This is a genomic window from Maritalea sp., assembly GCF_051251695.1.
Classification (GTDB): Bacteria; Pseudomonadota; Alphaproteobacteria; order Rhizobiales; family Devosiaceae; genus Maritalea.
In genome coordinates this window covers 1-55786 of record NZ_JBPOEU010000011.1, presented here as the reverse complement: position 1 = coordinate 55786, position 55786 = coordinate 1, and the positions used below count along the sequence as shown (strand labels likewise).

General features: G+C 48.8%; 62 protein-coding genes, 1 tRNA gene and 1 pseudogene (1 of these 64 cut by a window edge). 30 read left to right on the top strand and 34 right to left on the bottom strand.

Annotation, left to right across the window (positions count from 1 at the left end; genetic code table 11):
- The 6 genes from ACSHWX_RS08330 to ACSHWX_RS08305 all read right to left on the bottom strand — a co-directional run.
- On the bottom strand, positions 1-333 hold the beginning of the coding sequence (locus ACSHWX_RS08330) for a TRAP transporter large permease (protein ID WP_435667744.1). Its footprint begins 1026 nt before the window's first position; the window shows 333 of its 1359 coding nt (coding positions 1-333); the start codon lies at positions 331-333; the stop codon falls past the left edge of the window.
- Positions 326-841 carry a TRAP transporter small permease gene (locus ACSHWX_RS08325; RefSeq protein ID WP_435667743.1) on the bottom strand — a complete coding sequence of 172 codons (516 nt, stop codon included), beginning with the start codon at positions 839-841 and terminating at the stop codon, positions 326-328. The genes ACSHWX_RS08330 and ACSHWX_RS08325 overlap by 8 nt, the downstream gene beginning before the upstream one ends.
- Before the next feature lie 93 nt (positions 842-934).
- The gene (locus ACSHWX_RS08320; protein WP_435667742.1) at positions 935-2506 is read right to left on the bottom strand and encodes an AMP-binding protein; all 1572 of its coding nucleotides are present in this window, start codon (positions 2504-2506) and stop codon (positions 935-937) included.
- On the bottom strand, positions 2496-3752 hold the full coding sequence (locus tag ACSHWX_RS08315; RefSeq protein WP_435667741.1) for an acyl-CoA dehydrogenase family protein: 1257 nt from the start codon (positions 3750-3752) through the stop codon (positions 2496-2498). The genes ACSHWX_RS08320 and ACSHWX_RS08315 overlap by 11 nt, the downstream gene beginning before the upstream one ends.
- A 1-nt stretch (position 3753) precedes the next feature.
- Positions 3754-4536, bottom strand: coding sequence for an alpha/beta fold hydrolase (locus ACSHWX_RS08310; protein ID WP_435667740.1), 783 nt, complete (start codon positions 4534-4536; stop codon positions 3754-3756).
- A complete protein-coding gene (locus tag ACSHWX_RS08305; RefSeq protein WP_435667739.1) occupies positions 4536-5573 on the bottom strand; it encodes a peptidase M29 in 1038 nt (345 codons plus the stop codon). The genes ACSHWX_RS08310 and ACSHWX_RS08305 overlap by 1 nt, the downstream gene beginning before the upstream one ends.
- A gap of 127 nt (positions 5574-5700) precedes the next feature.
- Here ACSHWX_RS08305 and ACSHWX_RS08300 point away from each other — a divergent pair, with 127 nt between their 5' ends.
- From ACSHWX_RS08300 to ACSHWX_RS08290, 3 genes are all read left to right on the top strand, one after another.
- Entirely contained in the window at positions 5701-6180 is a 480-nt protein-coding gene (locus ACSHWX_RS08300) for a flavin reductase family protein (protein WP_435667738.1), read from the top strand.
- Complete coding sequence (locus ACSHWX_RS08295; RefSeq protein WP_435667737.1) at positions 6170-6634, top strand: MarR family winged helix-turn-helix transcriptional regulator; 465 nt, start codon at positions 6170-6172, stop codon at positions 6632-6634. Before ACSHWX_RS08300 ends, ACSHWX_RS08295 begins: the two co-directional genes overlap by 11 nt.
- Positions 6635-6833: 199 nt before the next feature.
- A complete protein-coding gene (locus tag ACSHWX_RS08290) occupies positions 6834-7826 on the top strand; it encodes a complex I NDUFA9 subunit family protein (protein ID WP_435667736.1) in 993 nt (330 codons plus the stop codon).
- A gap of 34 nt (positions 7827-7860) precedes the next feature.
- Here ACSHWX_RS08290 and ACSHWX_RS08285 read toward each other — a convergent pair whose 3' ends face one another.
- Positions 7861-8673 (bottom strand): undecaprenyl-diphosphate phosphatase, encoded by an 813-nt coding sequence (locus ACSHWX_RS08285; RefSeq protein ID WP_435667735.1) that lies wholly within the window; start codon positions 8671-8673, stop codon positions 7861-7863.
- A gap of 132 nt (positions 8674-8805) precedes the next feature.
- On the opposite strand from ACSHWX_RS08285, the gene ACSHWX_RS08280 reads away from it, so the two are divergent.
- From ACSHWX_RS08280 to ACSHWX_RS08270, 3 genes are read left to right on the top strand one after another with little or no spacing between them, the layout of a single operon-like run.
- Entirely contained in the window at positions 8806-9483 is a 678-nt protein-coding gene (locus tag ACSHWX_RS08280; protein ID WP_435667734.1) for a glutathione S-transferase family protein, read from the top strand.
- Positions 9484-10614, top strand: coding sequence for a tRNA epoxyqueuosine(34) reductase QueG (gene queG, locus ACSHWX_RS08275; RefSeq protein ID WP_435667733.1), 1131 nt, complete (start codon positions 9484-9486; stop codon positions 10612-10614).
- Positions 10593-11465 carry an SDR family oxidoreductase gene (locus ACSHWX_RS08270; RefSeq protein ID WP_435667732.1) on the top strand — a complete coding sequence of 291 codons (873 nt, stop codon included), beginning with the start codon at positions 10593-10595 and terminating at the stop codon, positions 11463-11465. The genes queG and ACSHWX_RS08270 overlap by 22 nt, the downstream gene beginning before the upstream one ends.
- On the opposite strand, the gene ACSHWX_RS08265 is transcribed toward ACSHWX_RS08270, so the two are convergent.
- Positions 11440-12219, bottom strand: coding sequence for an alpha/beta hydrolase (locus ACSHWX_RS08265; protein WP_435667731.1), 780 nt, complete (start codon positions 12217-12219; stop codon positions 11440-11442). The genes ACSHWX_RS08270 and ACSHWX_RS08265 overlap by 26 nt on opposite strands.
- Before the next feature lie 157 nt (positions 12220-12376).
- Between ACSHWX_RS08265 and infC the strand changes: the two genes are divergently transcribed.
- From infC to ACSHWX_RS08205, 12 genes are all read left to right on the top strand, one after another.
- The gene (gene infC, locus ACSHWX_RS08260) at positions 12377-12922 is read left to right on the top strand and encodes a translation initiation factor IF-3 (protein ID WP_435667820.1); all 546 of its coding nucleotides are present in this window, start codon (positions 12377-12379) and stop codon (positions 12920-12922) included.
- A 127-nt stretch (positions 12923-13049) separates the two neighbouring features.
- A complete protein-coding gene (locus tag ACSHWX_RS08255) occupies positions 13050-13463 on the top strand; it encodes a response regulator transcription factor (RefSeq protein WP_435667730.1) in 414 nt (137 codons plus the stop codon).
- Between the two features lie 87 nt (positions 13464-13550).
- Positions 13551-14087 (top strand): DUF4199 domain-containing protein, encoded by a 537-nt coding sequence (locus ACSHWX_RS08250; protein ID WP_435667729.1) that lies wholly within the window; start codon positions 13551-13553, stop codon positions 14085-14087.
- A gap of 10 nt (positions 14088-14097) precedes the next feature.
- Positions 14098-14445 (top strand): VOC family protein, encoded by a 348-nt coding sequence (locus tag ACSHWX_RS08245; protein ID WP_435667728.1) that lies wholly within the window; start codon positions 14098-14100, stop codon positions 14443-14445.
- A gap of 166 nt (positions 14446-14611) precedes the next feature.
- A complete protein-coding gene (gene rpmI / locus ACSHWX_RS08240) occupies positions 14612-14809 on the top strand; it encodes a 50S ribosomal protein L35 (RefSeq protein ID WP_284363272.1) in 198 nt (65 codons plus the stop codon).
- A 25-nt stretch (positions 14810-14834) separates the two neighbouring features.
- Positions 14835-15236 carry a 50S ribosomal protein L20 gene (gene rplT, locus ACSHWX_RS08235; protein ID WP_435667727.1) on the top strand — a complete coding sequence of 134 codons (402 nt, stop codon included), beginning with the start codon at positions 14835-14837 and terminating at the stop codon, positions 15234-15236.
- Positions 15237-15432: 196 nt separating this feature from the next.
- Positions 15433-16545, top strand: a complete 1113-nt coding sequence (pheS, locus tag ACSHWX_RS08230; RefSeq protein WP_435667726.1) for a phenylalanine--tRNA ligase subunit alpha — start codon at positions 15433-15435, stop codon at positions 16543-16545.
- The gene (locus ACSHWX_RS08225) at positions 16542-17192 is read left to right on the top strand and encodes a hypothetical protein (RefSeq protein WP_435667725.1); all 651 of its coding nucleotides are present in this window, start codon (positions 16542-16544) and stop codon (positions 17190-17192) included. The genes pheS and ACSHWX_RS08225 overlap by 4 nt, the downstream gene beginning before the upstream one ends.
- Entirely contained in the window at positions 17192-18208 is a 1017-nt protein-coding gene (locus ACSHWX_RS08220) for an ASCH domain-containing protein (protein WP_435667724.1), read from the top strand. Before ACSHWX_RS08225 ends, ACSHWX_RS08220 begins: the two co-directional genes overlap by 1 nt.
- A 4-nt stretch (positions 18209-18212) precedes the next feature.
- Positions 18213-20639 (top strand): phenylalanine--tRNA ligase subunit beta, encoded by a 2427-nt coding sequence (gene pheT, locus ACSHWX_RS08215; protein ID WP_435667723.1) that lies wholly within the window; start codon positions 18213-18215, stop codon positions 20637-20639.
- Positions 20632-21900 carry an O-antigen ligase family protein gene (locus tag ACSHWX_RS08210; RefSeq protein ID WP_435667722.1) on the top strand — a complete coding sequence of 423 codons (1269 nt, stop codon included), beginning with the start codon at positions 20632-20634 and terminating at the stop codon, positions 21898-21900. Before pheT ends, ACSHWX_RS08210 begins: the two co-directional genes overlap by 8 nt.
- A 64-nt stretch (positions 21901-21964) precedes the next feature.
- The gene (locus ACSHWX_RS08205; RefSeq protein WP_435667721.1) at positions 21965-23488 is read left to right on the top strand and encodes a fumarate hydratase; all 1524 of its coding nucleotides are present in this window, start codon (positions 21965-21967) and stop codon (positions 23486-23488) included.
- Positions 23489-23516: 28 nt separating this feature from the next.
- Here the strand turns inward: ACSHWX_RS08205 and ACSHWX_RS08200 are convergent, their stop codons facing one another.
- Positions 23517-23996, bottom strand: coding sequence for an N-acetyltransferase family protein (locus tag ACSHWX_RS08200; protein ID WP_435667720.1), 480 nt, complete (start codon positions 23994-23996; stop codon positions 23517-23519).
- A gap of 25 nt (positions 23997-24021) precedes the next feature.
- The gene (locus ACSHWX_RS08195) at positions 24022-25059 is read right to left on the bottom strand and encodes an aldo/keto reductase (protein ID WP_435667719.1); all 1038 of its coding nucleotides are present in this window, start codon (positions 25057-25059) and stop codon (positions 24022-24024) included.
- 191 nt (positions 25060-25250) lie between these two features.
- Here ACSHWX_RS08195 and ACSHWX_RS08190 point away from each other — a divergent pair, with 191 nt between their 5' ends.
- Complete coding sequence (locus tag ACSHWX_RS08190) at positions 25251-26264, top strand: rhodanese-related sulfurtransferase (RefSeq protein ID WP_435667718.1); 1014 nt, start codon at positions 25251-25253, stop codon at positions 26262-26264.
- Between the two features lie 5 nt (positions 26265-26269).
- Here the strand turns inward: ACSHWX_RS08190 and ACSHWX_RS08185 are convergent, their stop codons facing one another.
- Positions 26270-27043, bottom strand: coding sequence for a LytTR family DNA-binding domain-containing protein (locus ACSHWX_RS08185; RefSeq protein WP_435667717.1), 774 nt, complete (start codon positions 27041-27043; stop codon positions 26270-26272).
- Positions 27044-27153: 110 nt separating this feature from the next.
- On the opposite strand from ACSHWX_RS08185, the gene ACSHWX_RS08180 reads away from it, so the two are divergent.
- Positions 27154-27663 (top strand): DUF2306 domain-containing protein, encoded by a 510-nt coding sequence (locus ACSHWX_RS08180; RefSeq protein ID WP_435667716.1) that lies wholly within the window; start codon positions 27154-27156, stop codon positions 27661-27663.
- Positions 27664-27712: 49 nt separating this feature from the next.
- Positions 27713-28753, top strand: coding sequence for an FkbM family methyltransferase (locus tag ACSHWX_RS08175; protein WP_435667715.1), 1041 nt, complete (start codon positions 27713-27715; stop codon positions 28751-28753).
- On the opposite strand, the gene ACSHWX_RS08170 is transcribed toward ACSHWX_RS08175, so the two are convergent.
- Positions 28726-29301, bottom strand: coding sequence for a TetR/AcrR family transcriptional regulator (locus ACSHWX_RS08170; protein WP_435667714.1), 576 nt, complete (start codon positions 29299-29301; stop codon positions 28726-28728). The genes ACSHWX_RS08175 and ACSHWX_RS08170 overlap by 28 nt on opposite strands.
- A gap of 104 nt (positions 29302-29405) precedes the next feature.
- On the opposite strand from ACSHWX_RS08170, the gene ACSHWX_RS08165 reads away from it, so the two are divergent.
- The gene (locus tag ACSHWX_RS08165) at positions 29406-29819 is read left to right on the top strand and encodes a hypothetical protein (RefSeq protein ID WP_435667713.1); all 414 of its coding nucleotides are present in this window, start codon (positions 29406-29408) and stop codon (positions 29817-29819) included.
- A 34-nt stretch (positions 29820-29853) separates the two neighbouring features.
- On the opposite strand, the gene ACSHWX_RS08160 is transcribed toward ACSHWX_RS08165, so the two are convergent.
- The gene (locus ACSHWX_RS08160) at positions 29854-31092 is read right to left on the bottom strand and encodes a glycerophosphodiester phosphodiesterase family protein (protein ID WP_435667712.1); all 1239 of its coding nucleotides are present in this window, start codon (positions 31090-31092) and stop codon (positions 29854-29856) included.
- Between the two features lie 142 nt (positions 31093-31234).
- On the opposite strand from ACSHWX_RS08160, the gene ACSHWX_RS08155 reads away from it, so the two are divergent.
- On the top strand, positions 31235-31792 hold the full coding sequence (locus tag ACSHWX_RS08155; protein ID WP_435667711.1) for a pyridoxamine 5'-phosphate oxidase family protein: 558 nt from the start codon (positions 31235-31237) through the stop codon (positions 31790-31792).
- Here ACSHWX_RS08155 and ACSHWX_RS08150 read toward each other — a convergent pair.
- From ACSHWX_RS08150 to ACSHWX_RS08125, 6 genes are all read right to left on the bottom strand, one after another.
- Positions 31789-32595, bottom strand: a complete 807-nt coding sequence (locus tag ACSHWX_RS08150) for an alpha/beta fold hydrolase (RefSeq protein WP_435667710.1) — start codon at positions 32593-32595, stop codon at positions 31789-31791. The two genes, ACSHWX_RS08155 and ACSHWX_RS08150, sit on opposite strands and share 4 nt — an antisense overlap.
- A 10-nt stretch (positions 32596-32605) precedes the next feature.
- Positions 32606-33472 (bottom strand): alpha/beta fold hydrolase, encoded by an 867-nt coding sequence (locus tag ACSHWX_RS08145; protein ID WP_435667709.1) that lies wholly within the window; start codon positions 33470-33472, stop codon positions 32606-32608.
- A 12-nt stretch (positions 33473-33484) separates the two neighbouring features.
- Positions 33485-34471 carry an iron exporter MbfA gene (gene mbfA, locus ACSHWX_RS08140; protein WP_435667708.1) on the bottom strand — a complete coding sequence of 329 codons (987 nt, stop codon included), beginning with the start codon at positions 34469-34471 and terminating at the stop codon, positions 33485-33487.
- 96 nt (positions 34472-34567) lie between these two features.
- The gene (locus ACSHWX_RS08135; protein ID WP_435667707.1) at positions 34568-35299 is read right to left on the bottom strand and encodes an extensin-like domain-containing protein; all 732 of its coding nucleotides are present in this window, start codon (positions 35297-35299) and stop codon (positions 34568-34570) included.
- 2 nt (positions 35300-35301) lie between these two features.
- A complete protein-coding gene (locus tag ACSHWX_RS08130; RefSeq protein WP_435667706.1) occupies positions 35302-35745 on the bottom strand; it encodes a cytochrome c in 444 nt (147 codons plus the stop codon).
- An 18-nt stretch (positions 35746-35763) separates the two neighbouring features.
- Positions 35764-36183: a c-type cytochrome gene (locus ACSHWX_RS08125; RefSeq protein ID WP_435667705.1), complete on the bottom strand. Its 420-nt coding sequence runs from the start codon at positions 36181-36183 to the stop codon at positions 35764-35766.
- A 147-nt stretch (positions 36184-36330) separates the two neighbouring features.
- Between ACSHWX_RS08125 and lepA the strand changes: the two genes are divergently transcribed.
- Complete coding sequence (gene lepA / locus ACSHWX_RS08120; protein ID WP_435667704.1) at positions 36331-38133, top strand: translation elongation factor 4; 1803 nt, start codon at positions 36331-36333, stop codon at positions 38131-38133.
- Between the two features lie 18 nt (positions 38134-38151).
- Here the strand turns inward: lepA and ACSHWX_RS08115 are convergent, their stop codons facing one another.
- Positions 38152-39012, bottom strand: a complete 861-nt coding sequence (locus tag ACSHWX_RS08115; protein WP_435667703.1) for a LysR family transcriptional regulator — start codon at positions 39010-39012, stop codon at positions 38152-38154.
- 68 nt (positions 39013-39080) lie between these two features.
- Here ACSHWX_RS08115 and ACSHWX_RS08110 point away from each other — a divergent pair, with 68 nt between their 5' ends.
- Positions 39081-39494, top strand: a complete 414-nt coding sequence (locus ACSHWX_RS08110; RefSeq protein WP_435667702.1) for a VOC family protein — start codon at positions 39081-39083, stop codon at positions 39492-39494.
- 1 nt (position 39495) lies between these two features.
- Here the strand turns inward: ACSHWX_RS08110 and ACSHWX_RS08105 are convergent, their stop codons facing one another.
- The 6 genes from ACSHWX_RS08105 to speA form a co-directional block, all read right to left on the bottom strand.
- Complete coding sequence (locus ACSHWX_RS08105) at positions 39496-40194, bottom strand: RES family NAD+ phosphorylase (protein ID WP_435667701.1); 699 nt, start codon at positions 40192-40194, stop codon at positions 39496-39498.
- Positions 40191-40601, bottom strand: coding sequence for an MbcA/ParS/Xre antitoxin family protein (locus ACSHWX_RS08100; RefSeq protein WP_435667700.1), 411 nt, complete (start codon positions 40599-40601; stop codon positions 40191-40193). The genes ACSHWX_RS08105 and ACSHWX_RS08100 overlap by 4 nt, the downstream gene beginning before the upstream one ends.
- A 79-nt stretch (positions 40602-40680) precedes the next feature.
- Positions 40681-41535 carry an agmatinase gene (speB, locus tag ACSHWX_RS08095; RefSeq protein ID WP_435667699.1) on the bottom strand — a complete coding sequence of 285 codons (855 nt, stop codon included), beginning with the start codon at positions 41533-41535 and terminating at the stop codon, positions 40681-40683.
- Positions 41536-41546: 11 nt separating this feature from the next.
- On the bottom strand, positions 41547-42731 hold the full coding sequence (locus ACSHWX_RS08090) for a carboxynorspermidine decarboxylase (protein WP_435667698.1): 1185 nt from the start codon (positions 42729-42731) through the stop codon (positions 41547-41549).
- 19 nt (positions 42732-42750) lie between these two features.
- The gene (locus tag ACSHWX_RS08085; RefSeq protein ID WP_435667697.1) at positions 42751-43962 is read right to left on the bottom strand and encodes a saccharopine dehydrogenase family protein; all 1212 of its coding nucleotides are present in this window, start codon (positions 43960-43962) and stop codon (positions 42751-42753) included.
- Between the two features lie 27 nt (positions 43963-43989).
- Positions 43990-45879 (bottom strand): biosynthetic arginine decarboxylase, encoded by a 1890-nt coding sequence (gene speA / locus ACSHWX_RS08080; protein ID WP_435667696.1) that lies wholly within the window; start codon positions 45877-45879, stop codon positions 43990-43992.
- Positions 45880-46101: 222 nt separating this feature from the next.
- Here speA and ACSHWX_RS08075 point away from each other — a divergent pair, with 222 nt between their 5' ends.
- From ACSHWX_RS08075 to ACSHWX_RS08060, 4 genes are all read left to right on the top strand, one after another.
- Positions 46102-46899, top strand: coding sequence for a transporter substrate-binding domain-containing protein (locus ACSHWX_RS08075; RefSeq protein WP_435667695.1), 798 nt, complete (start codon positions 46102-46104; stop codon positions 46897-46899).
- Positions 46900-46959: 60 nt separating this feature from the next.
- Positions 46960-47790, top strand: coding sequence for an amino acid ABC transporter permease (locus ACSHWX_RS08070; protein WP_435667694.1), 831 nt, complete (start codon positions 46960-46962; stop codon positions 47788-47790).
- A gap of 217 nt (positions 47791-48007) precedes the next feature.
- Entirely contained in the window at positions 48008-49543 is a 1536-nt protein-coding gene (locus ACSHWX_RS08065; protein ID WP_435667819.1) for a SulP family inorganic anion transporter, read from the top strand.
- 194 nt (positions 49544-49737) lie between these two features.
- Positions 49738-50373: a peroxiredoxin gene (locus ACSHWX_RS08060; RefSeq protein WP_435667693.1), complete on the top strand. Its 636-nt coding sequence runs from the start codon at positions 49738-49740 to the stop codon at positions 50371-50373.
- Positions 50374-50423: 50 nt separating this feature from the next.
- Here the strand turns inward: ACSHWX_RS08060 and ACSHWX_RS08055 are convergent, their stop codons facing one another.
- From ACSHWX_RS08055 to ACSHWX_RS08040, 4 genes are all read right to left on the bottom strand, one after another.
- Positions 50424-50993 carry a DUF2799 domain-containing protein gene (locus tag ACSHWX_RS08055; RefSeq protein WP_435667692.1) on the bottom strand — a complete coding sequence of 190 codons (570 nt, stop codon included), beginning with the start codon at positions 50991-50993 and terminating at the stop codon, positions 50424-50426.
- Between the two features lie 67 nt (positions 50994-51060).
- A complete protein-coding gene (locus ACSHWX_RS08050; protein ID WP_435667691.1) occupies positions 51061-51417 on the bottom strand; it encodes an MmcQ/YjbR family DNA-binding protein in 357 nt (118 codons plus the stop codon).
- Between the two features lie 3 nt (positions 51418-51420).
- Entirely contained in the window at positions 51421-52005 is a 585-nt protein-coding gene (msrA, locus tag ACSHWX_RS08045; protein ID WP_435667690.1) for a peptide-methionine (S)-S-oxide reductase MsrA, read from the bottom strand.
- Positions 52006-52019: 14 nt separating this feature from the next.
- The gene (locus ACSHWX_RS08040) at positions 52020-52355 is read right to left on the bottom strand and encodes a hypothetical protein (protein ID WP_435667689.1); all 336 of its coding nucleotides are present in this window, start codon (positions 52353-52355) and stop codon (positions 52020-52022) included.
- Between the two features lie 272 nt (positions 52356-52627).
- Between ACSHWX_RS08040 and ACSHWX_RS08035 the strand changes: the two genes are divergently transcribed.
- Positions 52628-52717: transfer RNA gene (locus ACSHWX_RS08035), tRNA-Ser, on the top strand.
- A gap of 66 nt (positions 52718-52783) precedes the next feature.
- On the opposite strand, the gene ACSHWX_RS08030 is transcribed toward ACSHWX_RS08035, so the two are convergent.
- The 4 genes and pseudogenes from ACSHWX_RS08030 to ACSHWX_RS08015 form a co-directional block, all read right to left on the bottom strand.
- Positions 52784-53686, bottom strand: coding sequence for a tyrosine-type recombinase/integrase (locus tag ACSHWX_RS08030; RefSeq protein WP_435667688.1), 903 nt, complete (start codon positions 53684-53686; stop codon positions 52784-52786).
- A 146-nt stretch (positions 53687-53832) separates the two neighbouring features.
- A complete protein-coding gene (locus ACSHWX_RS08025; RefSeq protein ID WP_435667687.1) occupies positions 53833-54009 on the bottom strand; it encodes a hypothetical protein in 177 nt (58 codons plus the stop codon).
- The gene (locus ACSHWX_RS08020; RefSeq protein WP_435667686.1) at positions 53993-55216 is read right to left on the bottom strand and encodes a phage portal protein; all 1224 of its coding nucleotides are present in this window, start codon (positions 55214-55216) and stop codon (positions 53993-53995) included. The genes ACSHWX_RS08025 and ACSHWX_RS08020 overlap by 17 nt, the downstream gene beginning before the upstream one ends.
- Positions 55213-55698 (bottom strand): annotated as a pseudogene (locus ACSHWX_RS08015) (HK97 family phage prohead protease); the annotation flags it as partial. The pseudogene ACSHWX_RS08015 and the gene ACSHWX_RS08020, both read right to left, overlap by 4 nt.
- Positions 55699-55786: the final 88 nt, after the last annotated feature.

Genomic DNA, 55786 nt, shown 5'->3' with positions numbered 1-55786 from the left:
AAAACCCGCACATGCTGCGACTGCTGCCATGGCGGTGCCGCCTTTTGCCCAGCCAAACCACGCTTTCGCCGCGCGAAATAGATCATGGCTTAAACCCGCACGGGTCGCGAGGGCACCCATCAAGATGAACATCGGCAATACCGATAGGTCGTAAATAGAGAATTGCCCATAGGCCAATGTTTTGAGTTGGCTCATGAAAATGTCAGCACCATTGAGGAGCGTCACGCCAATGCCACCGACTAAAATCATCGCATAAGCAATGGGCATCCGCACAATGATAAGAGCGATCAGCGCCGCGAGACCTGCAAAACCGAGGGTGAGGGCATCAATCATTTTGTCCTCCCGTGAGGAGTTGAAAAATGTGATGGGCACTGGTGATCAAGCTGGCGATAGCCAAAAGTAAAAGCGACACCAAAATGGGAACAAACGCCATCCAATGGGGAACGCGCAGGATAGATGTCGTGTAGCCGTAATTGAGTTGATCCATCAGCCCATAGCTCATGCGCCACAATAAAATGCAGGCAAATATCAGCGCGACAATTGATCCCAAAAGCTTGAATATCAAAATGGTGCGCGGTTTGGCTTTACTGGTGAAAATGTCGGCGCTGACATTTGCGCCTTGGAGTTGGCAATAGGGTAGAAATGCAAACACAGCGATGGCGACGCCAATTTCGGTCAACTCAAAATCGCCGGGGAATGGAGTGCCAAACATCCCGCCAACAACCGAAACGCCGTTTACCGCCACGACGCCAAATAAGGCAATGCCACCAAGCATTGCCCACCATTGAATGAGCTTTTCGCTAAACTGAGTAACGCTTGTCCCGTAGGTGCTGATGTTCACGATGGGTGCTGCTTTGCAATTGGCTGTGGCTATCTTCTATCCAACCTCAGCGCAAGAATAAAGCGGTCATGCCTCATGCCGCAAAATCGTTCCTTAAAGAAGCGCCTTTACCTGATCCATCACAATCTTGCCCATGGCGTTCTTGGGGAGTTCATCAACGAATTTTACGGCTTTAGGGCGTTTGAATTTTGCAATTCGGCCATCTAGTTGTTCCAGTACAAATTCAGCAGACATTTCTCTGGATGCGTTGATGAAGGCAACAGGAACTTCGCCCCACTTTTCATGTGGCTGACCGACAACCGCGACTTCGCGCACACCATCAATTTGGCTCATAATGCGTTCGATTTCTGCTGGATAAATATTTTCACCGCCAGAAATGATGATGTTTTTACTTCGGTCGCAAAACCAATAAAGACCATTTTCATCGAGCGAGGCGATGTCACCGGTTTTAAACCACCCATCAACGAATATCTCGTTTGTTGCGTCGGTATCTTGCCAATATTCAGCAAAGCAATTGGGTGCTTTCACCCAAATTTCGCCCGGCTGCCCAAGGGGTGCTTCTTGTTCGCCAGCCATGAGCTTGATTGAACTGTTTAAGCCAACCCGCCCGATGGAGCCCACGCTGTCAAATGCTTCGCTGGCATGTTGATATACGCTGACGGGCCCGGTTTCGGTTGCGCCATATATTTGAACGACCGGCACATTTTTGGCATGCACGGCTTCAATCAAAGCAACCGGCACGTCGGTTGACCCGATGGCCATGCATTTTAAGGATGACATGTCGAGTTGAGCCCAGTCTGGCAATCCCAGCAAAGCGTTCAAAATGGTGGGCACAACAGTTACGAGTGAAACCTTGGTGTTTGTAACCCCGTGAATAAATATATCCGGCGAAAATTGCCCGGCTAACGTTACCGTGCCGCCAGCAAACAAAGTGGGCAATGTTTGAATATTTATCCCACCAACGTGAAACAGGGGCAGGAACGTCAATGCGTGGTCGTGCGCAGTGATGTCGAATGCATCCACACTTGCATAGGCGTTATATTGAACGGATTTTTGCGTATGAACGGCGCCCTTAGGGCGGCCGGTTGTACCGGACGTGTAAACCAGCAAAAACGGATCATCAATTGAGGCGTTGCCAAGTTGGGCTTCCTGACCTTGTGCCTCGCACAAGGTTGAAAGCGAATTTGAGTTATCCGCAAGTCCCTGACCTGTGCCAATTGCGCTCACATTCTCAACGCCACGAAGAACGTCTGGCACATGGGCAGCAAACGTATTGTCAAAAAACAGCGCGCTAACGCCTGCGTTTTTGGCGATGTAGTTCAACTCACGGGGCGCAAGGCGCCAATTGAGGGGCACAAAGATCAACCCAAGCGCAGCAGCGGCAAAAATCAGAACAAGCTCTTCGTCGCTGTTTTTACCATAAAATGCGATGCGGTCGCCCCGAACAAGACCTAAATCATGTTGAAGCACTGACGCGGTTCGGTCTACCGCAATACTAAGCCGCAAGTAACTATAGGCCACATGCTCGGCGCCCAAAAAGTTGAGGGCAACTTTATTGGGAGTGCGTTGAGCATGGCGACGCAGCCAATGATCAATTGTCTTTAGCTGCGTCTCTGGATTGTCGGTTTGCGCCCCAAGCTTCTTTGCTTGCGGCTTAGGCGTCATCTGTTTCGCCATCTTCGTAAAGTGCGCCTTTGCCCAATTTGTCCATGCACAATTCTGCGGTCCACGGCAACATTAGTGAGCCGCAACGGCTGTCCCGATAAAGCCGTTCAAGCGGCAAACTACGCAACATCGACTGGCCGCCACATGTGCGGATGGCGAGTTGTGAAATCTCGTTGGCATTTTCCATCACAGTGTATTGTGCCGACCAAGCGCGCAGCAATGCGTCTTTTGACGGCTCTGGGCGGGCTTCAGAAATTGACTGGAACCAAATCGCTTTAGTTTGTTCAAGCATGAGGCGCATTTGCGCAACTGCAAGCTGTTTGGTTGGGTACATGCGACGCTTAACCGGTGGCATACCTTCAATTTCTCCGCGTAAATATTTCACGGTGAAGTCGTATGCCGCTTGGGCGATACCCATATAGGATGGGGTAAGGGTCATGAACATATGTGGCCATTTTTGCGCGGCAGAGAAATAGATGCCACGTGGCATCAATTGCTCTTCGAACGGCACGAATACATCTTTAAAAATCAGGGTGCGCGATACAGTGCCGCGCATGCCGAGCGGATCCCAATCGCCAACAACGCTAACGCCTTCAGCGTCGTTTGGCACCGCAATATACATGGTGTGGCGACGTGATGGTTCTTCATCTGGCGTTTTAATCTCCGAGCAAAGCGCGCCGTAATAGTTGGCGTGACCGGATAATGAAGCAAAGATTTTCTTGCCGTTGATAATCCAACCTTTTTCAGTTCGAAGTGCTGTTGTGCCAAAAGCCTTAAACCCGGCAGCGGCTGCGCCCCCTTCAGAGAAAGGCTGTGCGTAAATCGCCCCCTCATTTAGAATTCGAGCGTAGTGGTGCGTGCGATATTTCTCGTGCTCTGCGCGAACATCATCGTCCATTGGCAATTGGTCCGCCAAGAAACCAGTCCAAAGACATGAGCTAACATGCATATTGAAAGTGAGGGCTGTCGCACCACAATAGCGGCCAATTTCCGCTGCAGTGAGCATATAGGTTTTAAAGTCCGCGCCCATGCCGCCAAATTGTTCGGGAATACAAACGCCAAGCAATCCTTCGTCACGCAAATCTTCGTAGTTCTCAGTCGGGAAGATGGCTTCACGGTCATATCGCTCAGCCCGGCCAGCAAATTTTGATTGGCCTAGCTCTCGGGCTTGTGTGGCCAAATTGGCCTGTTTTTCGGTGAGGCCCCAATCCTCAGGCGTAAACATTGGTTTGTCTTTTATGCTCATATTATCCTCCCAAACTCAAAAATTTCTTCACGATGGCGTTGGTCGCGGCGCCCGCTTCCAAATTGACCAAGTGGCCCGCGCCTTCCACTAAGTGAAATGCGGCATTCGGCATTTCAAGGGCCATTTTTTCCATGGTTTTTGCCGGTGCATTGCGATCATGTTCGCCAGCAATTAGGCATGTTGGATGCGAAATCGAGCTTAGATCTTCGCGGCGATTAAAAGTTACAAGGCACTCAATAATCGCGCGGTAAGTCTCCAGCGGAACTTCACTCATAGAATTTACCGCATTTGCGATATCAGTGGGGCTTGCAATTGGGCCAACAATTTCAGGCACAAACTCATTGGCGAGTTCAGCCATGCTTTTACCAGCGTCCAATGGGGCAAGCCGCGCTTTTAAGAATGCATCTTTGAATGTCTCATCGCGACCGCCAAATGCCGAAGTCGTGCCAACAAGGATTAGTTTTTCGACTCGTTCGGGAAAGCGAATGGCAAAATCTATCGCCACCATGCCGCCAATAGATTGACCCAGCAAAACAGCGCGTTCAATTCCAGCAGCGTCTAAAAAATCATGCAGCTTGTTCGAAAGCGTTTCGAACGTGACAGGGCTAATTAGCCGTGAACCACCATAGCCCGGTAAATTTAGGGCAATCACGCGGGCATATTTTGACAACTCATCCAGTTGCGGGCGAAAACTGTCGGTGTTGCCACCAATGCCGTGCAGGCAAACCACTGGTATGTCGCTGACGCCATAATCTTCAAAGGTGAGATCGATTAAGTTTTTCATCAATCGACCAATTGCCCGTTTTTAACGACATTTTGCCCATCAAGCGAGATGGTGCATTCCATCATGGGGAGATCGAAATGCCCTTGGGTGAACCGGTTCGCAAATTCGTTAGCGCCGGTGGAATAAAGGAAATTGCCAGCCACCGCCCGTAGCTCAGTGCAATTTGTGTCGCGCTTGTCATACATGGTGAGCGCTTCATATCGCGCACCTTTGTTTAGACCCCAACCAACGTGGCTGGTGGCATAGGCTTCTGGGTCATTAAAGTCAGCCAGATAAGTGCGCATCAGCTTGGCATCAACCCCCATGCCTTCAACATTCACCACATAATCATTTTCAAGAACAAACGTGACTTGGCTTTCGAAATAGCGCTTGAACGTCAGGTTCATATCACCGGGCTGAAAAACCAAACGGCCATTTGTTGTGCCCTTTGCAGGGAACGAAACCACGATGCCGCCAGGCCAATGGGCCAAGGTGCCTGGCCTGTCTGTCCAGCCCCAAACACCAACCGTTGATGCGTCTTGCATGTTGACGATCAAGTCAGTTCCCGCGTCGCTCGTTACACGCATTTGCTTTGCTTGTCGGCATTGTTTTGCTGCGGCTTTGACGCGTTCTTTTAAGTCTTCGGTCGGACGGCACCGTTCCAAAGCGTCTGGGTGCTCATTTGAAATGTTAAGGATGCGCGCGCCACTTTTCAGAATGTCGCCGGTTTGCTTGGCGTGCATCAATCCTTCAACCGTGAGGTCAATAATAAAATCTGCTTCGCAAAGCGCTTTAACTGCATTGGGCTGATGATCCAAAGCAAGTGATGCGCCAGATGATCGGATGAGCGGCGTGTTCTGTTGGGTTGGTGTTGGGACCTTCAAATGGAAGAATTCTGCCCCAGTGCGCGATAGAGCCAATTCCGCCAGATGTACATTTACATCACGGCTTTGGGTTTCAGAAAGAATGATGGCCTTTTGGTCTTTAGCGACTTTGCAAAGATCAATTGTTTCCCAAAAACTGTCGATCCATTTCGCCTCAATTCTGTCAGCAATCATTCTATTATTCCCTTGTCAGGCTCGGTCTTGTGCCAATTGTTCAGGTAAATATTGATTGCTATATATATGAATATGGAATATATGAAAAGTAATAATTATAACTATAAATCAATTGGTGGGCGAGCTGATGACAAACGTTAGAAAGTTTCGAGATGCTTTGGGGAAGTTCGCAACCGGTGTTGCCGTTGTGACAACCCTAAACGAAAACGCCGACCCAATTGGCGTGACGGTCAATTCATTCTCAAGCGTTTCGCTGGACCCACCGTTGGTGTTGTGGTCGCTCACAAATAGGTCACCAAATTTGGAGATATTTCAACGCGCATCACACTTCGTCATTAATATTCTGGCGAGCGATCAAGAGCATGTAAGCAATCAATTTGCACGACCGGTTGAGGATCGTTTTGCCAATGTTGAGTGTAAAGCCGGCATCGGTGGTGTGCCTGTTTTATCTGGCACACTCGCGTGTTTTGAATGTGAAAATGCCTGGGCGACAGAAGGTGGAGATCATACTGTATTTTTCGGTAAAGTGCTGAACTATGACGAAGCCGACCTTGCGCCATTGCTGTTTTTCTCAGGCAAATATGGGACAGCAAGCCATGCAAACTAAGAAGGCTGAAATGCCCAAAGACCAATCATTCTCCGATGACTATTTGCTCTATCTGCTCGCGCAGGCGAGTGCCGCAGCAAGTGGTGAATTTCACGCCTATCTGGCGCAGGAAGGCATGAGCGTGCCTAAATGGCGTATTTTGGCGAGCCTTTATCCAGACAAACAACAGCGCGTGGGGCAATTGGCCCGTCAGTGTATGCAAAAGCAACCAACACTCACCCGTATTCTTGATCGGATGGAAGAGGATGGACTTGTTTTGCGGCTTCATTCTAAAGAGAATCGTCGCGAAGTGAATATATCTTTGACTGACATTGGCAAAGAGCTGGCCAATAAGTTCGTTAAGCGCGCTCATGCGCACGAAAATTCCGTGCTGGCGGAATATAGTGAAACCGAAGCTCGGGCGCTCAAAGACGCGCTAAAGGTGCTGACGCGGCGCTCCGCCAATAGCCCATAATCTAGTTGTCATATCCTAATTGCACAAAAATCACCCCAGGCAGATTACCAAGATTGTCTGTATCGTCAGGTTTCATGTCATCTTTTGCCGCAACATTTGACCGCTTATAAAGCTCGACAAAGCCCGTAGGATCAAGCTAAACAACCTGCAAGTGACGCAAGGCATATTGGCCGTCTTGCGGGTGGTTCTGGCGCAACAGATGACAAAGGTTCAAAAGATGAGCGACAATGCGAGCAAATTGATCACAATTTTTGGCGGATCAGGTTTTGTGGGGCGCCAGTTGGTGCAAGAACTTGCAAAAGACGGGCATCGCATTCGCGTTGCGGTTCGTCGTCCTGATCTTGCTGGTGACGTCAAGCCGCTTGGCGCTGTTGGTCAAATTCAACCCATTCAAGCAAATGTACGCTTTCCAGATTCAGTCATTCGCGCCGTAAAAGGCGCCGACATCGTGATCAATCTTATAGGCATTTTGTCTCAGGGTGGGAAACAACGATTTGACGTGGTGCAAACACAGGGCGCTAAAACTGTCGCTGAAGCGGCCAAGATTGCTGGCGTTGAAACGCTTGTACATATGTCTGCGTTAGGCGCGAATAAAGAATCTAAAAGCGAATATGCGCGCTCAAAAGCCTTGGGCGAAGAAGCGGTGCTTAAAGAATTTCCAAAAGCGGTTATCATTCGTCCATCGATCATTTTTGGGCTTGATGATGGTTTCTTCAATTTGTTCGGCGCCCTCGCGCGTCTGTCTCCTGTTTTGCCCCTTGTTGGTGGCGAAACAAAAATGCAGCCCATTTATGTTGGTGATGTTGCACAAGCGATTGCGGTTGCTGCAAATGGTGGCGTTAAGGGCGGCAAGATTTATGAAATCGGCGGACCTGAAATTGAAACGATGGGCGAATTGATGCAGCGTGTATTGCGCGAATCTGGACGTTCAAACTTCGTTCTGCCGTTGCCAACCCCCGTCGCCAAATTTGTTGGGTCGATCTTACAGATTTTGCCAAACCCGATGCTTACAGCCGATCAGGTTATCTTGTTGCAAAGCGACAATGTGGTTTCTGATGAGGCGATGAAGCAAAAACGTAACCTGAGCGCGTTCGGCGTAAAGCCAACGACAATGGACGCTGTTTTGCCAACTTATATGTGGCGCTTTCGCAAAAACGGTCAGTTCGAAGAAAATATGCCAACGGCAAACTAATGCCGAAAGGCATCTGAATATGCGGGGTTTGCGCTTAGCCAATAAGGCCGAGCGCAAACAATCCCACAACACCCACAATAATGCGCCACCAGCCAAACAGGGCAAACCCGTAGCGCGACACAAAATCCAACAAATAGCGCACAACAATTGCACCGACGATGAACGCGGCGGCAAAACCAACGGCTATATCTAGGCCAGCATCTACCGTGATCAGATCAATGTTTTTATAAAGGTCGTATCCGAACGCCCCCGTCATAATCGGCAGGGCGATGAAAAAGGTAAATTCAGCGGCCGAGCGCTTGTCGGTGCCCATCAGCATGGAGCCGACAATTGTTGCACCTGAGCGCGAAACGCCGGGGACGAGCGCCAACATTTGAAATAGCCCGATGCCAAAGCATAAGGGCAACGGAAATTCATAAATGTCGGTATATTTGGGCTCCAGCTTCATGCGATCAACGATGAGCAGGATGATGCCGCCGGTGATCAGCATCGAGCAGATGATCAGTGGCGTGTTGTACAGTACGGTTTTGATGTAACCGTGTAACAAAACACCAGCAATTGCTGCAGGAAAAGAGGCGAGCAAAACGCCTGCCGCGAATTTAAGCGCGTAAGGCTTCCCCCTCAAAGCATCTAGGGCCAAGTCCAACAGTTTTTTGAAATAAATCGTCACGATGGCCAAAATCGCACCGAGCTGAATGAGCACTTCAAACGAGCGTCCAGGGTTCTCAAACCCGAGCCATTTACCAAGCAGTAAAATGTGCGCGGTCGATGAAACAGGTAAGAACTCTGTTAACCCTTCCACAATGCCAAGGATGAGGGGCACAAAAATGCCTTGATCAACAGCCATGAGTTCTCCTATCAATCGATGAAAATTTGGCGCAAATTAACGATAAGACGTTATCGTTGTTCTAACGCAGCCTGCCAAGCGAAAAAAGTAACATGCAAAAAATGTTACAAAAACCAAAAAGGGGTCAAGAAAATGTCTGTACCACAATTGCTACATTATACACTTGACCCAACGTCTCGTTTGGTGCGCCTGATGTGCGCTGAATATGGCAAAGACATCGAGTTGGTTCACCTTAAAGCTTGGCGGCGCGAACAGGACTTTCTGGATGTAAATCCAGCCGGCGAAGTGCCTGTATTGCACGTTGACGATCAATTGACATTGGTTGGCGCAAGCGCTGTGATCTATTTCATTGAAGAACAATTCGGCGCAGAGCCTTTATTATTGCCCAAAGAACCCGTTTTGCGAGCAGAAACGCGGCGTTTGACGGATTGGGCGTTGGGTAAATTTTCCGACGATGTATCGCGCTATATTGTTGAAGAAAAATTCATCAAAAACGATCGTCCCGGCGGCACGCCAGATACAACAGTGTTGCGCGCGGCACGGGCAAACTTGAGTGAACATCTTGCCTATTTCAATTATGTCCTAGCAACCCGTCCCTGGTTGGCTGGAGGCGAAATGACGTTGGCAGATTTTGCTTTGGCAGCACAAATTTCAACGCTGGATTACCTCTCAGAAATGCCGTGGGATAGTGTTGCAGAAGTGAAAGCTTGGTATCAGCGCTTGAAATCACGCCCAGCTTTTCGCCCGTTGCTGCTTGATCGTGTTGTTGGAATGCCAGCATCTGCAAATTATGCGGATTTGGATTTTTGATTGTTACCCCAAACCGATAAAATTCTAGCTGACATCAAAAAGCGAGCTGAACGCTTGGGATTTGTGCATTTTGGTGTCACGGGCGCCGACGTACCCGACCTTTGGGGCGAACGATTGCAAACCGCTATCGGCGAGCAATGGCATGGCGATATGCACTGGATGGCCGAAACTCTAGATCGTCGTATTTCACCAAAAACCTTATGGCCTGAAGCGAAATCAGCAATTGTTTTGGCCTATAATTATACACCCGACAGCAACCCGATGGATTTGTTGGAACAGCGGGAAAAGGGCATAATTTCCGCCTACGCCCGCAATCGTGACTATCACGACATTATTAAAGGCAAGCTCAAAGAACTGGCGGGTGTCATGGCGCGTCAGTTGCAGGCCCAGGTAAAGGTGTTTGTTGATACGGCCCCCTTGATGGAAAAACCGTTGGCGCAACAAGCTGGCATTGGCTGGCAGGGCAAGCATAGCGTTTTGGTATCAAAGGATGAGGGGTGCTGGCTGTTTCTAGGCACCATTCTAACAGATGCGGAACTAGCTCCGGACGAACCAGAGCAGGACCATTGCGGTTCCTGCACGAGATGTTTGGATATCTGCCCCACTAATGCGTTTCCGGCCCCCTATAAACTAGATGCCCGAAAATGCATCGCCTATCTCACCAACGAGTTTAAAGGCATTACTCCGCCGGAATTTAGGGTGCCCATCGGCAATAGAATTTATGGGTGTGATGATTGTTTGGCGGTTTGCCCATGGAACAAGTTTGCGCAAACAACGTCGGATGCAAAATTGCAAATGCGCGACGATCTGCGCGCGCCAGACCTGATCGAACTCGCAAAATTGGACGACGCTCAGTTTCGCACGCTCTTTGCGGGTTCACCGGTTAAACGACTGGGGCGTGATGCATTTATTAGAAATGTTCTGATCGGGTTGGGAAATGCGAGTGGACATGATATGGTGTTGGCGATCAAACCACACTTACATGATGCAAACCCAATCGTGCGGGCCACCGCAGTTTGGGCGTTGACGCAGCATTTAAGCGCCACCATCTTCGCGCAATATAGATCGAGCGCATTGCAAACTGAAACTGATAAGGACGTCATTGCCGAATGGAACGGGAAAGCCAGCTAAAACTGCTGATTTTTGGCATGGGTTATTCCGGCAAGGCCATAGCCAAAAAGTGGACAGGGGCTGTGGTTGGCACCACACGAAGCGCCACGAAGCAAGAGGCTTTGAAGTCTGAGGGTCTGGACGCTGTTTTATTTGACGGGCAGCTGAGCGAAGAACTTGGTCATCACATTGAAACCGCAACGCATATCATAATTTCAGCTTCACCAAATGCAGCCGGTGATCCGGTGCTCATCGCCATTCCAGATTTTTTTGATCGTGTGAAGGCACTGGAGTGGATCGGATATCTATCCACTGTTGGTGTTTATGGCGATTTTGATGGTGCCTGGATTTCAGAGAAAACGCCGCCTCAACCCGTTTCGGAACGGGGAAAATGGCGGGTAAAGGCTGAGGAGCAGTGGCGCGAATATACAGATCAGCAAGATGTTGCCTATGCAATATTTCGGCTTGCTGGCATTTATGGCCCGGCCCGTTCGACATTCGATAAACTTCGCGATGGCAAGTCGCGTTGTATCGTAAAGCCCGGACAAGTATTCAACCGCATTCACGTTGATGACATCGCGCAAACGCTTTGTGCCGCTGCAAATTTGCGCATAGAGGGTGTTTTTAATGGTGCGGATGATGAACCGGCGCCACCGGGTATTGTTATTGAACATGCGGCCAAAATGCTTGGTGTCGATCCGCCAGCAAAAGAACCGTATGAAACGGCTAAAATGACGCCCATGGCGCGGTCTTTTTACGGTGACAATAAAAGATGCGGCAATGGACGGCTAAAGAAAGACCTTGGGGTGACCTTGCTTTATCCAACTTACCGCGAAGGCCTAAATTCTATTTTGGCAAAAGAGAGAGAATAATTTGTTTGAGCTTGTCTAAATCTCTTGGACGTGAAAGCCGATGATCGCCATCTGGCACCAAAGTTAGATTTGCATCGTCGAGCATAAGATGTTGAAGCAGCCGTTGAGCATGGCTTGGGGGCACGTCAGGGTCTTGCTGGCCCTGTATGATATGAACAGGACACCCGGTTTCAATTGGCTTGCCAAACAATAGGTGTTGTTCGCCGTCATCCAATAGCTTTTGCGTATAAATATAGGGCTCATCGGAATAGGCGCTGGGCACCTTGATGTACCCGACGGCCTTCATTTCAGCGAGTTGCGCGGTTGAAAACCTCAAAGGAACAAGTTCGCGCGACATGTCCACTGCCGGGGCGATCAACACAATTCCTAATACGTTTTTGTGTCCGCGTTGGCGCAAATGTTTGTTGAGCAAAAGCGCCAGCCATCCGCCCATCGACGAGCCGACTAAAATCTGGGGCCCATTTGTGGATTTTTCAAACACCGCGATGGCGTCTTCAAGCCAAAGCGAAATGCAAGCCTCGTAGAAATCCCCGCTTGATTGACCATGGCCCATATAGTCGAAGCGTGTTACTGCCAAACCATGCTCTTGGCCAAATTGGTCAAGCGCCAATACCTTATTGCCGCGCATGTCTGAATTATAGCCGCCAAGCCAAAAAATGCCCGCTCCGTTGCCCTTACGATGCGTAATGGCGATGTCCCGCTGTTGTTTGCCAGCGCCAAGTTGGATTTTATCGGTAAAAGGGAGCACGAACATCCGCCGAATCTTAAGTAAATCGTCCCTTTTGATAAAAGAGTGGCAACTATTTCGCAAACTAAACGCAAATCTTGTGTTTGAAGGTTGACTTTGGTACGATTTCACCAGATTTTACGCGCATAATTAGATTGGTTTCACAAAAGAAGGATAAGTCACCATTCGTCGTCCACAAAGACCCGTGCAGCCCCAAAAAGATGGGCCACGCTCAAATCGAGAAATTACGTCCGCAGATGTTCAGCTCATTGATGAAGAAGGCACCAATCACGGTACGGTAAGTACACGCGATGCGATGGAGCGTGCCCGTGATGCTGGCTTAGACCTGGTTGAAATTTCACCAAACGCGAAACCGCCGGTTTGTAAAATTTTGGACTTGGGCAAGTATAAATATGCTGCCCAAAAGAAGGCGGCTGAAACGCGCAAAAAACAAAAAATCATTGACGTCAAAGAGGTCAAGATGCGTCCCAATACGGATACGCACGATTTTGAAGTTAAAATGCGCAACGTTGTGAAGTTCTTGGAAAATGGCGACAAAGTAAAAGTCACCATGCGTTTCCGTGGCCGTGAAATGGCTCACCAGTCCCTTGGCTTGCAACTGCTTCACAAAGTACGCGACCAAGTTACAGAAATTTCAAAGGTTGAAGCACAACCGAAAACTGAAGGTCGGCAGATGATCATGATCTTGTCGCCAACAGCGACCAAATAGGTCCAATTTCAGTTTTGAACGATTTAAGCGGGCTTTCGGGCCCGCTTTTTGTTTGCCGGGTTGATATTTAAATCCAACCGCGCCACGTTTGATCTCAAACGAACAATTCGGAAGGAGGGACAGGCCAGTGGTAAAACAAATGTTGCGCTATGGGCTCGTGCTCGGCGTCTTGTTGGGCCTGTTTGAATTTCTACGACGCGCCAACGCTGTCCGCATTCTGAACGAGCAGGCTTATCTGGGCATAATTGCGCTGGTGTTCTTGATTGGCGGGTTTGTCCTCGCGTGGTCTTTTGCCAAAGGGCAAAACAAACGGGCGCGTCGCGGGCCCGCCAAGGTTGGGAACAATTTGGATTTGAGCGGCCGAGAACGTGATGTCTTATCTTACTTGGTCCATGGATATACCAATGCCGAAATCGCCCAATCACTCGGCGTGACCCAAAATACGGTCAAAACCCACATCAAAAATCTATTTCAAAAGCTTGATGTTTCAAACCGCACTGAGGCGGCAGCCGAAGCCAAAATACTCGGAATTATGGAATAATCACCCTCTGCTCACCCATTCGAGTGAGGACAATTTCCCCTTTATTTGCCATGCTTGCTCAACGCAGTTGGTTAGTGGAGCAGATAAATGACAAATTCGATCGTACGTTGGGGATTAATATGTGGGGCGGTCATGACCGTGTTTATGTACGTGCCCCAGATTTTCATTTTTGGTGACAAAATAGAAAACTTTGCCGCCGCTGAAGTGGCTGGCTATATTGGAATGGTGGCCGCGTTGTTGGTTATTGTACTGGCCATTAATTCCCATTTTAAAGGCGCTGGGCCAACGGTTTCCATTTGGCAGCGGCTAATGCTTGGATTAGGCATTACGCTTATCGCAGGGATAATATTTGGTCTATCCAACAACATCTATACAATGTGGATCAATCCAGACTTTATAGATAGTTATTACGATTATTATGTGTCGAACCTGTCCGTACAAGAAGGTCCTGAATATGACAAGGCGGTCGCTGAAGCACTGGCGCAACGCGAGATGTTCGGCTCACCGTTTATGATATTCCTCGTGATGGCCGCAACGGTTTGGATGATTGGTATCGTCGTTTCAATTTTGGCAAGCGTTGGCCATTGGTATTTAACGCGTCGCAACTCAACATTAAGTGCATAAAGGAAATAACATGGAACGTGAATTGGAACTTGGGCGTTTTTCAGTAAGTTTGAACGTTAAGGATCTTGCTATCTCCAAAGCCTTTTATCAAAGCCTGGGCTTTGAAGTCGTGGCCGGTGTTGAGGAGCAAAACTGGTTGGTACTGGCCAATGGCAATGCCAAGGTTGGTATTTTCCAAGGTATGTTCGAAGAGAATATTATGACGTTCAATCCCAAAGATATTGGGCCCATCCACAAAAAGCTTGATGAATTGGGGATTGAATATTCGCGCCAAATGGGAGGGGTTGATTATCCCAAAATGGCGGCTTTTAAAGATCCTGATGGCAATGATATTTTAATTGACCAGCACGACGCGTGATGAAATAGGTTTAAAGTAGAGATTCAACACTTGCATATTCGATTTTGTGTGATTATAAATCTCAACTTCAAGCGGGTCGGCCGGCCAAAGGGTATGCCGAGTTGATCCATAATGCTGAACCCCGCTAATGGTGTTAAAACCAAAAGCAACAAGAAGGACGAGCAAAATGCCCAAGCTAAAGACAAAGTCTGGCGCGAAAAAGCGCTTTAAAGTGACTGGCACTGGCAAAGTCATGGCAGCAGCTGCAGGCAAACGTCACCGTTTGATCAGCCATAACGGCAAATACATTCGCCAAAATCGTGGAACCAGTGCGATGTGCGCACAGGATGCACGTACGGTGAAAAAGTTCATGCCCTACGCCTAATAACGACTTTTAAGGAAACTATTCCATGTCACGTGTTAAAAGGGGCGTAACCAGCCACGCCCGTCATAAAAAAGTAATCAAAGCCGCTAAAGGCTATTACGGCCGTCGTAAAAACACCATCCGCATTGCCAAGCAAGCGGTTGAGAAGGCCGGTCAATATGCATATCGCGACCGTAAGGCGAGAAAACGTAATTTCCGCGCTTTGTGGATCCAACGTATCAACGCTGCCGTGCGCGAACACGGCCTAACATATGGTCGATTTATCGACGGCCTCAGCAAGGCTGAGATTGCGGTAGATCGTAAAGTGTTGGCCGACTTGGCAGTGCGCAACCCAGAAAGCTTCAAAGCTTTGGTTGACGCATCAAGAGCAGCTCTTGACTACCTCAAAGAAGTTGACGCCGTTACCCACGATCGGGTTTCAGCTTAAAGCTTTCTCCTCATTCTATCTGAGGCCGAATTAAAAGCCTTGTGCCGCCCCTTAAAGGGTGGCGCGGGGCTTTGTGCGTTTGTAAAAGACTTGGTGCGTTTGTAAGGTGCGCCACGAATCTTGAGAATAGTTTTACAAAAGAACCCGTTGGCTCAACAAAGCCAAAAAATGCATTTTGAGGGGACAGAGGTCCAACATGAACGACGCCATTTCGCTTGATACGCTTCGCGATCAAATCACCGCCGATATTGAAAATGCAAATGACGAAAAAGCGCTTGATGCAGTGCGCGTCGCTGCCTTGGGCAAAAAAGGTTCTGTTTCTGGGCAGTTAAAGTCCTTGGGCAAAATGACACAAGAAGAGCGCCAAGCTGCAGGGCCAGCCATCAATGGTTTGAAAAATGATATGGCGGCGCTGATTGAGGAAAAATCTTCAATTTTGAAAAAGGCTGCGCTGGAAGCACGTCTAGCTTCCGAAAAAGTCGATGTGACTTTGCCGCTCCAGCCCGGACCGATGCAGCGCGGTTCAATCCACCCTGTTTCTCAAACACTGGATGAGATCACGGCGATTTTCTCAGACATGGGTTTTGCTATCGCCGAGGGCCCAGACATTGAAACCGACTATTACAATTTCACGGCACTGAACTTCCCAGAAGGTCACCCGGCGCGCGAAATGCACGATACGTTTTTCATGAAAGCCAAGCCAGAAGTTGAAGGCGAAAACACTAATGGCGGCAAAATGGTGCTGCGTACGCACACCTCACCGGTTCAAATCCGCACAATGGAAAGCCAAGAGCCACCAATTCGTGTGGTGATTCCAGGCCGTACTTATCGCTGCGACAGTGACCAAACCCACACGCCGATGTTCCATCAGCTTGAAGGTTTGGTGATCGATAAGTCGTCACACATTGGTCAATTGCGCTGGGTTCTAGAAGAGTTCCTAAAAGCCTATTTCGAAGTCGATAACGTCAAAACCCGTTTCCGCCCGTCCTTCTTCCCGTTCACTGAGCCGTCGATGGAAGTTGATGTGCAGTGCGACCGTTCTGGCAAGGAAGTGAAAATCGGCGAAGGCAATGATTGGCTTGAGATTTTGGGCTGCGGCATGGTCCACCCAAATGTGATCCGCAATTGCGGTCTTGATCCAGACATCTACCAAGGTTTTGCTTGGGGCATGGGCATCGACCGGATCGCCATGCTGAAATACGGCATGCCCGACCTACGTGATTTCTTTGATGCGGATCAGCGCTGGATGGAACATTACGGCTTCCGTCCACTTGATCTACCGACATTGTTCGGGGGCCTGTCATCGTGAACTGGGAATTGCTTGGTCTTGTTGTTGCTTTGCTATCATTGGGTGTATCGCTTTTTACGTTTTGGTACACAACGCAACGTCAAGGCACAGTTATGATGACCAAACCTGCTGTGTACTTTTTTGGGTACGATACATCTCCCGGTCGTCCGGATCCTAAAGTATTCTTTAGATCATTACTCTACTCGACTTCAAAACGTGGTCAACTGATTGAAAGTATGTTTTTACGGGTGCAGAGAGGTGAATCAGCACAGAATTTTTCCATTTGGGTTTATGGGGAAAGGGCGGATTTGAAGCGTGGTAGTGGACTGTTTGTAAGTGAGGATGGGGTTGCCGCTAACCATCATTTTTTGCTGGCACCGGATCAAGCGGAATACATATTTCAACCCGGAACATATAGTGTGGAAGTACATGCTCTAGTTGTTGGGCGGAAAGAGCCTCGACTGCTCCAGAGAACTGAATTGTCTGTTTCTGCACTACAGGCAGAGGCATTAGGTTCTAGAAACTCGGGGGTTTATTTCGACTGGAGCCCTGATGCCGGTAGCTATTACTCACATGTCGATCGTAAGCACAATCCAAGTTTTAAAGGTGCTTTGAGTTCTTTAGTCGAAACTTTACCTAGTGAGTCAGATTCGTTGGAGGGGAAGTAATGTCCTCAACGTCGAGCGATATAGACGATACCGTCTATATCGTCACAGACATTGAAACAGATGGCCCCAGCCCGTTGCGTAACTCAATGCTGAGTTTTGCATCTGTGGCGATGAATCGCCGTGGCGATTTTTTGGGTGAATTTGAAGTGGTGTTGGAGCCGCGCGCAGACCGTGCGTCGGATCCAGAAACCATGCAGTGGTGGGAAACAGAACCCGAAGCCTATAAAGCGGCAACAACCAATGCGCTTCCGCCAGAAAAAGCGATGGCAGAATATGTCAACTGGGTTGAAAGCTTTGACGGGCGAAAGGCATTTGCGTCTGCGCCGTTGATTTTTGATGGCCCATTTGTCGACCATTATCTTGATCAGTTTGCCAATACGCGCGTTTTTGGTGGGCCGGGCAAGCAGGCGCGGATTTTTGCTGGTGGCGGGGTAGATATCTATTCTGTTGCAGGCATGGTGGCCAATGCCCCCCATGAAAATTGGACGACGCGCGGCATCCCGGACAGTTGGATTGGCAATCAACCACACACGCATTTCGCAATTGATGACGCGCGGGGCTTTGCGCATCTATTGAAGCGGTTTTTTATTGTTGGTGGGTTGGCCGCGAAATATCGGAACCTTGAATGCGCAGAGTTTGGCGATGGGCAAGAATTGCGCGATGCGCTTGTAGAGCTGATCGTTTCAGGTAAAAAAACAGCCACCTGCGGCTCATTCGCCATTTATGAAGAAGAAGGTGAGCCTCTGCCAAAGGTTGGCGAACGATTTATCGTGCCCGATTGGGCGGGCAATCCAAAATGCATCATTGAAACAATTTCAGTTGAAGTGAAACGCTTTGACGAAGTTGATCAAGATTTTGCGCGAGCCGAAGGCGAGGGGGATTTGTCCTTCGCATTTTGGCGCGACGCGCACATTGAATTTTTCACCCGCAATGGCGGGTATTCACCAGATATGAAACTTGTTTGCGAACGCTTTGAACTAATCGAAGCCTTCGAACTAGAGACAACAAAAGAGTAGACCGATGAAATTCACAATTGATTGGCTCAAAGATCACCTGGATACCAATGCGTCCAACGATCAAATCATTGAAACCCTCACTATGATCGGCCTTGAGGTCGAAGAGGTTGAGGACCAAGCAAAAGTGCTCAAAGACTTTACGGTCTGCGAAGTTATCTCGGCAGAAAAACACCCCAACGCCGACAAATTGCGCGTCTGCATGGTCAATACGGGCTCAGGCGAGCCAGTTAAGGTTGTGTGTGGCGCACCAAATGCGCGCACCGGCTTGAAGGGCGTCTTTGCCTCAGTTGGCACCTACATTCCGGGCACCGACTTTACCCTATCAAAAGGCAATATCCGTGGTGAAGAAAGCAACGGCATGTTGTGTTCGGAACGCGAATTGCTGATTTCAAACGAGCATGACGGCGTTATCGATCTGCCCGAAGACGCACCGGTTGGCACCAAATATGTCGATTATGCAGGCATTGATGATGTCGTTGTGGATATTGCGATCACCCCAAACAGGGGTGATGCAACCAGCATTTACGGCATCGCGCGTGATCTGGCTGCTGTTGGCATTGGTGAACTTAAAGACGGCGCGGTGAAAGCAGTTGCGTCAACCCTGGATGGGCCCGGCGACATTTCCGTTGAATTTCGCTTCGACAAAGGCGAACCCCAAGCATGTAAAATGTTTGCGGGTCGTTTGTTCAAGGGCGTGAAAAATGGGCCTTCGCCGGAATGGTTGCAAAAGCGATTGATCGCGATTGGCTTGCGCCCGATTAACGCGTTGGCGGATATCACCAACTATATTTCTTATGATCGAGGACGTCCGCTACACGCCTATGATGCGGACAAAATCAACGGTCAGTTCCATGCGCGAAACGCAAAACCTGGTGAAGAGCTTGTTGCACTAGACGGCAAGACCTATGCGCTGGATGGAACCATGTGCGTACTTGCTGACGACAATGGACCATTGTGTGTCGGCGGCATTATGGGGGGCATGGAAAGTGGCTGTTCTGCTGAAACGACCAACATATTCATGGAATGTGCGTGGTGGGAACCACTTTTGATCGCTCAGGCTGGTCGCAAAACAGGCATCGTTTCTGATGCGCGTTATCGTTTGGAACGTCATGCTGATCCAGAGTTTGTGTTGCCGGGCATGGAGCTTGCAACCAAAATGATTTTGGAAATTTGCGGTGGCGAAGTTCATGACACTATTGTCACCGGGCACGTAGAGGCACCAGAGAAAATTATCGATTTTCCTTTGGCGGAAATCACCCGTCTCACAGGCCTTAAAGTGCCGTTTGCCGAAGCAAAAGCTATCCTGTCCCGTCTCGGATTTTGGGTTGCAGGCAGTGGCGACGTGGTGAAAGTCAACGTGCCGTCTTTCCGACCTGACATTGAAGGCAAAGCCGATTTGGTGGAAGAAGTGATGCGTATTGTTGGCGTCGACAAAGTGCCGGTTGACCCGCTTCCACGTCTATCGGGTGTTGCACCTAAAATGCTGACGACCATCCAAAACCGTCGTCGCATTGCGCGCAGAACACTCGCTGCCCGGGGCTTCCACGAAGCGGTAACGTGGTCATTCATTTCTGAAAAGGAAGCCAACCTGTTTGGTGGCGGCAGTGAAGAACTGAAGCTGGAAAACCCAATTGTTTCCGACCTGACTGACATGCGGCCATCTCTATTGCCGGGTCTTTTGGCAGCGGTCGGTCGCAACGCAAATCGTGGATTTAGCGACGTAGCGTTATTCGAGATTGGGCAAGTATTTAAGAGCGACAAAATTGACGGTCAGCTCAATTATGCGACAGGTGTTCGTGCCGGCACTGCCAAATTTGCCCAGGTCGGGCGAGACTGGCAAGGCAAAGCAAACAAGGTTGATGTGTTTGACGCCAAAGCTGACGCACTAGCCGCGCTTGACGCGTTGGGTATGGATGTCAAAAACATCCAAGTGGTCGCAGAGTCAGCTGACTGGGCTCACCCCGGCCGCGCTGGCCGTCTGCAATTGGGCCCCAAAATGATCCTTGGATGGTTCGGTGAATTGCATCCAGCTTTGGTCAACGAACTTGATCTTTCAGGTCCCGTTGTTGCCTTTGAACTTAATCTGGATGCTATACCTGCGCCGCGCAAAAAAGCCAGCAAGGCAAAAGGGGCGTTAGATATTTCTGACCTCCAGCCAGTTCGTCGTGATTTCGCCTTTGTTGCGGACAAGGATGTCGAAGCCAACAAGTTTGTCAAAGCGGCCAATTCTGCAGACAAGAAGTTGATCCAATCCTCATCAATCTTTGATGTGTTTGAAGGCGAACATGTCGGCGAGGGTAAAAAGTCTGTGGCGGTCGAAGTATTGATGCAGCCTCGACAAAAAACGTTAACCGACGAAGAAATTGAGGCGGTGAGCCAAAAAATTATCGCAGCGGTTGAAAAAGCAACCGGCGCAAGCTTGCGTGCCTGATTTGATGTTGGAAAAAGGTGGCAACCGAAAACACAATAATATTGTTGACCGAGTTCTATTGGTAGGCTTGTTGGCCACGACATTTATGTTGCCAACAATGTTTGGCTCGATTTCCATCATTCTTGCATTGCTGTTGGCACTCATCGGGGGACTATACGGCCTTACCAGATTGAAAGGTGTTGGAAATTTTGTTTGGCAGCCAACGCTAACGATGTTGCTGCTAAGTTTTGTATTGCTAGCCGTCGTCTCGGCTATCAGTGCGAATAAGATCGCCGACCTTTCATTTCTGGTCAGTTTCTTAGGGTTGGTTTTACCAATTCTGCTGTATCAATTCTTACGTTTGTTACCGTCGCCGCTTACATTTTCTCAGATCGCAAAGTTTTGTTTGATAGGATGTTCGCTCGGGCTGATTTTTGCATTTGCACAACGTTTTGAGCTAGGCATTGGACGAACTGTCGCAATCGCTGCTGGATCCAATGCGGTGGCTCGTGTCGCTGTTTTGTTGGGTCTATTAGCTCTTACAGGTTTGGCTTTGGAAGGGCGGGCGGTAAAGAAGGTTTATTTACTCGCCCCAATTTTTGCTGTCGGAATTGTTATGCTTACTGGGTCACGTGGTGCACTAATCTCATTACCTGCATTGTTTTTGATTGTATTTCTTTTTGCAGCACCCCTCATGTGGGCTCGAGCTAAGAAGCTGTTGGGGGCACTTGTCATCGCTGCGGTTGCCGGAGCTGTAATTCTTTACACACTTAATCCATTTGGTTTTATTAGCCGGTCGATAAATACGGTTTCGGTGCTTTTGTCTGGCAACGTTCCAGGTAGCTCATCCGAGCTTCGTTATGAAATGTTAGTCGGGGCATGGGAGGCTTTCCACAATTCGCCGATAACAGGATATGGCTGGTTCGGGCTTTGGGATGCGCTCATTGCAAACCATAGCAAGCCAGAAATGTTTGCATCTGTGAAACAGTATTTTAGCTATCACAATGACTTGGCAGATTTTGCAGTTGCTGGTGGCTTGGTCGGAGTTTGCATATACATATTGCTTATTGGCGCTCCGGTTTTGAACCTGATGCTCGACAAAGAACTCCGCACCAATCGTACGGCTGCATATGCACTTATCATTATCCCAGCTAGTTATTTGTTGTTCGGTCTCACCGATTTTACATTTGGCTTCGATTTACTGACCACCCTTTATGGATTCAGTCTTGCCTTTGTTTTGGCTGTAGCCAAGTCCCCCACAGTTCAACTTAGGGTGAGTTGAATTTTTAAGATGTTCGTGGGACAAGCGAATAACAACCACCTCCTTTTCTCGTATGGGTTCCAACATGCCAGCCATTAAAAAAGAAGACTTTATCCAATCCATCGCTGACGGCTTTCAGTTCATCTCCTACTATCACCCGCTGGATTACGTGGAAGCAGTGGCCAAAGCCTATGAGCGCGAGGAAAACCCAGCCGCTAAAGACGCGATTGCACAAATCCTGACAAACTCACGCATGTGCGCTGAGGGCCATCGGCCAATTTGTCAGGACACCGGCATCGCGGTCGTGTTTTTGGAAATCGGCCAAGATGTGCGCTGGGATACAGACACTACCATCGAAGAGATGGTCAATGAAGGCGTGCGCAAAGCCTATACTGGCGTTGATGACAACTTGCTTCGTGCCTCAATTTTGATGGACCCGGCCGGCAAACGCAACAATTCAGGCGACAATGCTCCGGCAGTAATTCACTATGAAATGGTGGCTGGTGATAAGGTTGATGTAACCGTCGCGGCAAAAGGTGGTGGTTCAGAAAACAAAGCCAAATTGGCAATGCTCAACCCGTCTGACGATATCGTTGAGTGGGTGCTAAAAACCATTCCGACATTGGGTGCTGGGTGGTGTCCTCCGGGCGTTTTGGGTTTGGGTATTGGTGGCACGCCAGAAAAGGCCATGTATATGGCCAAAAAATCTTTGATGGCACCGGTGAATATTCAAGAGTTGATGGATCGTGGCCCGAACTCAACAGCCGAAGAATTACGGCTTGAACTGTTCGAAAAGGTCAACGCGCTCGGTATCGGTGCGCAAGGACTTGGCGGGCTAACGACCGTTGTGGACGTCAAGGTGCTGGACATGCCAACCCACGCCGCTTCGAAACCAGTAGGGCTTGCGCCCAACTGTGCGGCCAACCGACATGTGCATTTCACGCTGGATGGCACAGGTGCCGCGGATCTAACGCCGCCACCGCTTAGCGCATGGCCAGACATTGGTTGGAAACCTTCGTCTCAAGCAAAGTCGGTTGATCTAGGCTCTTTGACCAAGGAAGAAGTGGCCACTTGGAAACAGGGTGATCGGTTGCTTCTAAACGGCAAAATCCTCACTGGTCGCGATGCCGCGCACAAGCGCATTCAGTCTCTTTATGAAAGCGGTGAAGGCTTACCTGAGGGTGTAGATTTCACCGATCGCGTTATTTATTATGTGGGGCCGGTTGACCCGGTAGGCACAGAGGCGGTTGGCCCTGCGGGTCCAACCACAGCGACCCGCATGGATAAGTTCACCGAGATGATGCTCGATAAAACCGGCCTTGTTGCGATGATAGGCAAAGCGGAACGCGGTACCGAAGGACTTGCAGCCATCAAGAAGCACAAAGCTGCCTATTTAATGGCAACCGGTGGTGCGGCTTACTTGATTTCCAAGGCAATCCGTTCCTCTCGCGTTGTGGCGTTTGAAGAGCTGGGCATGGAAGCGATCTACGAATTTGACGTGAAAAACATGCCCGTCACCGTCGCCGTCGATTCAACAGGCGAGAGCGTACACAATATTGCCCCAGCGATCTGGCGCAAAAAGATCGGTAAGTTGCCAGAGCTCGTTTAACAGCAAATCAAATTGGAGCGGTTGGCGCTTAATAAATCGCCAGCCGCTTCATCATCTCCCAGACGTTTATCGCGACATCGCCCTTGTGGGTTTGGCCCGTCTTCTTGAGCTCTCGTTCGACATGCCAGCCGTTCCGTTCATAAAATCGACGTGCATTTTCATTGCCGGTGAGACAGTTCAGGCTAGCGATTATTGTGCCTTCGGCGGCCAATTTTGCTTCACCTAGAGCGAGTAGTTTTTCGCCCAACTTCTGTCTCCGAAACTCTTTGTCGATAAAGAGTTGGGAAATTCTGCTGTCATGGGCAACGATGAGGCCAATAATGTTGGCGGCCTCAACGGCGACAATGATATTTGGATAGAACTCGTCAATGCGCGCTTGCATGAAGCGGACATCGCGAAATTTCGCGATGTCCGGATGTTGGTATGGGGCCTGAGTTTCGTGCCATATCTTGTGATAAAACGCGCTGAGTGAGGTCAGTTCGCCTGGTTTTGCGACACGAATTTCCATTTGTTGCCCCAGAGTTCTCTTTAGCCTAACGCAGCCAGCCGCCCGGCTGAGGATGCAAATCCATCATGCCGCCTTTTGCAGCATTATCGATGATGCTCAACTCCTCTGCGGACAATTCTAGATTGCTAAGCGCACCAAGATTGTCTTTGAGTTGTTCTAATGTACGCACCCCAATGAGTGCCGATGTCATTTCACTGCGCCGCAACGCCCACGCGAGGGCCAATTGAACAAGGGTTTGTCCACGTTGGTCTGCTAATTCTTGCAATCCATCAACAGCAGCCAGAACGCCTTCTTCCATATGCCGACCAAATAGCGATGATCCGGGTTCGGTTGCGCGGGTGCCAGTTGCTTTATCCTTGGAATATTTGCCGCTCAGAACGCCCTGTGCCAAAGGCGAGAATGCAATGCAGCCAACGCCCAGTTCACCCAGTGTGTCCAAAGTGCCGTCATCTTCAATCCAGCGGTTCAAAATAGAATAGCTAGGTTGGTGAATGGTGAGGGGAACGCCCATTTCAGCCAAAATACGATGTGCTTCTATTGTTTCTTTTTGAGGGTAAGAGGATACGCCTACATATAGCGCTTTGCCTTGATGGTAGAGCGAAGCAAGGGCGCCCATTGTTTCTTCAAGTGGTGTTTCAGGATCGAAACGGTGGGAGTAAAAAATGTCGAAATACTCGACATTGCAGCGTTTTAAACTTTGGTCGCAACTTGCGATGAGATATTTACGTGAGCCAAACTCGCCATAAGGGCCAGGCCACATGTCATAGCCCGCTTTGGACGAGATGATCATTTCATCCCGATAGGGTGCGAAATCGCGTTCCATCATTTGCCCGAATAATTCTTCGGATGAACCCGCTGGCGGGCCGTAATTGTTGGCCAAATCAAAATGGGTGACGCCTTGATCGAACGCATAACCCAAAATCTCAAATGCACTTGGATAATCGCGTGTGCCACCAAAATTTTGCCATAGGCCAAGACTGATCGCTGGGAGCTTTAGCCCAGAGCGCCCTGACCGGCGATATTGCATATTGTCGTAACGATTATCGGCAGCGCGATAAGCCATAACACATCTCCACTTTTGAACCTTTTGGACCAACTAATCTAGCTGTACCACTTGATACCCAATATCATATTGGAGCAACTCCAAGGCAAACGCTAAATTCAACAATTGGGGTGCGGCTCTATTGCACTTGGCTGTGGGCGCAAGTTTTGGTAAACCCCGATCATAAATTGCCAAATATCAAAGGTCTTCAAATGTCTGCGTTCAAGGTTGTTGCGCTTTATAAATTTGTCTCATTGCCAGATTATATAGATTTGCGTGAACCCATTTATGACTTTTGCAATCAGCACGGGATTAAAGGTGCGCTGTTATTGGCCGAGGAAGGCATTAACGGCACGGTTGCGGGCACACCTGCTGATATAGATGCACTAATGGATTATTTGGCGCGCGGTAACCTTTTTAAAGGGCGGTTCAAAGGCGGCGAAGTTAAGTATTCCGATGCCCAAGAAATGCCTTTCATGCGTATGAAGGTGAAATTGAAAAAAGAAATTGTAACCTTGCGCGCGCCTGAGGCGGACCCAACAAAAAGTGTTGGCACCTATGTGGAGCCCGAGGGCTGGAACGACATCATTTCTGATGATGAAACCGTGGTGCTCGATACACGCAACGATTACGAAGTGGCAATTGGCACCTTTAAGGGTGCGCTCGACCCACAAACCGAGAACTTCACCCAGTTCAAAGACTTTGTTGAAAAGAACCTCGACCCCAAGAAAAACAAGAAAGTCGCGATGTTTTGCACCGGTGGTATTCGGTGTGAAAAAGCGTCGTCCTATATGTTGGCGAAGGGCTTTGAGGAAGTTTACCACCTTAAAGGTGGTATTCTGAAATATTTGGAAGAAACGCCAAAAGACACCAGCATGTGGAACGGTGAATGCTTTGTTTTTGACGAACGCGTTTCTGTCGGCCACGGTCTTGTTCAAGGTGAATTGGCGCTGTGCCGGGCGTGCCGGTTTCCGCTGACGCCTGAAGATATGCAACATGCTGATTACATTGAAGGCCAGCAATGTCACCATTGCGCTGCGACGATCACTGAAAAAGGCCGAGCGCGCGCAGCTGAACGTGAAAAGCAAATTCGCCTAGCGGCTGAGCGTGGGCAAGAACATATTGGCGATCAAGCGGCCAAGTTTGCTGAACAAAACAAACAGCAAATGAAAGATTTGCGCGAACAGCAGCGCCGTTTGAACGAAAAGTCAAACCAAACAGGGTAGCATTTTTAAGTGATGATGCCAGCGTCTCGAGCTGCCTGAATTTGTCCGCGACTAATCGGCAATTGGGTGTCGTCCTGCATTTCAACGGCGTAGTTGCCACCTTTTTTCACAACTCTCTTTATGCCGTCTAACGCGATCCAGTGGGAACGGTGAATTTTGAGGCCGTTAATGCCGGTGGTTTCTTTAAGCGCGTCGCTCATGCGCATAAGGATGAGCTCGCTGCCACGCGCTGTTACAACGTTCACATAGTGATCTTGCATCGAAAGATAAAGCAGCGGACCACGGTTTTGCACTTGCAGCCGGGCAAGCAATTCAATTTGTTGAGGTGTTTCTGGGTTGTGTTCGCGCACAAACAATACATGCAGTGCCGCGACGCATATGGATATCAAAATGCAATAAACGGCCGTCAAAATACCTGAAAACCCTTTGAGCTCCCAGTCACCCAAAATAGCAGAATTCACCACATAGACGACCAGAGATACCAAAATTCCAGATCCTATACCGGAACAAATAATCATTAGCCAAACATTGGGGTTTTTGTATTTTTGTAAGATGAGATTGACGACGAACCCACCACCAAATGAGCCTGCTGCATATCCCAAAAACACCATGCCCAGCCAATATGCAATGCGGGGGAGTGGTCGAAAAATGTCAAAGGTTGCAAACGGTCCAACCAACCCCAACATGATCCCCAATATGAGCATCGCGGTAAGCGGTTTGGCCGTGGTGAACATGGTGCGCGTTTCACGAAGCGCCAATTGCAGTGCATTACCGATCACGTACCAGCCCCTTCATTCACGAACATAAGATTGCCGACGTGATTTGTGCCGTCTTAATTCCCCAAAAGCAAGTGACGTTAAAATTTTCTTTGTCGGTAGGGAATGTGATGATGAATTTACCCGTATTTTTTGAAGTGCCCATGGCGGTGCAAATACACATGGTGTGCGCCGTAACCAGTCTCTTTTTAGGCTTCTATATGCTCGTGAGCAAAAAGGGCACCAAGTTGCACCGCACGCTTGGTAAGGTTTGGGTCTTAACGATGTTGGGGGCTGCAATAAGTGCCGCGTTCATTCATCAGATACGTATGATTTGGATATTCAGCCCCATCCATATTTTCGTGCCCGTTACTTTGTTTGGGCTTTTTGAAGGCGTGCGACATGCGCGAGCTGGGCGGATTGACGCCCATAGGGCCTCGATGCGTTCAATGTATTGGGGCGCATTATGCATTCCATTCGCATTTGCTCTTGCACCGAACCGCGTACTTGCTGTGATTTTTGGAACAAAAGACTTGGAGTGGATACCTATGGCAATCGTTGCAACAATTGTATTGAGCGTTGGCGCTTACTATCGATGGGAAGGTTTTTGGCTAAAGACATTTAGTGCCATCAATGGTAGATAAAAATATCCTGGTTCGGTGATTTTGACCTGTATTTTTGTAAGGAATAGTAATGCTACAAAAACTGAGGAGTATTTTGTCGAGGCGTCATGTTGCGCTCAAATTTGGCGACGGAGATTCTATACATCCCACAGATATTGTGCATGACACTCAGGCGAGTATTGAGGACATTTTTTATTGTTTTCGCCTCATTTTGGGTCGGTCGCCCCATTCGGAAGAATGGGCGGGCCATTCTGCAAGAGCAGGCGAAAATCTTGGCGACATTGTGCGCACTTATATCAACTCTCGCGAGTTTGGTGACCGAAAGATGCTTGAGGCGCGGGAAAACCAAACCATCGTCAAGCGGCACAATGGGCGGTTCCATATCTGGGCAGACCCTCAAGACACAGTTATTGGCAGCCCCAGTCTGACGGGTAGCTATGAACCTCACGTGACAAATTTGATTGAAAACACGCTCAACGATGGAGATTTGTTCGTCGACGTTGGTGCCAATATTGGCTATTTCTCGCTCGTCGGGGCTCTTGCGGTGGGGCCGACTGGCCGCGTAGTAAGCGTGGAGCCAAATGCAGAAAATGCGAAACTACTGCTCTTAAGTAAAGCTGCAAATGAGCTGGACAACATAGAGGTGGCTCAGGTTGCTGTGAGTAAAAAAATTGAGCCAATCATTCTGCACGCCGGATTGGGAAATGGATCAACCTCAAGAATTAGCGACTATGAACACATTCACAATGCCAAATTGGTTCCCGCAATTCCGCTTGACTACATTTTAGCTCAACGAACAAAGCCCGTTCGTCTTATTAAAATTGATGTTGAAGGGTTTGAATTTGTGGCGCTGTCTGGCGCGCAATCCGTTATAAACGATGATCGCCCGGACATTATTTTTGAGTTTTCGGCTTCTGACTTAGTTGAAACAACACCATCTGCGTTTCTCAATTGGTTTGCTGAATTGGGTTACGAATTGTCACCAATTCATGAAACTGGCGAACCTTTAGTGCCCACAACAGCAGAAGAAATAATGGCCGTATTTGAGGCAAAAAAATCCTCTCATATTGACGTTTTAGCAACTCATAAAGATCGGTCCTCAGCTATCTGATCAGCAAAAGCAATAAACGCGTCACGATGGATTTTTTTCGGGTCGTGTCGGGAAATTGAATAAAACCCTAAAAGCATTAAATAAAGCTGGTTGGCGAGAAGGGTGGCTTGGATTGGGTTGTGGCCAATGGAGAGCAGCAGCTGTTCAACATACTCAACCCGTGCGTTTTCGGCCGTTCTAATGCGATCGGCGACCCAGCCTTCTTGGCCAGCCCAAGCGCGTAATGCACCCTCTATTGCGATTGTGTCCAACTTCATAATTTCAGTTTGCACAGCGGTTTGGGCCAGTGCGCGAAGCTGCTCGTTCGGGGATAAGTCGGTGTCATCCAGTTCTATGATTATTCTTTTGGTGCCCTCTTGCTCCCAAAAATCTAGCATCTGTTTGTGTAGTGCTGGGCGATCAGCGAAGTGCCAATAAAAAGAACCTTTTGTGGTGCCCAAATCCTTTGCGAGCCGCTCCACGCGAACGCCTTCGATACCTTCTTCGCCGAGCGTTTTAAACGCAGCAACAATCCAGTCAACTTTCGTGTGCTTTGCTTTGCGTCCCATTGGAAACTCCTGCCTGCGACGATTTTACCATACGCTAACGTATTGAATAATCGGCCGCGATCGTTTAGATACGTTTGCGTATGTTATGGCAAGGAGCCAAAGAGATGAATAGTTTTTTCAAAAATGCTAACAAGTGGCTGATCGCTGCCGCGTTGATTTCGTTTGCAACGACCGGGCTGCATGTGGTCGGCGGGACACCTGAAATCATGGACCCATTATACGCGTCAAATGCGCCGGAGCTGAGCAAAGGGATTGCACAGGTAATGTGGAACCAGATCACTTTGCTGTTGATCGTGGGTGGCGTGGTTTTATGGCGCGCTGCGTTTAAGCCTCAGATCGCAATTGAGTTGTCCCTCACCATCACAGCACTAAACATTGGGATTACAGGCTTGTTCATTGGCTCAGGCATTTCGCTCTTTGGCGATATCGGGACCATGCCGCAATGGACGCTTTTTTTGACCATGGCGATTTTAACGATCATTGGCCTTATGCGGGCAAAGAAAACGGCCCCAATTTGAGGCCGTTTCCAAAGTCTAATGAAGAGCGAAAGCCTTAAAGGCCCATGCAGTTCGCATAGTAAGTTGTTGTTGCAGGCCAATCAGAGAACACGCCTTCAACACCAACTTCTTGTGCCAAGACATCAAGAACTTCAAATGTTACGCCATCATTATTGGTGGCGTCTTTAATGGACTGAAAGTACCAACCGCCGCCATTTGCCAACGGACCGGAACGCTCAAGCGTCCAAGTGATCAATTTAAGACCAGCCGCTTTTGCTTCTTTGGCATAAACTGAAGGAACGATCTTTTCGCCTTCAAGATCAACAAGCATCCACATTGGTGGTGCAATGTAGTTCACGCCCTTATCAGCCAACTCTTGCATGCTTATGCCGTATGTTGATGGATTGCGGAAATCAAAACCTTCAACGTCATAACGGCCATCAAGATAAACGGCTTGCTTGCCAAACTCAGGTTCGTTTTCGATCCAGTACAACACGTCATCAAGCAAGAAGGATTGAGCCCAAACATCAGATGCTGGAATGCCAGCAGTCTTATACTCTTCAATCATTTTTTGCGCATAGTCAGCTTGGCTGAACTTGCCTTCGTAAGGCATATCAACGGAAGGGGTCTTAAGTTCTGGGGTGAACTTGCCACCAAGCGACTGGATCAATTCAATGCTCTGCGCATGGGTCATTACAGTGCCATGCGTTGAATAAAGGTCGGTGCGGTTGTTAGAAGTGCCGGCCATATATTCTTCAACGGTGGTGCCCCAAACATTGGAGCCATCCATTTTGCCGTTAAGGGTCAAAAACTCAGCCAATGTAATGTCCGAAGTTGAACATGTTGCACTGGCCTTTACGCCATTTGCAGGGTCGGCTGGAGTGAACGGCGTTGAACATTTAGCAGCCAATTCAGGGCGTGCCAAAATGTCCGTCGTGGTGTGCAAGTCGCTTTGTGAGTGACGGCAAACAAGTTGTTGGTCTGCGGTGAAGGCCACATCACATTCGATGATGCCTGCACCTTGACGTGCAGCTGCAACGTAGCTTTCTTTTGTGTGCTCAGCGAACTGCAATGCTGCGCCACGGTGGCCGATTGAAAAAGTGCTTTTGGCAAATGTGCCATTTTCGCAGGCAGCAAGTTTGTCTTTCAAAGCACTTGGTTTCATGGCGTCCACAAGGAACATTGGACGTACGCCAACTTGCGCACTGTGCATTCCATGATTGTCAGAAAATGCGGCAGGTGCAGATGCGGCAATAAGCACACCCGCAATCAATGCAGAAATAGTATGGTTCATTTGGGAACTCCGACCCGTTGATCAAATTATGAGAACGGGGGGATGTTTCGCGGCCTTTGATGACAAAATGCGCTCTGTTTTGTGAATGTTTTGCAAACTATTTATGGCATTGGCAAATTGAGTAAATTTAGGGGGAATGGATATGTTCAAGAAATTGCGTCGGGCCATATTCTGCGGTCTGATTGAAAAGTACAAAGCGCGCAAGCGAGCAGGCTTCCAAAATACTGGCGATCAGGCCTTGGCTAGCGCGAAGCGTCAGCTTCAGCGATCCAGATATGCAGTTTTGGCTTCGAATGACCCAAAAGCCGTTTCGCCAGACGCGCGATTGATTGAGCCAATTGTTGATGTCCAGAACTTTACATTCTGGATCGGCACCAGTCCAAAGTCGCGCAAGGTGAAGCAGGTTTTAGCCAACCCGAATGTCACATTGGTGTTTTCCAACCAGAAGGACAATTCTAACCTGGTCGTCAAAGGACAAGCTGAACTGGTGAACGATCTTCCCTTACGCGCCAATTATTGGAAACCTTATTGGCGACTATTTTTCCCCGAGGGGCCACAGGGCGATGATTATGTGCTGATCAAGTTGGTTGCCAACGAAATGGAAATTTTGGATTTTTCTCAAAATGTTGTGCCTGAACCATTTGGTTTGATGCCAATGAAATTGGTTCGGGAAGATGAGAGTTGGAGCGTTAAAAGCTAGCTTGCCCTTAAAAAAGAAAGCAATTCGCTCCGTACTTTATCTCTGGCATCTAGATTTAAAAAATGACCTCCGCCAGGCACTTCGACCAATTTGAAGTTGGGTAAACCTTGCATGGCGTTAAGTGTCGGGCCAAGCTTTGGGTTGATCGAGCTGTCATGCTCTCCCCGCAGCATAAGGATAGGTTTTTCAAAGGCTAGTGCATTTTCGATGAGGTCATAATTGCCGATTTGAGCCGCAATGCTGGTTACAGCGTCTAAATCGCATGCGGCGAACATCTGTTGAATTTTCGCCTGCGTTTTCGGGGCTTTAGACGCGCCCTTAGCGCCAATGATTGCAACCAGTTTTTTGCCGAGTAATTTATAGACTTTTGGCAATAGCCAAATGGCGAGCTTGGGTGTTTGAAGCGAGTATGTCGTTCCAAAACTAGCAAAACATGAAAGTCGATGTCTGTGCTCTTCCATTAGCTTAAGGCCCAATAGACCACCAAGAGAATTGCCCACAAATGCGACTTGTTCCACTTTTGCATGGTCCAAGATGGCAATAATATCGTGCGCCATTGCACAAATGGACCAATCAATCTCATCAACGGTTTTGGTGAAATGTGAATGGCTATGACCTCTTAAATCAGGTGCAATGACCCTGAAACCATTTTCAGCAAAAAAGACAATGTCCGCATCAAACTGCTCAGCATTTGCGGCGAGCCCGTGGCAAAGCAACAAAGTTGGAGCGTCCGGCGCCCCTACATCAAAATAGCCAAATTTGTGGTTTCCGTGCTCGACAAATTTTCGGGTTAAATCAGGCATGATTTTTTTACTACGCGTCTACGATTGCGTTTTTATGACGAGCGAAAAATCCAAGTAATGCAATCCGCACTTCTTCTTGGGCGTCCAAGTTGGCGCAATGCCCGCCCTTTGGTATATCAAAGCAAACGAAATTCTCATTGTTTTTCATGCCGTTCATTGTGGTCCTCAGGGCGGCGTTGACCAAACTATCCTGACCACCCCGCAACATCATGATCGGTTTTTTAAATTGCTTGGCATTTGCAATGAAATCGTAATTGCCAACATTCTTGGCGACATAGCTAACGACGTTAATGTTGTAGCCATCCAGTAAGTCGTGAACGAGCTCCTGGGCGGAACGGCGCTTGGACGTGCTACGCGCAATAAACTTGTCGACCCATTCAGGACCGATGAAGTCATAAATCATCGGAACGGCATCAGCCGAAAAACCCGGGGTCATGAGCGCGTAAGACGTGCCAAATGTGGTGAAGGTCAAAAACCGGTTCGCATGGGTCGGCAAAAGGTGAAGCGCCAAAATGCCACCAAGCGAATTGCCCACGTAATGTGCAGCCTCAATTTGAGCATCATCCAAAATAGCGATTAGATCATTTGCCATTTCAGGAATTGAAAACTCTGTTTCCTTTATTGCGAGGGGAACGCTTGAGCGCCCGTGACCGCGCAGGTCGGGTAGAATTACGCGATATCCATGCTCAACAAAAAACAAGGCGTCATGTGAAAATTGTCGGCCATTGGAAGCAAGCCCATGGCAAAGAACGATTGCCGTTCCATCCTTTGGTCCAATATCACAATATGAAATCTCAAACCGACCTACAACAATAGATTTGGCAGGCAAGATTGGCAGAACATTGCTGCCAGATGCATCTGCATCAGTTGGGTGCATGATTATTCCAAACTAGCCGGCATTGCCGATTAAAATACCAGCCGCGAAAACAAGCGATCCGCCAAACACAACTTGCAAAACGGCCCGCCAAAACGGCGTGTCCATATATCGGTTCTGGATCCAAGCTATCGCCCAAAGTTCAACAAACACAACGGAGATAGCCACGCCGGTTGCTGTCCAAAAATCAGTTATCAGATAGGGCAATGCATGACCCAATCCGCCAACTGTTGTCATAATGCCAGCTGCAAAGCCCCGTTTTATCGGTGAACCGCGGCCTGTGAGTTTGCCGTCGTCAGATGCGGCTTCGGTAAAGCCCATCGAAATGCCTGCGCCAATTGAGGCGGCAAGGCCAACAAGAAATGTTTGCCAAGTGCTGTGGGTTGCAAAAGCCGCCGCAAAAATTGGCGCTAGGGTCGACACCGACCCGTCCATCAAACCCGCCAATCCGGGCTGAACATAGGTCAGCAAGAACCTGCGCCGATCCTGCTCTTTTTCCTCGGCAACAGCATCTTCGTGCAGATGTTCTTCTTCAAGCTCATTGGCCGCGCGTTTGTGGTGTTGTTCAGCAATTGCCAAGTCACCCAGAAGCTTGCGAATGTTGGAATCTTTTGTGCGTTTTACGGCTTCAAGATAAAAGTTTTGTGCCGCTTCTTCCATTTCCCAAGCTTGCTGGCGAATGGTTTCAATGGGCAAGTTCTGCATCAGCCAAAATGGTTTTCGGTCCAAAAATCCACGTATATGCTCACGCCGAACCAACGGAATGCTTTTACCGAACTTTTTTTCAAATAGGGTGATCAATTGATGGCGGTGTTCGTTTTCCTCGTCGACCATGCCGTCAAAGACCGCTGCGGAAGCGGGATATTCATCACGCAGAACTTGCGCGTAAGCACCATAAATGCGTGCGTCATCTTCTTCCGAAGAAATGGCTAACGCCAAAATCTCCGCTTCGCTTAGGTCGTCGAAACGCCGTTTTTGCCATCCTAGTACACTTCGAAGCATCAAAAATTCCCAAACCATCAACTAAGTTGCGATCAATCTAATCCTGAAAAAAAGGGATAACAATGATGTTTGTCAGTTTGTTGTAAATCAAACCAATTAGTCGCACACTTTGTAGGTGCAGGTTTTGCCATGACATCCCATATCAAAGTGCAGATGGTCGTAATGTAAGCTGTTGGCGTCGGGGCCCAAAACGGTCGTAAAAATCTCGCAGGCAAGTTTATGACTTGTTTTAATGAGCTGCTGAGTGCCGTCTTTTGCTTTCCATGCAGGCGGAAGTGCAACAATCGCGCCGTTGCCCAGCTCAAACCCAGTCACATCGACTGCGTTGGCAAAACCATGTTCCGAGATTTTTCCGGTTTTCTGATTGTTACGTCGACGACAGGCATAGCTTGTGCCGACATCGATTTTGCTAACGATAGCGCCTGATTGAGCAACGCTATGTTCATTTAGTTTTTCGACCCAATCGACAAAGGCTGTTGCCATGCTGCAATTGAAAAGCGCAGGAGACGAGAACTTAACAACATGATCTTTGAGTTTTACAGCGGTGATCTTGTAAGGGGACTGTGTTCCACATCTACCCGCCTTAATCGGCGTCCCAATTTTGCCGACGGCCTTACCAGACAAAACAACCGGGCAAGCGACTTGGTAAATACGGGCCTTGGTTTTGACGGTAGCTGTTGCCGGCTTCGCAGGGGCTACGGCTGGGCGCGGAATGGGCAACGGAACGCGATCAGGACCCGACTGGGCTAAGGCAGTTGAACTCGCAACGGGCCCCAATAGCATGACACAAAGCAATAAGTTCCGAATAAGCAACACAGCGTCGTCCAATGCTATTTCTTTTTTTCTCTAAATTGGGTGTGACAAGATTGGCATGTTTTGGCAATTTCTTGCATCATTAATTTTGGATCGCCCCCAACTGCCGCTTCGGCCTTATCAATCTGCAAGTTGTAAAATTCTATTTCATCGGCGAACGCTTCGGGCGAAGACCATATTTTGGGCAGCGCTTCGCTCATGTCCATCATGTGTTTTTCTTGAAATAATTTCGGCAAATGATCGCCAAGAGTACGAAGCTCAACAAATGCCGCATCAATTTCGGCTTTATTGGAAGAGGGATCTGATAAAGCTGGCCGCAACTGTTTCAATGTTTTTTGAACATTGGACATAGCGTTCATGCGCTCTAAGGTCGGGCCACTCGCACCACCATGAGAAATTGCAGGCGTCACCAGCAGCGCTAACCCAAAATAGATTGCGACGTGTTTTATCTTAAAAATCATTCAATGATCCCGTTTCTTTTAAAATACGCCGTTCGCTTTTTGTAATGCGCGAATGTAGGCGACAATAGGGCCAATGTCCGTTTCAACGATATCATCGACCGGTGGCATATTTCCAAATTTCCAGTGATGCGCACGTACGCCATTGATCGCGGCGTTGAAAAACGCACCGTCCCCATGGTGGTTTGGCTCATAAATTCGATGGATAAATGGTGGTCCCGAGTTGGTGCCTAAACCGTAATCTCCGTGGCAGGCCTGGCAGAATTGTTCAAAGCTTTGCTGGCCTACAATCTGTTCTGCGATGAGGTCCGGCACGATAAAGCCAGCTGGCAAGGATGTGGGGGCTTTAGTTTCTGGCGTGTCTTGCATGGAATTTGCAAAGAACACTACGCCACTAACTATGATTGCCACACCAATTAGAACTGCGAGTTTATTGTTCATTCGTGCCTCGATCCATAAACGATTTGAACCACTTCCAGTGGGAGGAAGGTCAAGACAAAAGTTTCAAAAAACCTCAAATTCCACGAATGGCGGTTTGAACGTTGATTTTTCTTTTCGTGTCGCAATAAAGCTGATAATCAGCGCGCTATGACCGAATTAAAACACATCCGCAACTTTTCAATCGTGGCGCATATTGACCACGGCAAATCCACTTTAGCCGATCGTCTGATCCAGACGACAGGTGGGCTTGCCGAGCGTGAAATGCAGCAGCAAGTTCTTGACAGTATGGACATTGAGCGGGAACGCGGGATCACCATCAAAGCTCAGACCGTTCGGCTTGAATATAAAGCCAACGATGGTGAAACATATGTTCTCAACCTAATCGATACGCCGGGACACGTTGACTTTGCATATGAAGTGAACCGCTCGCTGGCAGCCTGCGAGGGTTCTTTGCTGATCGTGGACGCCTCCCAAGGGGTTGAGGCGCAGACATTGGCCAACGTTTATCAAGCGATGGAAGTCGATCATGAGATCGTGCCAGTGCTGAACAAAATCGATTTGCCTGCCGCTGAGCCAGATCGGGTGAAGCAACAAATCGAAGACGTGATTGGTCTGGACGCTTCAGATGCTGTGGAAATTTCTGCAAAAACCGGCATAGGTATCGATAAGGTTCTTGAAGCCATTGTTACCCGCTTGCCTGCGCCCAAAGGTGACCGTGACGCGCCGCTAAAAGCGATGTTGGTGGACAGTTGGTACGATGCCTATCTTGGCGTGGTCGTGTTGGTCCGAGTGATCGACGGGACCATCAAGAAGGGCCAAAAGATCAAAATGATCAATGCTGACGCGACCTATGAGTTGGATCGTGTTGGGGTGTTTACACCAAAATTGATTGATACCGGCGAACTCGGCCCTGGTGAAATTGGTTTTATTACCGCGTCGATCAAAGAAGTGGCGGACACCAATGTTGGTGACACGATCACCGATGCGAAAAGGCCATGCGTGGAACCGCTTGAGGGTTTCCGCCCCGCGCAACCAGTTGTGTTCTGTGGTCTGTTCCCGGTTGATGCAAATGACTTTGAAGATTTACGCGCCGCGATGGGCAAATTGCGCCTTAATGATGCAAGCTTTTCCTATGAAATGGAAACGTCAGCAGCGCTTGGCTTCGGCTTCCGTTGCGGCTTCTTGGGTCTATTGCACCTAGAGATCATTCAGGAACGTTTGAGCCGTGAATTTGATCTTGACCTCATCGCAACTGCGCCAAGCGTTGTTTACGAACTTGGTATGCGTGATGGGTCAGAAACCAAATTGCACAATCCGGCAGACATGCCAGACGTGATGCATATCGAAGATATTCGCGAACCTTGGATTAAGGCCAGCATTCTGACCCCAGATGAGTATTTGGGCGGGATCCTAAAACTTTGCCAAGACCGTCGCGGGGTTCAAACCGATCTATCCTACGTTGGTAGTCGTGCCATGGTGCAATATGATTTGCCATTGAACGAAGTGGTGTTTGATTTCTACGATCGCTTGAAATCAATCTCCAAAGGCTATGCGAGTTTTGATTATCAAATCTCTGACTATCGCGCTGGAGACTTGGTGAAGATGACCGTGCTGGTAAACGCAGAGCCTGTTGATGCGCTTTCTATGTTGGTACACAGAAACGCCGCTGAAGCACGCGGCCGAGTGATGTGCGAAAAGCTCAAAGAGCTTATCCCGCAGCACTTGTTCAAAATTCCAATTCAGGCAGCAATTGGCGGCAAAGTAATCGCCCGCGAAACCATTTCAGCTTTGCGTAAAGACGTTACGGCGAAATGTTATGGTGGTGATGCGTCGCGTAAGCGTAAGCTTTTGGACAAGCAAAAAGCTGGTAAGAAGAAAATGCGCCAGTTCGGTAAGGTTGAAATTCCACAGGAAGCGTTCATCAAGGCGCTGAAAATGGGCGACAGCTAAACCGCTGAATAAGACAGATCAGCGCTGTGCCGCAAGGGCCAGCCTGATCACGTCCATCAGCAATGGCAATGCAAAATCTTTGTTTGAGACTAGGACAAGTTCCCTGTTTGCAGGTGGGTTTTTGAGGTTGTTGGTTTCCAAATCTGGATGCTGAATAGTCAGCCCACGCCACGCTGGAATAATGGCGGCACCCAGCTGCTGGTCGACCAATGTTGCAATCGTTTCCAATGAATCCAATTCGCATAGAATTCTATGGGCAGGAAGATTTGCGCTAATCCATTGCCATGCGATTTTTCCACCCCACGACTGCCTATCATAAACCACTAAAGGTTGTTCAGGCGAGAGTTTGCCAATTGATACAAACGGTTGGGAGCAGAAATGTTCAACGCTCATTGTTTTCGATAACTCGAATGACGGGCGAACAATAATGGCGGCGTCTAGTTGTCGTTGCTCTAATTGAGAAAACAAAGAAGATGAGCTGCCCGGCATAATCTTTAGGTCAGCATTTGGTGCTTTTTGCTCAATTATGCGAACCGCACTGGGGATGAAATCGATCAAAGCCGTAGAGATCGCGCCCAATCGGAATGAGCCCGATAATCCAGAGATATCAATGTCCGATTTTAGCGCGGCAGTGTTGGCAACCAGCATTTTTGCTCTTGGTAAAAGCCTATGACACGCGCCAGTTGGCCGTGCGGCGTGTCCTTCACGTATCAATAATTGAACATCAAGTTCTGCTTCCAACGTGCGAATACGTTGGCTAACAGCCGCCGCTGTTAGATTTTGAAGTCTCGCCGCCCCAGCGATAGAACCGTTTTCAACTACGGCAATCAGGCTTTCCAAAAATCGAATATCCAAAACAAAAACTTTCGAATGAGGCAATAAAAACATTCTAATTATTTTGAAAGAAGATTGCTATGTTCTAAAAAAGAAAACTGGAGAACCTTTCAATGCAATCAAGATTTCATTTGGCCTATCATGTTACCGACCTGGACGAAGCGCGCGCATTTTACGCAGATTTGCTTGGTTGTGCAGAGGGACGAAGCACTGAAAGTTGGGTCGATTTTGATTTTTTTGGACATCAAATATCGTTGCACTTGGGTGAACCCTTTCCTGTAGCAAATACGGGAAAGGTCGGCGAGCATATGGTCCCTATGCCCCATCTGGGCGTTGTCTTACCAAAACCCGATTGGGATAAATTGGCCGCGAAATTAAAAGCGTCAGGCATTGAGTTTGTGCTTGAGCCACAAACCCGTTTTGCAGGCGAGGCGGGTGAGCAAAGCACAATGTTTTTCTTTGATCCATCAGGTAACCCGATTGAGGTAAAAGGCTTCGCTGACTTTGAGGGCATGTTTGAGCGTTGAGCTAAACGATCTGGTAGATTTTACCACTATTACAATTTCGAATGCGGTCGACCCGTTCGCTATCCCAGTGAAAATCATAATGGGTGCTTTGAACTGGAATTGAAGGCACGTCTGGCCAAAAGGCACCAATACATTTGCCACCCGGTGCTCTTACACTGGGATAGTAAACCCCGTTTGATCCGGCAGCGCGTAAGGTGGAACCCAACGCTTGTCCTGCCGACCAATCATCTGGGGTCAGCGCATCAAGGTTATTCGAAACTTCGTGTAGTTGCGTGTTGATTGCACCCACCAACACCCTGAATTGAGAGGTCCATCCACTGTCTTGTTCGGTGGAATGCATAAATCTGGCGTGGTGAAAGGCGACCTCTTTTATGGCAACCTCTTCGCTGTCCCCAGCGCTATAAACACCATAGCTGCCGTCTGTAAACCGCCCGGGTCTATCGGTTGAACAATGCACAAATGGCGCCATCACATAGCTTGCACCATGCCCATTTACGCGACGCGCTGGTGGCACCTTTGTCAAGTCACCCAGTTCAAGCCAAACCCGTGGATTGGTTTTTGCCTCGGCAGATGCAAGGGCTTCCCAGTCGGCTGGGTCAGCAATATCTTCAAAAAGATCGATGGGTGGATGGATCGTGCGAATGATGCGGTAGGCTCTTGGCCAATTCACATCAATTATGGGCACAAAATTGTTGTTCACCGGCCACCACGTTCGGCATTCAGATAAGTGCGCACCCTTGCGAGATGAAAAATGGATCCGCCAAGCATCAGATCAAGCGCTGATTGTCCATCAAAAACAGTGTTTGGCTTCTTGATCCACTCATAGCCACGCACAGGATCGCTGAACATATAGCGAAGCCCCTTATGTATGCCCAAAAGAATGGACATCCGCGTGGCAAGATCACGATCTATGCGACCAATATCATTGTTTTTCCATCGCGCCCATGTGCGCAACGCCATGCCACCAAGCAATTGAGAGGCTTGGGCATCGGTAAGAGACCACCGATCAAATAGGTTCACGATCGTACGGGCCAGCGCCGCAGCTTCGTCCGCACTTATGTCCGCTTGTTCTGGCTCAGCACCAGTTCGGGAAATTTCAACCAACATGGTAATGTCTCCTTACCATCAATATAGGTAGAAAAATGCCATTTGGCAAATTTTAATTGTATTATGCCAAATTGCAAAGCTAGTTTTCAATCATTCCCATCATGCGATAGACGATTTGTGCAGCGGTAAAATCCCAGGCTTGGCTATTTCTATTGGGGGCGAGTTCGACGATATCCATACCGACGCAGTGTCGTCCGCGCAGTGCAGATGCAACGATATTTAACGCTTGATAATAGCCCAAGCCACCGGGGACCGGGGTGCCTGTTGCTGGCATAATCGAAGGGTCCAATCCGTCGACATCAAAGCTGATATAGACATCTTCAGGAAAATCAGTCGGTAGGGCGACCGAGTTAATATTCTGCGTCACCAACTCTTCGCCATCAATGTACGTAACGCCGTATTTCTCACGTGCATCCACTTCCTGCTGGCACAGGGCGCGAACACCATATTGGGCGAGGGCGTGCCCATCTTCGCACAGCAGGTTCATGACAGAAGCGTGGGAGTGTTTTTCGCCTTGATAGGCGATGCGTAAGTCCGCATGCGCGTCGATTTGGATGATACCAACTTTGGGCCCAAGCGCTTGCGCGACGCCGGTAACCGCGCCGTATGTCAATGAATGTTCACCGCCCAAGGTGACGGGAATCTTGCCCTGAGAAACCACCATCTCAGTTTTTGTCGCGAGGCGCGCCATCACTTCAGGTAAAGGTCCGTCGCAATCGATAGGGTCGAGCGTTGTGATGCCTTGTAAACAAGGCTCACCTTCCGGGCAAATGCGTTCCAATTCGTTCGATGCTTGTATGATCGCTTTGGGTCCAGCCGCTGTGCCCGCACCATACGAAACAGTACGCTCCAAAGGCATAGGCACAACAACAAATTTTGCGCCGGCAATATCGCGTTCTTTGGAACTTAGTTCTGAATCAAGGAAGTCAGCCATATTGGCTCCAATTATGAAAGGCGTTGTTCAAAATCGTCATAGGTGAATTGTTTTACGATACGGGTTTTGTTTGTCGATGAATTCCAAATCGCAAGGGCAGGTAGTGGGACGCCGTTAAATGTGTTGGTCTTGACCATCGAATAGTGCGCTTGATCAAGGAACGCAAAGCGGTCACCAATCTCAAACACTTCGGCGGGACGGTATTCCCCGATCACATCACCAGCCAAGCAAGATGGGCCACCCATTAAATAGCTTGGACCGTCGCTTGTTTCACCCAACATTGCAGGTCGATAAGGCGCCTCAATGACATCGGGCATATGGCATGTGGCAGAAATATCAGTAATCGCCAATTGCTTTTGATTAACGGGCAAGTCTAAAATTTCGCCCACCAGAATACCTGCATCAAGGGCGCAGGCTTCGCCGGGTTCTAAGTAAACATCAACATCATAAGTTGAGCGGATTCCCTTGATGAATTGAATTAACCCATCGCGATTGTAATCGGGCCGTGTGATGTGATGCCCACCGCCGAAATTGATCCATTTGAGTTCTTGCAAATAGAGTTCGATTTTTGGCAACACCGCATTCCAAGTGCGTTCAAGCGGTTCAAACCCCTGCTCGCACAAAGTATGCATGTGCAGCCCGTCAATGCCGATCAGGTCATCTGCGCCAAGCTGAGACACAGGAATACCTAGGCGAGAACATGGCATGCACGGGTCATATTTTGCGGTATGCCCTTCGGAATGTTCAGGGTTGATGCGTAACCCTAAACTGATGTTCTTGCCATCTTGACGCGCTGCCTCAACGATCGGGAGGAACCGATTTTTTTGCGCGATAGAATTGAAAATCAAGTGATCGCTTAGGCCTATGATTTCGGATAAATCGCTGGCTTTGTATCCCGCGCAATATGTCGTTAGCGAACCACCAAAATGCTTGGACGCGAGTTTGGCTTCGTAAAGACCAGAGGCGCAGGTGCCGTCCAAATATTGACGGACCAAATGGGAAAGCGAGAACATCGAAAACGCCTTGAGTGCCAACAATATGTTGGCTCCAGATTGCGCCTTTATATCCGCCAAGATTTTTAAGTTACGCTCAATCGCAACTTCATCCACCACGAAACAGGGCGAGGGGACACTAAAAAGATCGAACTTGGCGAATGCGCCCTCATCGCCAGATTGTGGCAATCCAACTTCGTTCATGTCCCCACCTTCCTCAAGCTTAAAACTGTGCCGGGCCGTCTAGTTCTTTAACTTGCCAAGGTAGGCCTTGATCGTTGAGCATCTCCATGAAATCGTCCGGATCAAGTTGTTCCATGTTCCAAACGCCTGGTTGGGTCCAATTGCCTTTAAGGAATTGTGCCGCACCGATCATCGCTGGAACGCCAGTTGTATAGGCTACAGCTTGTGACCCAACTTCGGCATAACACTCCTCATGGTCGCAGATATTGTAGATGTAGAAGGTCTTTTCGCCTGTTCCATCGCGCGCATTGCCCGTGGCAATGTCGCCAATACATGTCTTGCCTTTGGTCAATTCACCCAAGTCGCTTGGGTCCGGCAAAACGGAAGCGAGAAACTGCAACGGAATGATTTCTTTCCCATCATGCATCACCGGCTCGATGGAGGTCATGCCTACATTTTGCAACACAGTAACATGGTTGATATAGGCATCACCAAACGTCATCCAAAAGCGCGCGCGCTCTATTTCGGGGAAGTGGGTTTTTAAGCTTTCCAATTCCTCGTGATACATCAAATACATGTTTTTTTCCCCAACGGCGGGGAAATCGAACGCATATTTGTGCGTCATCGCGGGGCTTTCAACCCAGTTGCCATTTTCCCAATGTCGGGCCGGTGCGGTCACTTCACGAATATTGATTTCAGGATTGAAGTTGGTCGCAAAGGCCTTGCCATTGTCCCCGCCATTGCAATCCAAAATGTCGATTTGCCGGATGGTTTCCAACTTGTGTTTGCGAAGCCATGTAGCAAACACCGATGTTACGCCGGGGTCAAAGCCAGAGCCCAAAATAGCGGTCAAACCAGCTTCTTTGAATTTATCCTGATAAGCCCACTGCCAGTGATATTCAAACTTAGCGTTGTCTTCTGGTTCGTAATTGGCAGTGTCCATATAGTTGGCGCCAGCTTTTAGACATGCATCCATGATGGCCAAGTCTTGATAGGGCAGCGCCAAATTGACCACGAGGTCTGCGCCGACTTGTTTAATCAAAGCCGCCGTTGCGTTCACATCCATGGCGTCAATCTGGGCGGTATTGATTTGAACGCCAGTGCGTTCTTTTACTGATTTAGCAATATCGTCGCATTTGAACTTGCGCCGACTGGCCAATGTGATGTCGGTGAAAATATCGCTATTCATCGCCATTTTATGAACAGCAACTGATCCAACGCCCCCGGCGCCAATGACTAATGTTTTGCCCATCAAACTGTCCTTTTGGTTGAGGGATATCTATTCTTTTTCAAAGTAGGTGTAACCGTTCAGGCTGTCTTTATAGGCAGCTATCAGCACACGCCTTTCAGAAATGGTCAATTCTTTTCGGCTCACGGCGTTATCCACGCGTTTCCTAAATGTTGCTAGGCATGCAGGGGCATCATATTCAACGGATTCAAGCACTTCGGCAATCGTATCGCCTTCAACTTCGTGCAAAAGATCAAATTCGCCATCTTCTGCTAGTGAGACGGTTACGACGTTTGTGTCGCCAAATAAATTGTGCAAATCGCCCAATGTCTCTTGATACGCACCAACAAAAAACACGCCAATATAATAGGGTTCATCTTCGACAATATCATGAACCGGCAAGGTCTTGGAAATTCCATCTTCTAGTACAAACCGGTCAATCTTGCCGTCTGAATCGCAGGTGATATCAGACAAAACCGCTTGGCGATGCGGCACTTCATTTAGTCTTTGCAACGGCATAATCGGATGCAATTGATCAATCGCCCAAACGTCCGGTAAAGACTGGAACAATGAAAAATTACCATGATAAATATCAGCAAACGTGCCCAATTGATCTTCTAGCTGATGGGGGACTTCCATTTCCTCGGCAAGTTTTTTGAACTGCGCAACAAGATAGCGAAAAATATGCTCAGCATGGGCGAGCGATTTAATATCTGCGTTGCCGCGTCGAAACAGAGCCCGAACTTCATCACGGTAATAAATCGCGTCATTCACGCACTCTTGTAAGCGCTTGGTCGACAGATATTCCTGAATGTCCAACAGATCTTTGATAAGGTGATGCGCGTCATCCCCTGTTTCGGGCAGGGTTGAACTGTCGTAAAGCGTGGTGTCCAACACGTCAAAAATCAGCATCGAGGACGAAGCCACAACGCCACGTCCACTCTCAGTGACAATGTGCGGGTGTGCCAACCCAGCATCATCCATGGCATATTTGACGGTTTCAACAATCGCTTCGCAATATTCATATAGGCTATAATTGATAGAGTTCTCGTTGGACTGTTTCTCGCCCGTATAGTCTACCCCAAGGCCGCCGCCCAAATCGATATATTGCAAAGGCATGCCCAATTTGCGCAACTCGGTGAAAAATCGACAAGCTTCATTCGCGATACGGCGCACGTCAATAATGTCCGAAATTTGCGAACCTAAATGCGAATGCTGCAATACTAGACAATCTTGCATATTTTCAGCCTGAAGCCGTTCAACCACGGTCACGACGTCGTCTGGTGGCATGCCAAAGCTTGATCTGTCGCCAGAGCTTTCCGACCAATTGCCTTTGATCTCATGGGTCAGTTTGATCCGTACGCCCAACAACGGCATTTCACCAAGAGATTTGGAAACTTGAATGACCAGTTCTAGCTCTTTGGTGCTTTCCAAAACAATGATGGTGTTGAAACCGATTTTGCACGATAGAATGGCGAGGCGAATAAACTCTTCATCCTTCACTCCGTTGCAAATCAGCAAACTATTTTTGGCCAAATTTTGCGCAAGCGCAATCAGCAATTCCGGCTTGGAGCCGACCTCAAGCCCATAATCATATTGCCGTCCGGTTTCGACGATCCGTTCGACAACTTCGGCTTGCTGGTTGACCTTGATCGGGAACACGCCACGGTAAGAGCCGTTAAATTCATATTCTTTAATCGCCTCAGCAAATCCCTCATTCAGATTGGTTAGGCTATTTTCAAGGAAGGAATTGACCCGCAATAAAACCGGGGAATAAATTCCGCGTTCAGAGAGGTCTTTCACAATATCGGGGATACTGACCGGCGCTGCATTTTTGTTTTGAATATCGATCAAACCGGCGTCGCCATTCGGCATCACGGTGAGGAATTGTTGGCCCCACTTTTCCATTCCATAAATGTCTGCGCCCAATTTTGCTTCCAACCTATAAAACTCCAACTTATGTGGCAAAAAACGTGCTGCGCAGAACTTGCCAGCGTGTGAAGAAATTCAAAATCAGACAAGCATTGTTGTTGTCAATCTGAAATTTGAATTTGGACTCAAATTGGGTGATGTCGCAATGGGGCTTTTCAAGCGCCGATTCACCTTTTAAGGTTTTACCCAACAACAAAAAACAGACCAACACAACAACATGTGGAGCGCATCATGAAATTCACAACTCTAATTACGGCCGCCGTCGCGGCTGTTGTCGGCCTCACTTCGATATCCCATGCCAGCGATGTGCCAGATTTGAACGGCCGTACCATCGTCGCGGTAACGGAAAATGCCTATACGCCGCTCAATTTTGCGGATCCTAAAAGTGGAGAAGGCATCGGTTGGGAGTATGACGCGTTCAACGAAATAGCAAAACGCCTTAACGCGAAAGTGGATTGGCAAATTTCAAGTTGGGACACTATGATCCAAGCGGTTAAGGACGGTCAGTTTGATGTAGGTATGGACGGCATTACGATTACTGAGGAACGTGCAACCCAAATCGATTTTTCTGAACCCTATATGACTTCGCAACAATTCTTGTTGGTTCGTGCTGATGAGACACGCTTTACCGATGCTAAAACGTTCGCCGCAAACGCGGAGTTGCTCGTTGGTGCGCAACCGGGCACAACCAATTTTTATGTCGCGGTTTACGATATGCTTGATGGCGATGAAGCAAATCCACGCATCAAACTATTTGAAACATTCGGCACAAGTGTGCAGGCGCTAAAAACTGGCGACGTTGATACGGTCTTGATGGATAGCACTTCGGCCCAAGGATATATGGGGGCAAATCCAGGATCGTTTAAAGTGGTGGGAGATGCCTTAGGCACGGAAGATTTTGGCTTCATTTTGACGCCGGGTTCAGACCTTGTTGGCCCAATCAACGCAGCGCTAAAATCAATGCGCGAAGACGGCACACTCGAAAAACTGAACCAAAAATGGTTCTACGAGTATAAAGTAAATCAATAAACTCAATTGTGCCCGCAACGTGCGGGCACTTTTTCTCCGAAATAAAAGAACCAAATATTGATGCCTCCAACCACAAGTTCGACCAAGCGCGAAGTGCCTTATTGGTTGCTCGTCGCTATCCTGTGCGCCGCCGTTGTTTTTTGGTCGCTGGTGGCGGACGAGGGATATCAGACGATATTTTTTGCCTTAAGCAGGGGCATCACAACCACTCTATATGTGACTCTGGTGGCGTTCACTTTGAGTGTTGTTTTAGCGACAGTGGTGGTGCTGGGGCGAATATCCTCGTCCAGAATATTGCGCGAGATCGCAACATTTTACATCGAGATCGTGCGTGGCGTTCCGATGTTGGTGTTGTTGTTCTATATCGCTTTTGTTGGCGCGCCTTGGTTTGTCGACGCCTTCAATCAGGTGTGTGCGCCGTTGATAGAATGGGGCCTGTTTGGCAAGATGACCGTGCGCGGCTTTGATTTCACCTGGCGCGCGATTATTGCGCTGACGATTTCATACTCTGCCTTTATTGCTGAAATTTTCCGCGCAGGCATTCAGGCCGTTGATCGTGGACAGGTTGAAGCCGCAAAAGCATTGGGCCTTAGCCGCTGGCGAACATTCCGACTTGTGGTCGCGCCGCAAGCATTCAAGCTTATCCTGCCGCCAATGGGCAACGAACTGATCGCCATGATCAAAGATAGCGCTTTGGTTTCGGTTTTGGGGGTACAAGACATCACCCAACTGGGCAAAGTCTACTCGGCGTCAACCTTCAAGTTTTTTGAAACGTACAATGTTGTGGCGTTCCTTTATCTGGTGATGACGATTTCTCTTACCCTTGTGGTGCGCTGGTTTGAAAAGCGATTGGGGCGTTCTTTCGAGCGAAACGTGCACGATACGAAATAGTCGTTTGCACGCTATTCATAACAAGTTCGAAATCCACACCGCATTGTCCGTAACTTGCCATTGACGTCAAACTGCGTTAAACGCCAGCATTCAGGGGTTTAACGTGAGATTTTTGTCTCACATTCATATCAGCGAGATCACTATTTTGTTCAATCGTTTTCTAGTCGCAAGCGCCGATGGTTTTGGCGTGCCGTCCGCAGCTCAACTTCGTATCGATGTGCTTGCGGGCTTAACCGTTGCCTTGGCGCTCGTGCCAGAGGCCGTCGCTTTCGCATTCGTTGCAGGTGTTCACCCTCTTGTTGGTCTTTATGCCGCGTTTATAGTTGGGTTGATTACAGCGACGTTGGGCGGCCGTCCGGGGATGATTTCAGGTGCGACCGGGGCTTTGGCCGTGGTTATGGTTTCGCTGGTTGCTCAGCACGGTATTGAATATTTGTTCGCCACTGTTGTGCTGATGGGCATCATTCAAATTGTCGTTGGTATTATGCGCTGGGGCAAGTTCATTCGCATGGTCCCCCATCCTGTGATGTTGGGCTTTGTGAACGGTCTTGCCATCGTTATTTTCTTGGCACAGCTCAGTCAGTTTCAAGTGCCCGGAACCGCAAGTGGCGGCGGACATGGTGTTGCTGGCGGCGAATGGATGACCGGAATGCCCCTATATTTGATGCTCTTTTTGACCATTGTAACGATGATGATCATTCACTGGGGCGGTAAATATATCAAAGCGGTTCCCGCACCACTGCTTGCCATTGGCGCAGTGTCGATTGCAGTGATCGTACTCAACTTAGATGTACCGCGCGTTGGCGACTTGGCGTCCATCAAAGGCGGATTACCTGCATTTCATGTTCCAATGGTGCCGCTGACTTGGGAAACCTTGCAGATCATTTTGCCATACGCTGTGATTCTAGCGGCGATTGGCTTGATTGAATCCTTGCTGACACTCAACCTTGTTGCCGAAATCACCCAAACAAAGGGCGGGGCCTCTAAAGAAAGCATTGCGCAAGGCCTTGCCAATTTGGTCACCGGATTTTTTGGTGGCATGGGCGGTTGCGCGATGATTGGTCAGTCCATGATCAACGTTAAATCGGGCGGCCGTACGCGCTGGTCCGGTATTTCCGCTGCCCTGTTCTTACTGGCTTTCATCCTATTTGCGTCAAGTTGGATTGAACTGATCCCTCTGGCGGCGTTGGTGGGTGTTATGTTCATGGTGGTGATCGGCACATTCGCATGGCGCTCTATCAAAATCATGATGCGTATTCCGCGCGCAGATGCATTTGTTATCGTGTTGGTGACAGTTGTGACCGTAGCGACTGATTTGGCCACGGCTGTGGTGGTGGGGGTTATTGTTTCAGCGCTGGTTTACGCCTGGAACGCTTCAACACGCATGCATGCATCAACACCGGGCTACCATGAAGGCGACAAGGAAAAGATCTATAAGCTTGAAGGGCCGCTGTTCTTTGGTTCCATCGAAAGCTTTAGCATCCTGTTTGATCCCAAAGATGACCCCGAAACCGTTATTATCGACTTTGCAGGGTCTCGGGTTGTTGATCATTCAGGTTTGCAAGCGATTGAAGCTTTGGCCGCAAGATATGAAGCCAACGGCACGAAACTGAAACTTCGGCACCTGTCCAATGATTGTAAAACGCTGCTTAAAAATGCAGGCCAGTTGGTTGAGCCCGCTGAAGACGATCCCGAATATGCCGTCGCGACGGACTATGATCTGCAAACCGGCCGATTGGATGCAGGCCACTAAGATTGCCGTTCGGTTTTTTTTAAGAGGCAGTTCTAATCGCGATTGGTTTGATTGCGCGCAGCATGATGCGGGGGTAAAAAATGATCCCCGATATGGCTAAAACTTGGCAAAAATAATCTCAAAAACTGATATTCTATTTTGACGTGCTACACCACATATTAGAGATAGTAGAATTTTTAAAGAAGGATAAGAATATGGGATTGCTACTTGGCGACGAAGCCCCAAATTTTGAAGCAGATACAACTGAAGGCCGGATCAAGTTTCACGACTATATTGACGGTCATTGGGCAGTGTTGTTTTCACACCCGAAGAATTTTACGCCCGTTTGCACGACCGAACTTGGTTACACCGCAAAGCTAAAGCCAGAATTTGAAAAACGTGATGTAAAAGTGCTCGGCCTTTCTGTTGATCCGATTGAAGAGCATAAGGCATGGGTTGACGATATTGAAGAGACCCAAGGTACCGCGCTTAACTTCCCGTTGATCGCAGACCCAGACAAAACGGTTGCCAATCTTTATTCAATGATCCACCCCAAAGCTGACAACACCCTTACGGTGCGGTCTGTCTTTGTGATTGGGCCAGACAAAAAGGTTAAACTGAAAATTGAATATCCGGCATCAACTGGTCGTAACTTTGATGAAGTGTTGCGTGTGATTGACTCATTGCAGCTCACCGCTAAACATCAAGTGGCGACACCAGTAAACTGGACCGATGGCGATGATGTCATCATCGTTCCTGCGCTATCTAACGATGACGCGAAGAAGAAATTCCCGGATGGTTGGAACGAAGTGAAACCATATTTGCGTATCGTAAAGCAGCCTAAATCTTAGGGATCAATATGTAACGAGAAAACGAAGGCGGCCAATGGCCGCCTTTTTCTTTAACGCGATAGTCTAGCCTGTTCTTCTAGTAAGACTTGGCGAAGCTCTGCATCTTCGCGCGATCGGTCTCGTTGCTTGTTCGATAAATCATAGCCTAAAAATCGGATGTCACTGGCAATGCTATCTCGCTCGGTTTGTAGCGTTGCCGGATCAGCCAGTTTTTTGGTGAGTGTGCTTATTTCAGAATTTATCCCCTCAATGTCTTGGTCGATTGAATAGACGTCATTTGCTTGGCGATGAATACGCGCAAAACTAAGCCCAATATCTCCTTCACAAACATTGCGATAAGATCGTCCTGCTAAGCCTACTTTTGCAGCGTTTGCAGGCGTACAGTAAGAACGCAACCCGATTTTTCTTCCCTGTTCGTAAAGGCCCCGATCTGCGGCGATACCGTGCTTGGTGCAGGCCTCACTATGTTCTGTGAACCGCGCAGAGGAATATCCAGACCGCCCGTCATTTTCACCAATGCTGCGCCAGTCACCAGTTTGACATTGGGATTTGCTTAGGGTTGCGCAACCTGAAAGAACCAGTAAAAAAAATAAACCAAAAACCGCACCGATAATTTTCATAACATTGGCTCGCAAAAAATAAATTCAGCGCCATTAAACCAAGCAGTGCTGAACGGCACAAGTTTTATTATAAACCGAGCTCCGCCCGAGCTTTCTTGGTGAGCTTGCCAACAATAATATCATAGGCTTGTTGAATGTAGGCGTGGAACGTCGCCTCATCCCATCCCGCTTCTTCGCGTACCTGCACCCATTTGGCCCGGGCAAGATATTTAGCCGGTTCAATGCCTTCCTGGGTTGGCAAAATCGCGAATGACTGATCCGAACACTTAAAGTTGACGACATCGCAATCCGCATCATCCCAACGGCTATAAAGCGCAAATATTTTGCCGCCAATCTTAAAAACCGAAGCGTTGCCCCACTGCACCACATGAGTCGCATGTGGCAGCGTGAAGCAAAACGCTTCAAATTCCTCTCTGGATAACATCAATTACGCGCCACCGATTGTGCAGCTAACGCCCGTGCCTTTAAGACCGCAATACCCGCCTGGGTTCTTAGACAAATATTGCTGATGATATTCTTCAGCAAAATAAAAGGTTCCCGCGGCCCCAATTTCAGTCGTAATAGGTCCAAAACCGCTTGTCTTTAGTGAGGCGGTGTATGCCTCTTGGCTGGCGCGAACTACAGCTTCTTGTTCTTTGGACGTGAAATAGATCGCAGATCTATACTGGCTTCCCACATCATTTCCTTGCCGGTTGCCTTGGGTCGGATCATGCTCTTGCCAAAAATGCACAAGAATTTCTTCTAAAGAAATTTGGGTGGGATCAAAATTCACCAATACAGCTTCTGTGTGTCCGGTGTTGCCAGAACAAACTTGCTGGTAAGTGGGGTTTTGCTGGCTTCCACCTTGATAGCCAACGGCGGTAACCCAAACGCCGTCTAGTCGCCAAAACAGCCGTTCGGCCCCCCAAAAACATCCCAACGCCAAATAGATGGATTGGTTACCTTCAGGATAAGGTCCTTCAATGGGATTGCCATTTACGTGGTGAGCAAAATTGGTCGCACTGATGTCCATTGCGTAAGCCTTTTTTAAAGTTCGTCGATATGTTTATAACGTTCGCGGGTGCGGGTGCGCCCCAAATAAAGAAACAAAACGCCCAATACTGCGCAAAAAAGCCAAGCTGGCGCACCAAGAACTGTCACAATAATCGGATCCCAAATGAACGGATGTACATATCTTTGTACAACAGCTTGGAGTGTATTCAGGGTTAAACTGCCTATTGCCCGGTCGATCTGGAACCAAACTTGGCCCAGAGGCGAAAACGCCAATTCGTTTGAACTAAGAATTTTAGCGCCGTCCATCACTATGAAAATCAGCATAAGCGCCAAAAATAAAGAGCCTATAAGGCGCGTAATCATCTTCATGGGGAACTTTCTTGGGGGATTTTGTTGCGTTATTTCGATAATAGGCATGCAAAATATGCGTTTCAAGCGCTCAACGCATAAGTGAACACTTGCGATCAGTTTCGCGATGAGTATAGTGCGCCCGATTGCTGGCGTAAATTCAATTGATTTGCCGCTTGCGATTATAAGGGCTCAGGACTGGCCGGACATACCGACCAACCCAATCGTCTTTAAATGAATGGATAAGCCAATGCTTATCTCTGACTATGTTCCGACAGTTCTACTGTCGCGCCGGAGAGGTGGCCGAGTGGTCGAAGGCGCACGCCTGGAACGCGTGTAGGCGGGTAACCGTCTCCAGGGTTCGAATCCCTGTCTCTCCGCCATCCTTTTTGATTTCGTCAATGATTTCCATGGTTTAACCTTTCAAGTGTCTAACGATTTTGGATTGGTTAGACATTTTTGTTCGTGTTTTGCCCTTTGGTGAGCGTTTCAAATGCACTTTCCGCTAATTGCTTTTGTGAAGCGGCCCGTGTGTATCTGTTCACCTCTTCTTCTGTCTGGTGACCAGTTACTGCTTTGATTTGTTGATTGGTGCATCCAGCCTCGGCCAGTTTTCTTGCCGCTGCTTTGCGTAACCCATGTGCGGAACAGTGGGGCAAAGATGCCAGATCACATTGGTCGCGGAACCAGTTTCCGAAACCGTTGGCCGTGTAAGGCTTGCCAAAGCTGGTCATGACGAATGTCAAATTGTCTTTTGGCAGTCGCCCAAGTTCTTTGCGCAAAGTGGGGTGTAGCGGCAATTCTAGGCGTCCACCGGTCTTTTGTTGCACCACGCTTATCGCGTTGCCATCTACGTGCTGCCAACCCATTCGAACAACGTCTGAGCGCCTTTGTCCGGTGTATAATAGCAACGAGTACGCTAGGCGTGCCTTGCTGCCCTCCGTGTGCGTCGCCTCAAATTTTTGTATGTCATCCTCGGTCCAAGAATGAAAACCGTCAGAGTTCGTTTTGAACCCGTCCATGCCGATCAGTGGGTTAACTGGTAGCATTTCAATGTTCACAGCGAACTTGAACAGGAGCTTGAGCCGATCAAGGAGTGAATTTGCCGCTCCGGGGCGATCATGCATTTTGCCTAGAATTGCGTCCACATGTTTACGCTTTAACAAATGCACTGGTTTGTCACCGTGTTTGTCGCAAAAGCGATTTAGCTGGTTGCGGTAAGTCTGCTTTGTTGAATCGCGAAGTCCATGGAACTTGGGTGAGGCGTAATATCGGTGCACAAGATCGGTAAGCGTCCCCGCCTTGATGCTGTCTTTGCCGGGTACAAGCCGAGGAGCTTTCTCGCCTAGCATGCAAGCGTCGTACTCTTGACGAAACGCTTCAGTATGCGGCGCAGACTTGAAGTAATAGCTATTGAAGCCTTTCTTTCGAAAACGGTATCTTGGGCGACCGTGCTGGTCTCTATGGCAGCTTACATATTTTGGGAGATTTCTGCGTTTCATCTTAGTTCCTCGTCCCAAGGGTTATCCAGTTGGCTTTCCGTGGGGCGTCCGAGGATCGCGATGATCTTGCCGTCTTGGTCAATTTCAAGGCGGGCCAATTCTTCACCGCTCCTTTGAATGCCCTTAATCACACGGGAAACTTCGGCTTGCGTACATCTAAGCTTCTTCGTCATTGGTCTCTGTCTCCCGGTCGTTGATTGCTGTCATGTTGAGCGGCGTCAGGTATTCGCTACCGCCTTCGATTTCGGGCAGGTTCTCCCAACCTCTGATTTCGTTAGGTGATAGCCAGCCCCATTCGCGACCTATCCGATAAGCCTCATAACGTGCCTTGAGGTCGCCTCTGAGTAGTCCGGCTAGGTCATGTTCAATAAAGAGGTTCTTTCGCGCCATGGGCGGCAACAGGGCTGCATTCATGGCCTGTTCGATGCGTCGGGCCATGGGTGCCAAACACCGCACCACTAGGGCTCGGCTTTCTTGGTCTGTGTTTGAATATGTGGCGTTGTCCGTGATCCCTGCGACGGTAGGAGGGACGCCAAAGGCGCGACATATGTCGAGGTTCGAAAGTTTGCGGCTTTCCAAGAATTCGCTGTCGCGTGAGTTGAACGATATTTGCTCGAACTTGGCGCCGCCATCCAACACCATCACTTCGCCGGTATTGGCCGCTCCAATGAACTTTTCTCGGAAACCTGCCTTAAGTGCCTGTGCAGCTTCGCGCCCTAGTGCTTCAGGAAACACCAATGCACCGGCTGGTCGAAAGCCCTTGTCCGATAGCTTGAACGCCTGATCATTTTGCGACAATGCGAGGTTGAAGGTTTCCCTTGCGATCTGGATCGGGGAAAGTCCGGTTACACCATCTGGGCCAAGGCGATAGCGTAAGTGCAGCATTTCCTCTTGCACCAGTGTTTTGTTGCTGCCGTTGGGTTGCGAAACGCGGTATCGGATGCGTCCGCTATTCAATCTCTCCGCTGCTACATTGCCGGTTGCAATCGGCTTGAGGGCCGTTGCTTGGCCTTTAGCGTTCCACACGATTTCGGCGTAGGCGTTGCCACTGGTGAGGAGAGAAACCAGCAACATCTCTCGCACCTCAAAAGAGGTTTGGGTGTCATTGGCTGAGTTTTGCAACACGCCATAAAGTGGGTGCTGTTTGGATTTGTCCCGTCCGCCATTGTCGGTGCGCTTGTAAAGGTTGCACGGAACCGCCGAGAGGTTTTGCGAGATGATGGATATGCAAGCGTTCGCCACTGATAGGCCGCTTGCCCGTTCGGGGTTGGTGTAGCCGCTACCACCATTTCGCTGGCCAAAGAACTCGCCCAAATATGGGTCTGAGCTTTTGATGACTGCGCGTTCTTCACGGCCAAGTAGCCGGTTGAAAAAGCTCATCGGATCATCTCCAATATCTTGAGTTGCCGTTCTGCATAGGCTTGGAAAGTGCAAGTACCTGGCATTGATCGTCGAGCGACTTCTGTGTCCAAATATGCGGGTGAGGGCGTGATGGTCACATCATGCAAATCAACGTCGATCAGTTCCCGCTGTAGTCCGTTGGGCGTTTCGATCCAGCGTTGCTCTTTTGCAGTGAAGGCAAACGACGCGCCGGTTACATCGCCACGTCCAACCATTTCCAATACATCGCGTCCAACAGTGGTATCGGGCGCGTTGATTTCGAATTTCAAACCGCGTTGATCTTCTTCAAGTCTCAACGTGCCTGACTTGGTGCGGCCAAGAATGGCGCGCCGGTCGTGGTCATAAAGGGCTACCACGTCCGGCGCTGCCGCCAACGATCTGGCGAATGCACCTGCTAGAATGCGTTCACTAAACCCTCCAAGGTCTTGGCTGTCGGTCGCAAAAACAGCCGCATATCCTGAAAGGGTTTTGCCTGTATCCCGTCAGCGTTCATTAGACAGATTGATATGATTGCGTAAGAGATGATTTTTGGTTCATCGTAGCCCCTAT

Coding starts and splice junctions, on each gene's coding strand:
- ACSHWX_RS08155 (WP_435667711.1), top strand. CDS start 31,235: ATGTTCAAGAAATTGCGTCGGGCCATATTCTGCGGTCTGATTGAAAAG.
- ACSHWX_RS08290 (WP_435667736.1), top strand. CDS start 6,834: ATGACAAAGGTTCAAAAGATGAGCGACAATGCGAGCAAATTGATCACA.
- rplT (WP_435667727.1), top strand. CDS start 14,835: ATGTCACGTGTTAAAAGGGGCGTAACCAGCCACGCCCGTCATAAAAAA.
- ACSHWX_RS08110 (WP_435667702.1), top strand. CDS start 39,081: ATGCAATCAAGATTTCATTTGGCCTATCATGTTACCGACCTGGACGAA.
- speB (WP_435667699.1), bottom strand. CDS start 41,535: ATGGCTGACTTCCTTGATTCAGAACTAAGTTCCAAAGAACGCGATATT.
- ACSHWX_RS08190 (WP_435667718.1), top strand. CDS start 25,251: ATGTCTGCGTTCAAGGTTGTTGCGCTTTATAAATTTGTCTCATTGCCA.
- ACSHWX_RS08125 (WP_435667705.1), bottom strand. CDS start 36,183: ATGAACAATAAACTCGCAGTTCTAATTGGTGTGGCAATCATAGTTAGT.
- ACSHWX_RS08205 (WP_435667721.1), top strand. CDS start 21,965: ATGCCAGCCATTAAAAAAGAAGACTTTATCCAATCCATCGCTGACGGC.
- ACSHWX_RS08320 (WP_435667742.1), bottom strand. CDS start 2,506: ATGACGCCTAAGCCGCAAGCAAAGAAGCTTGGGGCGCAAACCGACAAT.
- ACSHWX_RS08310 (WP_435667740.1), bottom strand. CDS start 4,536: ATGAAAAACTTAATCGATCTCACCTTTGAAGATTATGGCGTCAGCGAC.
- ACSHWX_RS08220 (WP_435667724.1), top strand. CDS start 17,192: ATGTCCTCAACGTCGAGCGATATAGACGATACCGTCTATATCGTCACA.
- ACSHWX_RS08040 (WP_435667689.1), bottom strand. CDS start 52,355: ATGAAGATGATTACGCGCCTTATAGGCTCTTTATTTTTGGCGCTTATG.
- ACSHWX_RS08285 (WP_435667735.1), bottom strand. CDS start 8,673: ATGGCTGTTGATCAAGGCATTTTTGTGCCCCTCATCCTTGGCATTGTG.
- ACSHWX_RS08055 (WP_435667692.1), bottom strand. CDS start 50,993: ATGAAAATTATCGGTGCGGTTTTTGGTTTATTTTTTTTACTGGTTCTT.
- ACSHWX_RS08180 (WP_435667716.1), top strand. CDS start 27,154: ATGAATTTACCCGTATTTTTTGAAGTGCCCATGGCGGTGCAAATACAC.
- ACSHWX_RS08085 (WP_435667697.1), bottom strand. CDS start 43,962: ATGGGCAAAACATTAGTCATTGGCGCCGGGGGCGTTGGATCAGTTGCT.
- ACSHWX_RS08250 (WP_435667729.1), top strand. CDS start 13,551: ATGACAAATTCGATCGTACGTTGGGGATTAATATGTGGGGCGGTCATG.
- pheT (WP_435667723.1), top strand. CDS start 18,213: ATGAAATTCACAATTGATTGGCTCAAAGATCACCTGGATACCAATGCG.
- ACSHWX_RS08025 (WP_435667687.1), bottom strand. CDS start 54,009: ATGACGAAGAAGCTTAGATGTACGCAAGCCGAAGTTTCCCGTGTGATT.
- rpmI (WP_284363272.1), top strand. CDS start 14,612: ATGCCCAAGCTAAAGACAAAGTCTGGCGCGAAAAAGCGCTTTAAAGTG.
- pheS (WP_435667726.1), top strand. CDS start 15,433: ATGAACGACGCCATTTCGCTTGATACGCTTCGCGATCAAATCACCGCC.
- ACSHWX_RS08265 (WP_435667731.1), bottom strand. CDS start 12,219: ATGTTCGTGCTCCCTTTTACCGATAAAATCCAACTTGGCGCTGGCAAA.
- ACSHWX_RS08270 (WP_435667732.1), top strand. CDS start 10,593: ATGGAACGGGAAAGCCAGCTAAAACTGCTGATTTTTGGCATGGGTTAT.
- ACSHWX_RS08300 (WP_435667738.1), top strand. CDS start 5,701: ATGACAAACGTTAGAAAGTTTCGAGATGCTTTGGGGAAGTTCGCAACC.
- ACSHWX_RS08160 (WP_435667712.1), bottom strand. CDS start 31,092: ATGAACCATACTATTTCTGCATTGATTGCGGGTGTGCTTATTGCCGCA.
- ACSHWX_RS08165 (WP_435667713.1), top strand. CDS start 29,406: ATGAATAGTTTTTTCAAAAATGCTAACAAGTGGCTGATCGCTGCCGCG.
- ACSHWX_RS08245 (WP_435667728.1), top strand. CDS start 14,098: ATGGAACGTGAATTGGAACTTGGGCGTTTTTCAGTAAGTTTGAACGTT.
- ACSHWX_RS08060 (WP_435667693.1), top strand. CDS start 49,738: ATGGGATTGCTACTTGGCGACGAAGCCCCAAATTTTGAAGCAGATACA.
- ACSHWX_RS08150 (WP_435667710.1), bottom strand. CDS start 32,595: ATGCCTGATTTAACCCGAAAATTTGTCGAGCACGGAAACCACAAATTT.
- ACSHWX_RS08195 (WP_435667719.1), bottom strand. CDS start 25,059: ATGGCTTATCGCGCTGCCGATAATCGTTACGACAATATGCAATATCGC.
- ACSHWX_RS08050 (WP_435667691.1), bottom strand. CDS start 51,417: ATGTTATCCAGAGAGGAATTTGAAGCGTTTTGCTTCACGCTGCCACAT.
- ACSHWX_RS08295 (WP_435667737.1), top strand. CDS start 6,170: ATGCAAACTAAGAAGGCTGAAATGCCCAAAGACCAATCATTCTCCGAT.
- lepA (WP_435667704.1), top strand. CDS start 36,331: ATGACCGAATTAAAACACATCCGCAACTTTTCAATCGTGGCGCATATT.
- ACSHWX_RS08280 (WP_435667734.1), top strand. CDS start 8,806: ATGTCTGTACCACAATTGCTACATTATACACTTGACCCAACGTCTCGT.
- ACSHWX_RS08170 (WP_435667714.1), bottom strand. CDS start 29,301: ATGGGACGCAAAGCAAAGCACACGAAAGTTGACTGGATTGTTGCTGCG.
- ACSHWX_RS08130 (WP_435667706.1), bottom strand. CDS start 35,745: ATGATTTTTAAGATAAAACACGTCGCAATCTATTTTGGGTTAGCGCTG.
- ACSHWX_RS08100 (WP_435667700.1), bottom strand. CDS start 40,601: ATGTTGGTTGAAATTTCCCGAACTGGTGCTGAGCCAGAACAAGCGGAC.
- ACSHWX_RS08075 (WP_435667695.1), top strand. CDS start 46,102: ATGAAATTCACAACTCTAATTACGGCCGCCGTCGCGGCTGTTGTCGGC.
- mbfA (WP_435667708.1), bottom strand. CDS start 34,471: ATGCTTCGAAGTGTACTAGGATGGCAAAAACGGCGTTTCGACGACCTA.
- msrA (WP_435667690.1), bottom strand. CDS start 52,005: ATGGACATCAGTGCGACCAATTTTGCTCACCACGTAAATGGCAATCCC.
- ACSHWX_RS08200 (WP_435667720.1), bottom strand. CDS start 23,996: ATGGAAATTCGTGTCGCAAAACCAGGCGAACTGACCTCACTCAGCGCG.
- ACSHWX_RS08070 (WP_435667694.1), top strand. CDS start 46,960: ATGCCTCCAACCACAAGTTCGACCAAGCGCGAAGTGCCTTATTGGTTG.
- ACSHWX_RS08090 (WP_435667698.1), bottom strand. CDS start 42,731: ATGAACGAAGTTGGATTGCCACAATCTGGCGATGAGGGCGCATTCGCC.
- ACSHWX_RS08315 (WP_435667741.1), bottom strand. CDS start 3,752: ATGAGCATAAAAGACAAACCAATGTTTACGCCTGAGGATTGGGGCCTC.
- ACSHWX_RS08145 (WP_435667709.1), bottom strand. CDS start 33,472: ATGCACCCAACTGATGCAGATGCATCTGGCAGCAATGTTCTGCCAATC.
- ACSHWX_RS08030 (WP_435667688.1), bottom strand. CDS start 53,686: ATGCTAGGCGAGAAAGCTCCTCGGCTTGTACCCGGCAAAGACAGCATC.
- ACSHWX_RS08305 (WP_435667739.1), bottom strand. CDS start 5,573: ATGATTGCTGACAGAATTGAGGCGAAATGGATCGACAGTTTTTGGGAA.
- ACSHWX_RS08020 (WP_435667686.1), bottom strand. CDS start 55,216: ATGAGCTTTTTCAACCGGCTACTTGGCCGTGAAGAACGCGCAGTCATC.
- ACSHWX_RS08175 (WP_435667715.1), top strand. CDS start 27,713: ATGCTACAAAAACTGAGGAGTATTTTGTCGAGGCGTCATGTTGCGCTC.